Annotated in this window: 61 protein-coding genes (1 of these 61 cut by a window edge); 23 read left to right on the top strand and 38 right to left on the bottom strand. The window is 72.1% G+C overall.

The features are described from left to right. Positions 1–275: 275 nt before the first annotated feature. The gene (locus M2163_RS41910; RefSeq protein WP_280896653.1) at positions 276–1,259 is read right to left on the bottom strand and encodes a helix-turn-helix domain-containing protein; all 984 of its coding nucleotides are present in this window, start codon (positions 1,257–1,259) and stop codon (positions 276–278) included. Positions 1,260–1,332: 73 nt separating this feature from the next. Here M2163_RS41910 and M2163_RS41905 point away from each other — a divergent pair, with 73 nt between their 5' ends. Then, complete coding sequence (locus M2163_RS41905) at positions 1,333–2,133, top strand: phytanoyl-CoA dioxygenase family protein (RefSeq protein WP_280896652.1); 801 nt, start codon at positions 1,333–1,335, stop codon at positions 2,131–2,133. A gap of 16 nt (positions 2,134–2,149) precedes the next feature. Here M2163_RS41905 and M2163_RS41900 read toward each other — a convergent pair whose 3' ends face one another. The 3 genes from M2163_RS41900 to M2163_RS41890 form a co-directional block, all read right to left on the bottom strand. After that, complete coding sequence (locus tag M2163_RS41900) at positions 2,150–3,121, bottom strand: aldo/keto reductase (protein ID WP_280847624.1); 972 nt, start codon at positions 3,119–3,121, stop codon at positions 2,150–2,152. Positions 3,122–3,192: 71 nt separating this feature from the next. Then, positions 3,193–3,714, bottom strand: coding sequence for a flavoprotein (locus tag M2163_RS41895; RefSeq protein ID WP_280847625.1), 522 nt, complete (start codon positions 3,712–3,714; stop codon positions 3,193–3,195). 9 nt (positions 3,715–3,723) lie between these two features. Next, entirely contained in the window at positions 3,724–4,182 is a 459-nt protein-coding gene (locus M2163_RS41890) for a nuclear transport factor 2 family protein (RefSeq protein WP_280896651.1), read from the bottom strand. Positions 4,183–4,288: 106 nt separating this feature from the next. On the opposite strand from M2163_RS41890, the gene M2163_RS41885 reads away from it, so the two are divergent. Beyond that, a complete protein-coding gene (locus M2163_RS41885; RefSeq protein ID WP_280847627.1) occupies positions 4,289–4,840 on the top strand; it encodes a TetR/AcrR family transcriptional regulator in 552 nt (183 codons plus the stop codon). A gap of 170 nt (positions 4,841–5,010) precedes the next feature. Here the strand turns inward: M2163_RS41885 and M2163_RS41880 are convergent, their stop codons facing one another. Both M2163_RS41880 and M2163_RS41875 read right to left on the bottom strand, forming a co-directional pair. Continuing rightward, positions 5,011–5,211, bottom strand: coding sequence for a ferredoxin (locus tag M2163_RS41880; protein WP_280854011.1), 201 nt, complete (start codon positions 5,209–5,211; stop codon positions 5,011–5,013). Positions 5,212–5,229: 18 nt separating this feature from the next. Then, positions 5,230–6,429 carry a cytochrome P450 gene (locus M2163_RS41875; protein WP_280896650.1) on the bottom strand — a complete coding sequence of 400 codons (1,200 nt, stop codon included), beginning with the start codon at positions 6,427–6,429 and terminating at the stop codon, positions 5,230–5,232. A 204-nt stretch (positions 6,430–6,633) separates the two neighbouring features. Between M2163_RS41875 and M2163_RS41870 the strand changes: the two genes are divergently transcribed. Continuing rightward, on the top strand, positions 6,634–7,083 hold the full coding sequence (locus M2163_RS41870; protein ID WP_280896649.1) for a nitroreductase family deazaflavin-dependent oxidoreductase: 450 nt from the start codon (positions 6,634–6,636) through the stop codon (positions 7,081–7,083). A 62-nt stretch (positions 7,084–7,145) separates the two neighbouring features. Here M2163_RS41870 and M2163_RS41865 read toward each other — a convergent pair whose 3' ends face one another. Then, a complete protein-coding gene (locus tag M2163_RS41865) occupies positions 7,146–8,117 on the bottom strand; it encodes a cation diffusion facilitator family transporter (RefSeq protein WP_280896648.1) in 972 nt (323 codons plus the stop codon). A gap of 95 nt (positions 8,118–8,212) precedes the next feature. On the opposite strand from M2163_RS41865, the gene M2163_RS41860 reads away from it, so the two are divergent. Together M2163_RS41860 and M2163_RS41855 are read left to right on the top strand one after the other, a co-directional pair. Beyond that, positions 8,213–9,250 carry a glutathione S-transferase C-terminal domain-containing protein gene (locus M2163_RS41860; protein ID WP_280896647.1) on the top strand — a complete coding sequence of 346 codons (1,038 nt, stop codon included), beginning with the start codon at positions 8,213–8,215 and terminating at the stop codon, positions 9,248–9,250. A 1-nt stretch (position 9,251) separates the two neighbouring features. After that, complete coding sequence (locus M2163_RS41855; RefSeq protein ID WP_280847631.1) at positions 9,252–9,548, top strand: DUF4235 domain-containing protein; 297 nt, start codon at positions 9,252–9,254, stop codon at positions 9,546–9,548. A gap of 1 nt (position 9,549) precedes the next feature. On the opposite strand, the gene M2163_RS41850 is transcribed toward M2163_RS41855, so the two are convergent. From M2163_RS41850 to M2163_RS41840, 3 genes are all read right to left on the bottom strand, one after another. Continuing rightward, positions 9,550–9,942, bottom strand: a complete 393-nt coding sequence (locus M2163_RS41850; RefSeq protein WP_280847632.1) for a VOC family protein — start codon at positions 9,940–9,942, stop codon at positions 9,550–9,552. A 77-nt stretch (positions 9,943–10,019) separates the two neighbouring features. Continuing rightward, positions 10,020–10,487 carry a pyridoxamine 5'-phosphate oxidase family protein gene (locus M2163_RS41845; protein ID WP_280896646.1) on the bottom strand — a complete coding sequence of 156 codons (468 nt, stop codon included), beginning with the start codon at positions 10,485–10,487 and terminating at the stop codon, positions 10,020–10,022. A gap of 25 nt (positions 10,488–10,512) precedes the next feature. Then, positions 10,513–11,046, bottom strand: coding sequence for a GNAT family N-acetyltransferase (locus M2163_RS41840; protein WP_280896645.1), 534 nt, complete (start codon positions 11,044–11,046; stop codon positions 10,513–10,515). 92 nt (positions 11,047–11,138) lie between these two features. Here M2163_RS41840 and M2163_RS41835 point away from each other — a divergent pair, with 92 nt between their 5' ends. Next, a complete protein-coding gene (locus M2163_RS41835; RefSeq protein WP_280896644.1) occupies positions 11,139–11,501 on the top strand; it encodes a DUF1304 domain-containing protein in 363 nt (120 codons plus the stop codon). Next, entirely contained in the window at positions 11,498–12,061 is a 564-nt protein-coding gene (locus M2163_RS41830) for a TetR/AcrR family transcriptional regulator (RefSeq protein ID WP_280896643.1), read from the top strand. The genes M2163_RS41835 and M2163_RS41830 overlap by 4 nt, the downstream gene beginning before the upstream one ends. A gap of 7 nt (positions 12,062–12,068) precedes the next feature. On the opposite strand, the gene M2163_RS41825 is transcribed toward M2163_RS41830, so the two are convergent. Then, positions 12,069–12,905, bottom strand: a complete 837-nt coding sequence (locus M2163_RS41825; protein WP_280897399.1) for a hypothetical protein — start codon at positions 12,903–12,905, stop codon at positions 12,069–12,071. 61 nt (positions 12,906–12,966) lie between these two features. Further along, positions 12,967–13,926, bottom strand: a complete 960-nt coding sequence (locus tag M2163_RS41820; RefSeq protein WP_280896642.1) for a helix-turn-helix domain-containing protein — start codon at positions 13,924–13,926, stop codon at positions 12,967–12,969. A gap of 71 nt (positions 13,927–13,997) precedes the next feature. Here M2163_RS41820 and M2163_RS41815 point away from each other — a divergent pair, with 71 nt between their 5' ends. Beyond that, positions 13,998–14,948, top strand: a complete 951-nt coding sequence (locus tag M2163_RS41815; RefSeq protein ID WP_280896641.1) for an NADP-dependent oxidoreductase — start codon at positions 13,998–14,000, stop codon at positions 14,946–14,948. A gap of 7 nt (positions 14,949–14,955) precedes the next feature. Here the strand turns inward: M2163_RS41815 and M2163_RS41810 are convergent, their stop codons facing one another. After that, positions 14,956–16,062 carry an NAD(P)-dependent alcohol dehydrogenase gene (locus M2163_RS41810; protein ID WP_280896640.1) on the bottom strand — a complete coding sequence of 369 codons (1,107 nt, stop codon included), beginning with the start codon at positions 16,060–16,062 and terminating at the stop codon, positions 14,956–14,958. A gap of 23 nt (positions 16,063–16,085) precedes the next feature. Further along, positions 16,086–17,540 (bottom strand): aldehyde dehydrogenase family protein, encoded by a 1,455-nt coding sequence (locus tag M2163_RS41805; RefSeq protein WP_280847640.1) that lies wholly within the window; start codon positions 17,538–17,540, stop codon positions 16,086–16,088. Between the two features lie 103 nt (positions 17,541–17,643). Here M2163_RS41805 and M2163_RS41800 point away from each other — a divergent pair, with 103 nt between their 5' ends. Both M2163_RS41800 and M2163_RS41795 read left to right on the top strand, forming a co-directional pair. Continuing rightward, positions 17,644–18,081, top strand: a complete 438-nt coding sequence (locus M2163_RS41800; RefSeq protein ID WP_280847641.1) for a MarR family transcriptional regulator — start codon at positions 17,644–17,646, stop codon at positions 18,079–18,081. A 169-nt stretch (positions 18,082–18,250) separates the two neighbouring features. Continuing rightward, positions 18,251–18,631, top strand: coding sequence for an anti-sigma factor antagonist (locus M2163_RS41795; protein WP_280897398.1), 381 nt, complete (start codon positions 18,251–18,253; stop codon positions 18,629–18,631). A gap of 28 nt (positions 18,632–18,659) precedes the next feature. On the opposite strand, the gene M2163_RS41790 is transcribed toward M2163_RS41795, so the two are convergent. Beyond that, complete coding sequence (locus M2163_RS41790; protein ID WP_280847642.1) at positions 18,660–19,619, bottom strand: ribose-phosphate pyrophosphokinase; 960 nt, start codon at positions 19,617–19,619, stop codon at positions 18,660–18,662. Between the two features lie 427 nt (positions 19,620–20,046). Next, a complete protein-coding gene (locus M2163_RS41785; protein WP_280896639.1) occupies positions 20,047–21,240 on the bottom strand; it encodes a cytochrome P450 in 1,194 nt (397 codons plus the stop codon). Positions 21,241–21,391: 151 nt separating this feature from the next. Between M2163_RS41785 and M2163_RS41780 the strand changes: the two genes are divergently transcribed. From M2163_RS41780 to M2163_RS41770, 3 genes are all read left to right on the top strand, one after another. After that, positions 21,392–22,054 (top strand): DUF4230 domain-containing protein, encoded by a 663-nt coding sequence (locus M2163_RS41780; RefSeq protein ID WP_280847644.1) that lies wholly within the window; start codon positions 21,392–21,394, stop codon positions 22,052–22,054. Positions 22,055–22,433: 379 nt separating this feature from the next. Beyond that, the gene (locus M2163_RS41775) at positions 22,434–22,982 is read left to right on the top strand and encodes a VanZ family protein (protein ID WP_280847645.1); all 549 of its coding nucleotides are present in this window, start codon (positions 22,434–22,436) and stop codon (positions 22,980–22,982) included. Positions 22,983–23,092: 110 nt separating this feature from the next. After that, entirely contained in the window at positions 23,093–24,322 is a 1,230-nt protein-coding gene (locus M2163_RS41770) for a family 16 glycosylhydrolase (protein WP_280847646.1), read from the top strand. Between the two features lie 9 nt (positions 24,323–24,331). Here M2163_RS41770 and M2163_RS41765 read toward each other — a convergent pair whose 3' ends face one another. From M2163_RS41765 to M2163_RS41755, 3 genes are read right to left on the bottom strand one after another with little or no spacing between them, the layout of a single operon-like run. Continuing rightward, positions 24,332–24,568 (bottom strand): hypothetical protein, encoded by a 237-nt coding sequence (locus M2163_RS41765; protein WP_280847647.1) that lies wholly within the window; start codon positions 24,566–24,568, stop codon positions 24,332–24,334. Positions 24,569–24,611: 43 nt separating this feature from the next. Further along, positions 24,612–25,628, bottom strand: a complete 1,017-nt coding sequence (locus M2163_RS41760; protein ID WP_280847648.1) for a DNA topoisomerase IB — start codon at positions 25,626–25,628, stop codon at positions 24,612–24,614. Next, the gene (locus M2163_RS41755; RefSeq protein ID WP_280847649.1) at positions 25,625–26,434 is read right to left on the bottom strand and encodes an SDR family oxidoreductase; all 810 of its coding nucleotides are present in this window, start codon (positions 26,432–26,434) and stop codon (positions 25,625–25,627) included. The genes M2163_RS41760 and M2163_RS41755 overlap by 4 nt, the downstream gene beginning before the upstream one ends. A 167-nt stretch (positions 26,435–26,601) precedes the next feature. Here M2163_RS41755 and M2163_RS41750 point away from each other — a divergent pair, with 167 nt between their 5' ends. The 4 genes from M2163_RS41750 to M2163_RS41735 all read left to right on the top strand — a co-directional run bounded on the left by M2163_RS41750 (position 26,602) and on the right by M2163_RS41735 (position 30,787). Beyond that, a complete protein-coding gene (locus tag M2163_RS41750) occupies positions 26,602–27,639 on the top strand; it encodes a PHP domain-containing protein (RefSeq protein ID WP_280896638.1) in 1,038 nt (345 codons plus the stop codon). A 38-nt stretch (positions 27,640–27,677) separates the two neighbouring features. Beyond that, positions 27,678–28,334 carry an HAD family hydrolase gene (locus tag M2163_RS41745; RefSeq protein ID WP_280896637.1) on the top strand — a complete coding sequence of 219 codons (657 nt, stop codon included), beginning with the start codon at positions 27,678–27,680 and terminating at the stop codon, positions 28,332–28,334. Positions 28,335–28,363: 29 nt separating this feature from the next. Further along, on the top strand, positions 28,364–29,533 hold the full coding sequence (locus M2163_RS41740) for an aromatic acid exporter family protein (RefSeq protein ID WP_280847652.1): 1,170 nt from the start codon (positions 28,364–28,366) through the stop codon (positions 29,531–29,533). 294 nt (positions 29,534–29,827) lie between these two features. Further along, positions 29,828–30,787, top strand: coding sequence for an SDR family NAD(P)-dependent oxidoreductase (locus M2163_RS41735; RefSeq protein ID WP_280896636.1), 960 nt, complete (start codon positions 29,828–29,830; stop codon positions 30,785–30,787). 671 nt (positions 30,788–31,458) lie between these two features. On the opposite strand, the gene M2163_RS41730 is transcribed toward M2163_RS41735, so the two are convergent. Next, positions 31,459–32,115, bottom strand: coding sequence for a M15 family metallopeptidase (locus M2163_RS41730; protein ID WP_280896635.1), 657 nt, complete (start codon positions 32,113–32,115; stop codon positions 31,459–31,461). A 105-nt stretch (positions 32,116–32,220) separates the two neighbouring features. Here M2163_RS41730 and M2163_RS41725 point away from each other — a divergent pair, with 105 nt between their 5' ends. After that, positions 32,221–33,249: an SDR family oxidoreductase gene (locus M2163_RS41725; RefSeq protein WP_280847655.1), complete on the top strand. Its 1,029-nt coding sequence runs from the start codon at positions 32,221–32,223 to the stop codon at positions 33,247–33,249. A 38-nt stretch (positions 33,250–33,287) separates the two neighbouring features. On the opposite strand, the gene M2163_RS41720 is transcribed toward M2163_RS41725, so the two are convergent. From M2163_RS41720 to M2163_RS41700, 4 genes are all read right to left on the bottom strand, one after another. Further along, a complete protein-coding gene (locus M2163_RS41720; RefSeq protein ID WP_280847656.1) occupies positions 33,288–33,530 on the bottom strand; it encodes a hypothetical protein in 243 nt (80 codons plus the stop codon). A gap of 61 nt (positions 33,531–33,591) precedes the next feature. Next, complete coding sequence (locus M2163_RS41715) at positions 33,592–34,872, bottom strand: ROK family transcriptional regulator (protein ID WP_280847657.1); 1,281 nt, start codon at positions 34,870–34,872, stop codon at positions 33,592–33,594. A 6-nt stretch (positions 34,873–34,878) separates the two neighbouring features. Beyond that, a complete protein-coding gene (locus M2163_RS41710) occupies positions 34,879–35,868 on the bottom strand; it encodes an aminoglycoside phosphotransferase family protein (protein ID WP_280896634.1) in 990 nt (329 codons plus the stop codon). Between the two features lie 287 nt (positions 35,869–36,155). Continuing rightward, positions 36,156–37,055, bottom strand: a complete 900-nt coding sequence (locus M2163_RS41700; RefSeq protein ID WP_280896633.1) for a DUF3626 domain-containing protein — start codon at positions 37,053–37,055, stop codon at positions 36,156–36,158. Between the two features lie 372 nt (positions 37,056–37,427). Between M2163_RS41700 and M2163_RS41695 the strand changes: the two genes are divergently transcribed. Continuing rightward, positions 37,428–38,705, top strand: a complete 1,278-nt coding sequence (locus M2163_RS41695) for an aromatic acid exporter family protein (RefSeq protein ID WP_280847660.1) — start codon at positions 37,428–37,430, stop codon at positions 38,703–38,705. A gap of 51 nt (positions 38,706–38,756) precedes the next feature. Continuing rightward, positions 38,757–39,782, top strand: a complete 1,026-nt coding sequence (locus tag M2163_RS41690; RefSeq protein ID WP_280847661.1) for a hypothetical protein — start codon at positions 38,757–38,759, stop codon at positions 39,780–39,782. A gap of 75 nt (positions 39,783–39,857) precedes the next feature. On the opposite strand, the gene M2163_RS41685 is transcribed toward M2163_RS41690, so the two are convergent. Continuing rightward, positions 39,858–40,100 (bottom strand): hypothetical protein, encoded by a 243-nt coding sequence (locus M2163_RS41685; protein ID WP_280847662.1) that lies wholly within the window; start codon positions 40,098–40,100, stop codon positions 39,858–39,860. Here M2163_RS41685 and M2163_RS41680 point away from each other — a divergent pair. Then, positions 40,093–41,103 (top strand): lactonase family protein, encoded by a 1,011-nt coding sequence (locus tag M2163_RS41680; RefSeq protein ID WP_280896632.1) that lies wholly within the window; start codon positions 40,093–40,095, stop codon positions 41,101–41,103. The genes M2163_RS41685 and M2163_RS41680 overlap by 8 nt on opposite strands. Here M2163_RS41680 and M2163_RS41675 read toward each other — a convergent pair. Beyond that, complete coding sequence (locus tag M2163_RS41675) at positions 41,071–41,796, bottom strand: DUF2470 domain-containing protein (RefSeq protein ID WP_280896631.1); 726 nt, start codon at positions 41,794–41,796, stop codon at positions 41,071–41,073. The two genes, M2163_RS41680 and M2163_RS41675, sit on opposite strands and share 33 nt — an antisense overlap. Before the next feature lie 124 nt (positions 41,797–41,920). After that, positions 41,921–42,529 carry a TetR/AcrR family transcriptional regulator gene (locus tag M2163_RS41670; protein WP_280896630.1) on the bottom strand — a complete coding sequence of 203 codons (609 nt, stop codon included), beginning with the start codon at positions 42,527–42,529 and terminating at the stop codon, positions 41,921–41,923. A gap of 107 nt (positions 42,530–42,636) precedes the next feature. Between M2163_RS41670 and M2163_RS41665 the strand changes: the two genes are divergently transcribed. After that, positions 42,637–44,151, top strand: a complete 1,515-nt coding sequence (locus M2163_RS41665) for a cytochrome P450 (protein WP_280896629.1) — start codon at positions 42,637–42,639, stop codon at positions 44,149–44,151. Here the strand turns inward: M2163_RS41665 and M2163_RS41660 are convergent. Continuing rightward, a complete protein-coding gene (locus tag M2163_RS41660) occupies positions 44,119–44,934 on the bottom strand; it encodes a pentapeptide repeat-containing protein (protein WP_280896628.1) in 816 nt (271 codons plus the stop codon). The two genes, M2163_RS41665 and M2163_RS41660, sit on opposite strands and share 33 nt — an antisense overlap. Positions 44,935–45,094: 160 nt before the next feature. On the opposite strand from M2163_RS41660, the gene M2163_RS41655 reads away from it, so the two are divergent. Next, complete coding sequence (locus M2163_RS41655; protein WP_280847667.1) at positions 45,095–45,295, top strand: DUF5999 family protein; 201 nt, start codon at positions 45,095–45,097, stop codon at positions 45,293–45,295. A 1-nt stretch (position 45,296) separates the two neighbouring features. Here the strand turns inward: M2163_RS41655 and M2163_RS41650 are convergent, their stop codons facing one another. From M2163_RS41650 to M2163_RS41605, 10 genes are all read right to left on the bottom strand, one after another. Next, positions 45,297–46,157, bottom strand: coding sequence for a sigma factor (locus tag M2163_RS41650; RefSeq protein ID WP_280896627.1), 861 nt, complete (start codon positions 46,155–46,157; stop codon positions 45,297–45,299). Between the two features lie 54 nt (positions 46,158–46,211). Then, complete coding sequence (locus M2163_RS41645; protein WP_280896626.1) at positions 46,212–46,817, bottom strand: FxLYD domain-containing protein; 606 nt, start codon at positions 46,815–46,817, stop codon at positions 46,212–46,214. A gap of 77 nt (positions 46,818–46,894) precedes the next feature. Continuing rightward, positions 46,895–48,208, bottom strand: coding sequence for an alpha/beta fold hydrolase (locus tag M2163_RS41640; RefSeq protein ID WP_280896625.1), 1,314 nt, complete (start codon positions 48,206–48,208; stop codon positions 46,895–46,897). 103 nt (positions 48,209–48,311) lie between these two features. After that, entirely contained in the window at positions 48,312–49,337 is a 1,026-nt protein-coding gene (locus tag M2163_RS41635; protein ID WP_280896624.1) for a LacI family DNA-binding transcriptional regulator, read from the bottom strand. 78 nt (positions 49,338–49,415) lie between these two features. Next, positions 49,416–50,828: a BNR repeat-containing protein gene (locus M2163_RS41630; RefSeq protein ID WP_280896623.1), complete on the bottom strand. Its 1,413-nt coding sequence runs from the start codon at positions 50,826–50,828 to the stop codon at positions 49,416–49,418. A gap of 23 nt (positions 50,829–50,851) precedes the next feature. Then, entirely contained in the window at positions 50,852–51,172 is a 321-nt protein-coding gene (locus M2163_RS41625) for an L-rhamnose mutarotase (protein ID WP_280847672.1), read from the bottom strand. A gap of 16 nt (positions 51,173–51,188) precedes the next feature. Then, entirely contained in the window at positions 51,189–52,268 is a 1,080-nt protein-coding gene (gene rhaS, locus M2163_RS41620; RefSeq protein ID WP_280847673.1) for a rhamnose ABC transporter substrate-binding protein, read from the bottom strand. Positions 52,269–52,388: 120 nt separating this feature from the next. Next, positions 52,389–53,363 (bottom strand): ABC transporter permease, encoded by a 975-nt coding sequence (locus M2163_RS41615; protein WP_280847674.1) that lies wholly within the window; start codon positions 53,361–53,363, stop codon positions 52,389–52,391. Further along, positions 53,356–54,396 carry an ABC transporter permease gene (locus tag M2163_RS41610; RefSeq protein ID WP_280896622.1) on the bottom strand — a complete coding sequence of 347 codons (1,041 nt, stop codon included), beginning with the start codon at positions 54,394–54,396 and terminating at the stop codon, positions 53,356–53,358. The genes M2163_RS41615 and M2163_RS41610 overlap by 8 nt, the downstream gene beginning before the upstream one ends. Continuing rightward, positions 54,393–54,561 carry the 3' portion of a sugar ABC transporter ATP-binding protein gene (locus tag M2163_RS41605; RefSeq protein ID WP_280896621.1) on the bottom strand. Its footprint extends 1,349 nt past the window's final position, so 169 of the gene's 1,518 nt are visible here — the last part of the coding sequence; the start codon falls outside the window, past its right edge; its stop codon occupies positions 54,393–54,395. Before M2163_RS41605 ends, M2163_RS41610 begins: the two co-directional genes overlap by 4 nt.

Raw genomic sequence — 54,561 nt, 5'->3', positions numbered from 1 at the left:
GTACGGAGCGGGTCAAGAGCACACAGGGGGAATATGCATTGTCTGTGCGCCGACAAGGCACACCTTTGCACAGGTCAGGGACGTCGAACAAGTGATCTCGCGGTTTTGCGCTTCCCGTTCTCCCCGCATAGATAGACGATTCGTCAACACCGAAGCGCCGAGGAATGCCGCTGGGGTGATTCCGTATTTGGAAACAGGACCCAGTTAACTCCGCGAAGGGATCCAGGGAACCATTGAACGTCCACTACACAGCGCGTCCCGGCGGTCCCGCGATGTCATGGTCCAACCATTGGGCCCGCGGCCCGGTAGGCCCCGGGCGGTGTGCCGTAGCGGTCGCGGAAGACGCGGTTGAAGTGGAAGGGGCTGGCGAAACCCGAAGCGGCCGCGACACGTTCCACGGACAGGTCGGTGCTCTCCAGCAGCCGGGCGGCGTGTTGCAGCCGGGCCTCGCGCAGCGCCCGCATGGGCGAGCGGCCGAGCTGCCGGGTGAAGAGGTGGGCGAACCGGGACGGTGACAGCGAGACCTGCCCGGCGAGCGACCGGACCGTGTGCGGGGCGCCGGGGTCCGCCGCGATCAGCTCCTGCGCGCGCTGGACCCGGGGGTCGATCCCGGTCCCGGTCCGGGTCGCGTGCGCGGAGCCGGCGGCGAGCAGGACGACCTCCTCCAGTGCGCCCAGGGCGAGTTCGCGTGCGGTGCTGCCGTGCGCCACGGCGACGGCGACGGCGACGCGGTCGCCGGGCGCGGCCGGGGCGGGCGGGGTGCCCGTACCGGTCCAGCGGGCGTCGGCGAGCATCCGGCGAAAGGCGGCATCGATCCGGGCGTGCGGCCCGCCGTCGGCGGGATCCGCGCGGTCCACGGAATCCGGGGCGCCCGGGGGGCCAGGGCGGGCGGGGGTGATGACGTACAGACCGTCTCCCCTGCCGTACGGCTTCAGCCAGGCGGTCCAGGACGGTCTGGCTGCGCAGTGCGCCCACCAGAACTCCCAGTGCTCGGCGCCCTGTCGGACGCCGTAGCGGTGCGGGGTGCCGGGGGCGAGCACCACCAGGTCCCCGGCGTCCGCGACGGTCTCGGTCCGTCCCTGGCGCAGGGTGCCCCGGCCGTGCACCGTCCAGGTGAACAGCCAGCTGTCGGCGCCGCCCGGTCGGTGCATGGTGTAGCCCGGGAGTTCGTCGTAGCGGCCGACGACCACGAGACCCGGCGGTGGCCCGGGGTCCGCGGACGCAGTCGTCTCGGGCAATCCGTGGGCGGTCACGGGCATCCTCCTCGCACGGGCTGCGGCCTAGCGTGACGAGTGGAACACATCCGACCAGGGACGACCAGGGAGTGACCGGATGACAGTCACGGGCATCGAGACAGGGCTCCGGCAGTTCGAGGAGGACGGCTTCACGGTCGTCCGCGGGCTGTTCGCACGCCACGAGATCGACCGGCTGTGCGGGCGGTTCACGGCGCTGCACGCGGGCGGTCCGGTGCCGGGGCACTTCGAGCCGAGTGCACCGGGCGAGTCGACGGATCCGCTGCGGAGGTATCCGCGTGTGATGCAGCCGCACGAGATCGACGACCTGGCGCTGCGGTTCCTGCTGGACGAGCGGCTGCGGGAGGTGCTGGAGTCGCTGCTCGGGGAGGAGGTGCTGGCCGCGCAGAGCATGTTCTACTTCAAGCCGCCGGGCGCGCGGGGGCAGGCGCTGCACCAGGACAACTTCTATCTGCGGGTCGAGCCGGGCACCTGCGTCGCGGCCTGGGTGGCCTGCGACGAGATCGACCGGGACAACGGAGGCCTCGAAGTGGTCCCGGGCACGCACCGGATGGACCTGTTCTGTCCCGAACTCGCGGACTCCGCGGTGTCGTTCGCACGGGAGTACGTGGCACCGCCTCCGGGGCTCGCCGCGGTTCCCGTCGACATGGCGCCGGGGGACGTCCTGTTCTTCAACGGCAGCCTGGTGCACGGCTCGCAGCCGAACCGTACGGCGGACCGCTTCCGGCGCTCGTTCATCGGGCACTACGTGGGGGCTTCGACCGAGCGGATCGGGCACTACTACCGGACGTTGTCGATGAGCGGCGCGCGGGTCCCGTTGCCGGAGAGCGAGGGGGCCGGTCCGTGCGGTACGGAGTTCGCACCGCACGGACCGCACTAGCAGGCTGCGACCGGACTCAGCTGTGGCCGACGACGGGGCGGGCCGTGTACGGCCGCTCCAGTTCCTCGATCTCCTTGTCGCTGAGCTCCAGTTCGACCGCTGCGACCGCGTCCTCGATGTGGTGCGGCTTGCCCGCGCCCACGATCGGGGCCGCCACCGTGTCCTGGGCGAGCAGCCAGGCGAGGGCCACCTGGGCGCGGGGGACGCCCCGGTCGCCGGCGATGCGGGTGACGGCCTCCACGATGGAGCGGTCGCCCTCCTGGTAGAGGCGGCTGCCGAAGTCGTCGGTGGAGCTCCGGTCGGTGACCGTGCCCCAGTCCCGGGTCAGGCGGCCGCGGGCCAGCGGGCTCCACGGCAGGGCGCTGACGCCCTGGTCGGCGCAGAGCGGCAGCATCTCGCGCTCCTCCTCGCGGTAGAGGAGGTTGTAGTGGTTCTGCATGGACACGAACTTGGTCCAGCCGTGCCGCTCGGCGGTGTACTGCATCTTGGAGAACTGCCAGGCGTACATCGAACTGGCCCCGAGATAGCGCACCTTGCCCGCCTTCACCAGGTCGTGCAGCGCCTCCATCGTCTCCTCGACCGGGGTGCGGGGGTCGAAGCGGTGGATCTGGTACAGGTCGACGTAGTCGGTGCCCAGGCGCCTGAGGCTGTGGTCGATCTCCGCCATGATCGCCTTGCGGGAGAGCCCCGCGGCGTTCTGCCCGGACCGCGTCCGGCCGTGCACCTTGGTCGCGAGCACGATCTCGTCGCGGTTGGCGAAGTCCGCGAGGGCCTTTCCGACGATCTCCTCGCTGGTGCCGTCGGAGTAGACGTTCGCGGTGTCGAAGAAGTTGATACCGGCGTCCAGCGCCTGCCGTATCAGGGGCCGCGACGCCTCCTCGTCGAGGGTCCACTCGTGCACGCCGCGGTCCGGCAGGCCGTAGGACATGCAGCCCAGACAGATCCGCGAGACGTCCAGGCCCGTCGAACCGAGCTTCACGTACTGCATCGTTGCTGCTCCTGCCTTCGAGAGGGGTCCGAAGGGGAGCGTACGGCGTCGCGGGCGATCAAGGTCCCCGCTCACCCCTGCTCGATCAGGTCCAGCGCCCGCTCCCACCCGAAGTCCGCCCCCTCGACGCCCTGGTGGGGGTGCCCGAACCGGACGCCCGTCCCCCGCAGCCGGATCAGACTGTCCTGGTAGGCGGGGTGGCCCGCGAGGTCGTCGGAGACACAGGGCAGGACGCCGACCGGGACGCCTCGTCCGACCACCTCGCACAGCGTGCCCACGGCGAGGGTGTCGGCGATTCCCGCCGCCCACTTGTTGATCGTGTTGAAGGTGGCCGGGGCGACCACGACCGCGTCCGGGTCCGGGAAGGGCCGCGGGTCCCCCGGGCGACGCCATGCGGAACGGATCGGACGGCCGGTCTGCGCCTCGACGGCGGCCGCGTCGAAGAAGCCGTCCATGGCGGTGGGCGTGGCGATGACCCCCACGCTCCACTCCCGCTCCTGCGCGGCGGTGATCAGCCTGCCGACGCCCGCCGCGATGCCGGCGGCGCACACGACGACGTACAAGAAGGGCGGTGTCTCGTCCTGTCGGGTCACGCCGGAACTCTACTGAAGCGGGAAGGACAGTCCCCGCTCGCTGTCGGGGCGCGGTCCGCGGATGCGGCGCTCCCTCTCCTCGATGGGCACGTCGTTGATGCTGGCCTCGCGCCGGGTCATCAGTCCGTGCTCGTCGAACTCCCACAGCTCGTTGCCGTACGACCGCCACCACTGCCCCTCGGTGTCCTGGCACTCGTACTGGAAGCGGACCGCGATGCGGTTGCCGTCGAACGCCCACAGGTCCTTGCGCAGGGCGTACTCCCGCTCGCGCGCCCATTTGGCGGTGAGGAACTCGGCGATCTCGGCGCGGCCGGTGACGAAGGTGCCGCGGTTGCGCCAGACGGAGTCCTCGGAGTAGGCGAGCGCCACACGGTGCGGATCACGGGTGTTCCAGGCGTCCTCGGCGGCCTGCACCTTCTGGGCGGCGGTGTCGCGGGTGAAGGGCGGCAGGGGCGGGCGGTCGGTCATGGCGTCCTCCGTGGCCGAAACGGCCGGGCAGGCGGAGAACGGGCGTTCTCCGGCGTGCCTGCTACCGTAGGAGAACGCTCGTTCTCACGTCAAGGAGTGGTCGTCCATGGACAGCGCAGTGGCCCGTGACCGGGTGCTGGACGCCGCCGAGGAGCTGTTCTACGGGCGGGGCATTCAGGCTGTCGGCATGGACGAGATACGCGGTGCCTCGGGGGTCTCGCTCAAGCGGCTCTACCAGCTGTTCCCGGCGAAGGAGCAGTTGGTGGAGGCCTGTCTGGAGCGGCGGGACGGGCGCTGGCGCGGTCGCCTGGCCGAGTTCGTGGAGCTCCGGCCGGGCCCGGAGGAACGGATCCTCGCGGTGTTCGACTGGCTGGAGCAGTGGTTCGGCGAGGAGGGCTTCCGCGGCTGCGCCTGGATCAACTCGTACGGCGAGCTGGGCGCGACCTCGGACCGGGTGGCGGCCCAGGTCCGGGCGCACAAGGGGGCGTTCGCGGACTACCTCGCCTCACTCGTGGCCGCCGCGGGGCGTCCCCCGGCCCTGGCCGGACCGCTCTTCCTGCTCGCCGAGGGGGCGATGGTGACGGCGGGGATCACCGGCACCACCCGCCCTGCCGGGGAGGCACGGGAAGCGGCCCGCCTGCTGCTGCACGCCCACTGACACGCGACGAGGCACGGGGAGCGGTTTCCGACTGCTGTTGCACTCCCGCTGAGCGCAACCTGCGGTGAGTGCCGGTCCCTGGACGGGGGCCCGCAGCCCGTGTAAGGGCTTCGGGCGTGGGGCGGTGTCACGGCGGGTCGGGTCGGCGGCCCCCGACCCGACCCGCCGCGTCAGCTCACCGTCTCCGACACGGTGATGGCAGCGACAGGGCAGGCCCGGGCGGCCTCGCGGACCATGGGGTCGCCGGTGCCGTTCTCCCTGCCGGGCAGGAGCGTGCTGTAGCCGTCGTCGTCCTGGGTGAAGACGCCCGGGGCGGCCAGGGCACACTGGCCCGCCCCGATGCAGACGTCCTTGTCGATGTCGATGTCCACGGGCATCGTCGGAGCCTCTTACCAGGTCACGGGGAGTTCGAGCATCCCCTGGATCGTGTCGCCGGGCTTGAAGGGGATGTCCTCGGCGGGAGCCGCGAGGCGCAGGGTGGGCAGCCGGTCGAAGAGGGTGTGCAGGGCGATCTCCAGTTCCGCGCGGGCGAGGTTCTGGCCGAGGCACTGGTGGATGCCGAAGCCGAAGGCGATGTGGTGCCGGGCGGGCCGGTGCCAGTCCAGGGCGTCGGGGTCGGCGTAGACGTCCTCGTCGCGGTTGACGACCGAGGTCGAGAAGACCACCCCCTCCCCCGCCCGGATCGTCGTCCCGGCCACCTCGATGTCCGCCACGGCCATCCGCAACAGCCCGTCGGCGATGGACAGCATCCGCATGAGCTCCTCGACCGCGGCCGGGACCAGCGCCGGCTCGGTGCGCAACTCGGCGAGCCGGTCGGGGTGTTGAAGCAGGGTGAAGGTGCCGAGGGAGATCATGTTGGCGGTGGTCTCGTGGCCGGCGACCAGCAGGATGATCGCCAGGGCGATCACGTCCTGACGGGTCAGCTCACCGTCCCGCAGCTGCCCGTGCACGAGTTCGTCGAGCACACCCTCGCCCGGCTCGGGCTGTTTCCGCTTGCGGTCGATCAGCTCGTCGACGTACGCCTCGAGCTGGTCGCGCGCGTCCGTGACGTCCTCGGCCGTGGGGCCCCGCAGCAGTCGCCGGGACTGTCCTTCGAAGAAGTCGTGGTCGCCGTAGGGCACACCGAGCAGCGCACAGATGACGGTCGAGGGGACGGGCAGCGCGAAGGCGCTCACCAGCTCGGCGGGCGGCCCCTGGGCGATCATCGCGTCGATGCGTTCGTCGACTGTTTGCTGGATGCGGGGGCGGAGTTCGGTGGCCCGGCGGAGCGTGAAACTGGGGACCATCATGCGTCGCTGGACGCGGTGCTCGGGGTCGTCGACACCCAGCAGCGCGGTCCTCCGCTTCTGGATCGCCGCGAAACGTGCCGTGGGCGCGGGAAAGCCGTCCCGGGTTCGGTCGGTGGACAGCCGGGGGTCGGCGAGCAGGGTGCGTGCGGTGCCGTGTCCGGTGACCAGCCAGGCAGGACGGCCGTCGAAGAGGGTGATCCGGGACAGCGGGGGGCCGGCGCGCAGGTGGTCGTAGGCGGCGGGCGGGTGGTAGGGGCAGGTCCGGTCCTGGGGGAAGGCGACGGGTTCCGTTTCCGTCATGGAAGACCTCGCAGACGAAGGGTGCATCGTGCAGATCCTCATTAGATGCCCAGGGCATCCATAAGGCGACGAGAAGTTCGGCCAGATCGGTGGCGAGGGGAATCTGGCCGGAGATCGTCGCCGCCGGAAGGGATGATTCCCGATCCGCGCCGTGTTGAAGAGCCGTGCGAGAACGCGGTAGCCGACGACGAGGAGAGGGAAACCATGCCTCTTGAGGGCGAGTACGAGCCCAGCCCGACCCAGTGGGTGCGTGAGCAGGTGGAGTTGTACGAGAGCTCCGGCGGCACCGAGGGCAACACGCTCCTGGACACGGGGATGCCGGTCATCGTGCTGACGACCCGCGGCGCTAAGAGCGGCCGCATCCGCAAGACGCCGTTGATGCGGGTCGAGCACGACGGGCGGTACGCGGTGGTGGCCTCCCTGGGCGGCGCGCCCCAGCACCCGGTCTGGTACCACAACGTCAAGGCCGACCCGCACGTCGAGCTCCAGGACGGCCCGGTCAAGAGGGACTTCGTCGCCCGGGAGATCACCGGCGCCGAGAAGGACGAGTGGTGGGAGCGTGCCGTGGCCGCGTACCCGCCGTACGCGGACTACCAGAAGAAGACGGACCGGGTGATACCCGTGTTCGTCCTGGAGCCCGTGGACGGCGACTGACCGCGCCCGCAGAATTCTTCGGCCCGGGACGCATGAACCGGCTGCGGCCGGGCACCCGAGCGTCAGGCCCCGCCGCGTTCCCCCGTCGCGGCGGGGCTTTCCCGTGCCTCCTCGGCCGGCCGGTCGGTCACGTCGAGGAAGATCTGGTCCGCCTCTGCCACGGTCCGCGACACGGACCGCTTGATGCGCACGGCGACCTCCTCGACCTGCTCGCTGTCCAGGCCCGGAACCAGGTCGACCCGGGCCGCCACCAGGACCGAGTCCAGCCCCATCTTCATGGTGAACAGCGCCTCCACGCTGTCGATCTCGGGCTGCGCGTCCAGCACGGCCCGGATCCGGGCGCTGGACTCGGGGTCGGCTGCCTCGCCGATGAGCTGTCCCTTGGCCTCACGGCCCAGCCGGTAGGCCACGTAGACCAGCAGCACACCGATGGCCAGTGACGCGGACGCCTCCCACACCACCTGCCCGGTGACCATGTGCAGCGCCATGCCGATCATGGCCAGGGTGACACCGAGCACCGCCGTGCCGTCCTCGGCGACGACCGTGCGCAGGGCCGGATCGCGCATGCCCTGGGCGGCGCCGCCCTGCTTGTGCACCTGGTGCAGCGCACGCAGCAGTGAGACCCCCTCGGCGACGAAGGCCACCCCCAGCACGATCAGACCCGCCACATAGCCGCTGAGCTCCTCCTCGGCGCCGTTGCGGAGCGCCTCGACGCCCTGGAAGAAGGAGAAGCAGCCGCCCATCACGAAGATGCCGACAGCCGCGATCAGCGACCAGAAGAACCGTTCCTTGCCGTAGCCGAAGGGATGTCGCCGGTCCGCGGGGCGGCGGCTGCGGCGCAGCGCGGCCAGCAGGAAGACCTCGTTGAGGCTGTCCGCCACGGAGTGCGCCGCCTCCGACAGGAGTGCGGGAGAGCCCGCGAGGAGGCCCCCCACGGCCTTGGCGACGGCGATCACCAGGTTCGCCGCGAGCGCCACCAGGACGGTGACGCGGGTTTTCCTGTCCGCTTTTTCGTTCGTCGATGTCCCGCTCACCCACGCCGACTGCCCGCCTCCCGGGCACTCACACCGTGCCGATTCCCGAAAACGGGGAACGCGTCCAACAGGACTGGCGTGAGACAGGAGGCAGCATGGGCAGCGCCGACGACGGCAACAGCGCGTACGGCCACAAGGCGTTCAAACGGTCCAAGAGCCATTTCGCGGACCGGGTCACCGCCGACGGCCGGGACGGCTGGCCGGTGGAGGCCGGCCGCTACCGTCTGGTGGTCAGCCGCGCGTGCCCCTGGGCCAGCCGGGCGGTGATCTCGCGACGGCTGCTCGGCCTCGAGGACGCGCTCTCGATGGCGATCGCCGACCCGATCCAGGACGACCGCAGCTGGCGTTTCACCCTGGACCCGGACGGCCGCGACCCGGTGCTCGGCATCCGCTACCTCAGCGAGGCCTACGACAGGCGGGAGAGCGACTACCCCGGTGGGGTGAGCGTGCCCGCGCTGGTGGACGTCCCGAGCGGGAAGCTCGTCACCAACGACTACCAGCAGCTCACCCTGGACCTGGCCACCGAGTGGACGGCCCTGCACCGGGAGGGAGCGCCCGACCTGTATCCGCGGGCGCTGCGCGACGAGATCGACACGGTGATGGCGGAGGTCTACGAGGACGTCAACAACGGTGTGTACCGGGCGGGTTTCGCCACCGGCCAGGAGGAGTACGAGGAGGCGTGCGCGGGTGTGTTCCGCCGGCTCGACCTGCTGACGGCGCGGCTGGCACGGCAGCGGTACCTCGTCGGGGACACCATCACCGAGGCGGACATCCGGCTGTTCACCACACTCGTACGTTTCGACGCCGTCTACCACGGTCACTTCAAGTGCAACCGCTGGAAGCTGGCGGAGAACGAGGTGCTGTGGGCGTACGTCCGCGACCTCTACCAGACGCCGGGATTCGGGGACACCGTCGACTTCGACCACATCAAGCGGCACTACTACCAGGTGCACAGCGGAATCAACCCGACCGGCATCGTGCCGCTCGGGCCGGACCTGGCGGGCTGGCTGACGCCGCACCACCGTGAGCGGCTCGGCGGCCGTCCGTTCGGCGACGGGACCCCGCCGGGCCCGGTGCCGACGGCCGAGGCGGTCCCCGCGCACCACCGACCCACCACTGAGCAAGGAGACTGACGTGGCAAAGAAGAAGAAGCTGCCCCTCGCCTACAAGCCCCTCGGCTTCGTACTGGGATGGACGAGCGGAACGCTGGCGGGACTGTTCTTCCAGAAGACCTGGAAGGCGGTCCGGCACGAGGACAACGCGCCCGACGCCCTGGACCGTGACCGCGGCTGGGGAGAGATCCTGCTGGCCGCGGCGGTCCAGGGCGCCATCTTCGCCGTGGTCCGCAGCGCGGTGGACCGCGCGGGAGCCACCGCCATCGAACGCTCCACCGGAGTCTGGCCGTCCGAGGAGAAGGGCGGCCGCGACTGAGTCAGCCCTGCTTGGGCGCGGTCGGGGTGACCGTCCGCAGGGTGAAGGAGTGTCCGGCGGGGTCGGCGTAGCCTCGTTCCTCGAACGGCCCCGCCGCGTCCTTCGTGTCCAGGGGGCGCCCGCCGAGCTCCACCACCTTGCGCTCGACCTCGTCCAGGTCCTCCACGACGAAGTCGATGTGGGCCTGGAGGGAGTTCTCGGGCCGGGGCCAGCTCGGCGGTGTGGCGTTCACGTCACGGCGGAACGCCAGCCGGAAGCCGTCCGCTCCCCTGATCTCCACGCGGTTCGCGGTCGCGTCGGTCTCCTCGGCCGCCAGCAACTCCTTGTAGAACACGGCGAGTTTCTCGGGCTCGGCACAGTCGAGCACGACCACCCCCGCTTTCACCAGTGCCATGTCTCCTCCGAAGGGTCCGGCCACGGGGCGTCGGGCCCCGCGGCCCTGTACCTTGCGGATATCCCGGCACGGCCCGTTCAGTCGGCGACCAGCCACTGTCCGTCCCGCATCAGCTCACGTCCGGTGAGCTCGTCGGCCTCCCGCCAGGCCTGGACGCGCCGCGGGTGGACGCGGAAGTACAGGTAGGGCGTGGTGAGTCGGCGGGGGTCGAAGCCGGTCCGCTCGGCGAAGCGGTCTCCTTCCTCCTGGGTGAGTTCGGCCTGGGTGACGGTGTCCACACTGCCCTCGATCATCACGACGTCCCGGGTGGGTCCGAGTCCGAGCCGCACCCGGCCGGTCGCCTTCAGGTTCCGGCCGGTGGGGCCGGCGGCGGGGGTCGCGAGGAGGAGGGCGGAGCCGTCCCAGAGGAACGAGAGCGGGACGAGGTACGGCACCCCCGAGTCGTCGTCCGGGGCGGTGGCGACCCAGACGTCCTCGTCGTGCTCCAGTCGGTGCAAGGTGTCCTGCTTGCGCTGCTTCGGGGTGCGGGGCGGCTGCGGGGCCATCGGTGTGCGTCCTCCTGCGGGCTCGTCAACTGACGCGATCAGTCTGGTCGTTCGAACCGCTTTCCACCTCCGCCTTTCGTCCTAGGGCGCGCCGCAGGGTCACTGCGTGGGCGCCGAACCCCTGACGCTCGTAGAAGCGGATCGCCTCCGGGTTCGCGGAGTAGGCGGCGACCTCCGCCTGCCGCGCCCCCTGGGCCTCGGCCCAGGCCAGGAAGTCCGCCACCAGGCGGGCACCGACCCGCGAGCGCCGGTGGGCCGGACGGACGTAGAGGCCGTTCAGCGTGGCCGACTTCACGGGCCGTACGGCCGAGGGTTCGGTGAGAGATCCGGTCAGGTGGCCGACCACCTCGCCCTCGTGCACCACCACCAGGACGAGCCGCCCCGGGTCCGCCAGGGCCGTCGTGAACGAGGCCGCCCCGTGCTCACGCGGCCAGTCGACGTCGACGCTCGGGTCCCTGGTCCCGGCGTCCTCGGCGAACAGGCCCGCGCTGGAGGCGACGAGCCCCGGGATGTCGTCGGTTCGGGCGCGGCGGACGGTGAGGTCTTCGTCGGTGGTCATGGCGCGCACGCTAGCGGCCGACACTGACAGCTGGACTTCCTGGACGACTGTCCAGCTATAGTGGACACACGTCCAAGAAGTAGGGGAAGCTGATGGAGATCCTGGCGAACGTGCTGGTCGCGCTGGTGGCGGCGCTGCACGTGTACATCCTGGTGATGGAGATGTTCCTGTGGCAGAAGAAGCCGGGGATGTCCTTCCACGGGTTCGACCGGGAGATGGCCCGGGCCACCGCCGCGATGGCCGCCAACCAGGGGTTGTACAACGGCTTCCTCGCGGCGGGCCTGGTGTGGGGCCTGGTCGCCGGGGACCCGACCGGCTTCCGGGTCCAGGTGTTCTTCCTGGTCTGCGTGATCGTCGCCGGTGTGTACGGCGCCGTCACCGCCAACGTCCGGATCCTCGCCGCGCAGGCGTTGCCGGGCGCGCTCGCCCTGGCCGCCGTCCTCCTCGCACGGTGAGCCGCCCCGCACCCGAGGACCCGCGGGCGGCCCGCACCCGGGCGCGGCTACGGGAGGCACTGCTCGCGGAGTGCGCCGAGCGTCCCCTGGAGGAGGTCGGCGTGGCCGCGCTGGTGCGGCGGGCCGGGGTCGGCCGGGCCACCTTCTACGTGCACTACGAGGGCCTGGAGGCGCTCGCGGTCGACGCCTGCGCGGACGTCGTACGGGACGCCGTGGAGGCACTGCACGCCTGGCGCGGGCGCCCCGACCCGGTGCACGCGCCGCCCGCGCTGGCGGAGTTCTTCGCCTCGCTCACCCCCCACTCCGCCCTGTACCGGTCCCTGCTCGCCCCGGGCGGCGGCGGACCGTTGGGCCGGGTGCTGCACCGGGACCTGCGGGCCTACAGCCTGCGGGAGCGCGAGCTCGCGGGCGCCGCCGACGCCCCGCTGGTCGCCTCGGCGGTCGCCGCCACCTTCGCCGGCGTCCTCGCCGACTGGCTGCACGGCCTGCTCGACGCCGGCGCCGCCGACATCGCCGACCAGGTCTGGCAGTTGCTCGTCGCCCTGCACGCCAGCCGGTGAACCCGCCTCACATGCAGGCCACCTCTTCCCCGAGCAGGGGCCATGCCTCGACACCCTGGGGCGTGCGGACGTACGCCGAGCGCGAGTCGTCCGCCAGCCACAACTCCCGCTCCTCGTACCGGTATCCGGTGTCGCGGGCGTCCGGCGGCAGGGTGGCCGAGCCGTCGTAGGACGCGGTGAGCACGCCGGGTTCGAGGAGGCTCTCCGGGTCACGGGCGTACTCCCGCCCGCCCAGATCGAGGAAGTGCACCTCACTCCAGCCGCAGTGGTCGTCCCCCGGCCGGCTGCTCACCTCGCTGGTCGGCACCCGTTCACCCGCGCGGTCGGTCCAGATCTCGTAGCCGTGGGAGGCCGTCCACGCCGCGGGAAGCTCGGACGGGTCGCAGGACGCGCTGGTCTCCGGGCCCCAACCGGGTCTGCCCTTCTGGTCCTTGGCCACCACGACGGCGACCTTGGTCCGGCCGCCGACGTCGTAGGAGTACAGCACGCGGTCCGCCTCCCGGCGCTCCACGCGGTACCCGGAGCGGGGCTCGCCCGGGTCGAACAGGTCGAAGTACAGCTCCAGTCCCTCCTCCGGGCCGTCCCCGCCGTCGTCCTCGCTCCAGCCGTCGGGGCCGTTGCCGTTGTGGATCTCCCCGGCGCACTCCAGGGCCCGGCCCGCGGCCCCCGAGACGAGCCGCAGCGCCCGCGGTGTGTGCTCGTCCAGTTCCTCGGTGGGGACGTTCATCGGTCCGTCGTAGACGGTGGCCGGTGCCTCGCCCTCGATCACCAGGCCCTCTCCCGACTCACAGCCCACCGTCGTCATGACCACGGCCGCCATGGCCACCCACAGCCCCCTGCGCATTCCCGCCCCCTGTACGCCGTCCGCCTTCATGATCCTTCGACGCCGGGCGGGCCGGGAACGTTCAGCGGGCCGCCGTCTGGAACGTCCGCCGGTAGACCTGCGGTGACACCCCGATGGCCGCGTGCAGGTGCTGGCGCAGGGACGCTCCCGTGGCGAAGCCGACGCGCGCGGCGATCTGGTCGACCGACAGGTCGCTGGACTCCAGCAGGTGCCGGGCCAGGACCACGCGCTGCTGGATCAGCCAGCGGCCGGGACTGAGACCGACCTCGTCGTTGAAGCGGCGGGCGAAGGTGCGCAGGCTCATCCGGGCGTGGGCGGCCAGCTCGCCCAGGGTCAGGGGCTCGCCGAGGCGTTCCAGCGCCCAGGCGCGGGTGGCGGCCGTGCTCGTGGCGCCCTGTTCCGGGACGGGCTGCTCGATGTACTGGGCCTGGCCGCCGTCCCGGAAGGGCGGGACCACACAGCGGCGGGCGACGGTGTTGGCGAGTTCGCTGCCGTGGTCCCTGCGGACGAGGTGCAGGCAGATGTCCACGCCGGAGGCGGCTCCGGCCGAGGTGAGGATGCGGCCGTCGTCGACGAAGAGCACGTCGGGATCGAGGTCGACGTGCGGGTACAGGCGCCGGAAGTGGTCGGCGAGCTGCCAGTGGGTGGTCGCCCTGCGGCCCTCCAGGAGGCCGGCGGCGGCCAGGACGAAGGCGCCGGTGCAGATGGAGACGATCCGGGCGTCGGGGCGGATGAGGGCGAGGGCCTCGCGCACCTCCCGCGGGAGGTCGACCGGCATCCTTTCCGCCGCGACGGGTGTGATCACCACGGTGTCGGCGGTGGTGAGGATCTCCGGTCCGTGTGCGACGCCGATGGTGAAGTCGGCGTTGGTGCGCACCGGTCGGCCGTCGACCGAGCAGGTCAGCACCTCGTAGCGGCCGTCGGCGGCGCCGAGGATCCGGCTGGGGATGCCCAGCTCGAAGGGGTACACGCCGTCCAGGGCCAGCACCACGACGCGCTCGGTCCGCTCCACATGTCGCATGGCACGATCCTATCGAAGCTTGGCAATCATGCCATTTCCCTGACGGGCGGTGCCGGGCAGGCTGGTCGACCATGAGCACTGTGAACACCATGCGAGCCATCAGCCAGGACATCCTCGGCGGTCCCGAGGTCCTCAAGGAGATCGAGGTCGAGCGCCCCGCGCCGCGACCGAACCAGGTACTGGTCCGGGTCCGGGCCGCCGGCCTGAACCCGACCGACTGGAAGCACCGGGCCACCGGCGGCTTCCTCGGCGAGCCGCCGTTCGTCCTCGGCTGGGACGTCTCCGGCGTGGTCGAGGCGGTCGGCATCGGGGTCGCGGCCTTCGAGCCGGGTGACGAGGTGTTCGGCATGCTGCCGTACCCGTGGGGCCACGGCTCGCACGCCGAGTACGTGATCGCGCCCGTGCGGGCCCTCACCCACAAGCCGGCCTCGATCGACCACGTCCAGGCCGGCGCGCTGCCCCTGGTGTCGCTGACCGCGTGGCAGGCGCTGGTCGAGCGCGCCGACCTGCGGCCGGGTCAGCGGGTGCTGATCCACGCGGCGGCCGGCGGGGTGGGCCATGTGGCCGTGCAGATCGCCAAGGCGCTGGGCGCCCATGTGATCGGCACCGCGAGCGCGGGCAAGCACGACTTCCTGCGCGAACTGGGCGCGGACGAGGTGATCGACTACCGGGAGACGGACTTCACCGAGGCCGTGAAGGACGTGGACGTCGTGCTGGACACGCTCGGCGGCCGGACGTCCGTGGACTCGCTGCGGGTGCTGCGGCCGGGCGGGATCGTGGTGTCGATCCTGCCGGTCGGCTCGGACGAGTTCGGCCAGGAGGCCGAGCGGCTCGGGGTGCGGGCCGTGCGCATGCTCGTGGACGCCGACCGGGCGGGAATGGAGGCGATCGCCGAGCTGGTCGAGAAGGGCGAGCTGCGGCCCACGATCGCGGGGACCTTCCCGCTGGCCGATGCCGCGAAGGCGCACGCGCTGGGCGACACCGGCCGGACGAAGGGGAAGCTGGTCCTCGTGACGGAGTGACCCCGCCTCAGAAGGTCAGCACGGGCTTGATCGCCTTGCCCGCGCCCATGTCCCGCACCGCCTGGTCGATGTCCGCGAACGGATAGGTGCTGATCAGGCGGTGCAGCGGGAGCCGTCCTTCCTTCACGAGGCGGACAAGGGCGGGGACGAAGCTCTGCGTCTCGGCGTCGCCCAGGGTGAGTCCGACGACCCGCTTGCCGCCGAGCAGTCCGTTGACGTCGAGGGAGACCTCGGTGCCGAAGGGCGGGGCGCCGACGACGACCAGCGTGCCGCGGGCGCCGAGCGCGTCGACGCCCTGGCGCAGGACGTTCACGTTGCCCGTGGTCTCCACGATGCCGTCCGCGCCCTGTCCGCCGGTGATCGCGTCCAGGGCCTCGCCGAGGTTCTCCTCGGCCGCGTCGACGGTGTGGGTGGCGCCCAGCTCCCGGGCCAGGGTGAGGCGTTCGGCGACCCGATCGACGGCGACGATCGTCGTGGCGGGGGTGAGGGCGGCGGCCATGACCGCGGACAGGCCGACGGCTCCGGCGCCGAGGACGACGACCGTGGAGCCGGTGACCGGCTTGAGGACGTTCCACACGGCGCCCACGCCGGTCTGCACTCCGCAGCCGAGCGGGGCGACGGACTCCAGGGGCACGTCCGGGTCGACCTTGACGAGGCTGCGCTCGTCGACCAGGGCGCGCTCGGCGAAGGAGGACTGGCCGAAGAAGTGTCCGCCGAGCGGTTCGCCGTCGCGGCTGAGGGTGCTGGTGCCGTCGGCCCGGCGGCCGCCGAGGAGGTTCAGCGGCAGCCAGGTCGCGCAGTAGGCGGGGTGTCCGCCGGCGCAGTTTCGGCAGTCGCCGCATGAGGTGAACGACAGCACGACATGGTCGCCGGGAGCGACACCGGTGACGGCTGCACCCACGGCCTCGACGACTCCCGCGCCCTCGTGCCCGAGGACTCCGGGCAGCGGGAAGGGCAGTCCGCCGCTCGCCACGCCGAGGTCGGTGTGGCACAGGCCGGTCGCGACCATGCGGACGAGCGCCTCACGGGGTCCCGGCTCGTCGAGGACGACGTCGGAGAGGGTGAAGGGCGCGCCGCCGGACTCGACCACTGCGGCACGGGTGGTGATGGGCATCGTACGAACTCCTCTGCGGGCGCTCAGTCGAGCGAGACGACGACGGACTTGACCTTGGTGTAGGCGTCGAGCGCCTCGGGGCCGTACTCGCGGCCGTAGCCGGAGTCCTTGACCCCGCCGAAGGGCACCGCGGGGTCGAGCATCGCCCAGTCGTTGACCCAGACGATGCCTGCCTGGAGCCGGTCGGCGACCCGGTGCGCGCGGGCGAGGTTGGTCGTCTGGACGCCCGAAGCCAGGCCGTACGGCGTGGAGTTGGCGAGTGCGACGGCCTCGTCCTCGGTGTCGAAGGGCTGCACGGTCAGGACCGGGCCGAAGATCTCCTCCTGCACGACCCGGGAGTCGTCGGAGAGGTCGGCGATCACGGTGGGCTTGTAGTAGAAGCCCCCGTCGAGGTCGAGGCGTTCGCCGCCGCAGACGATCCGGCCGCCCTCCTTGCGGGCGAGGTCGACGTACTCCTCGACCTTCTTCAGGTGCTTCTCCCCCGCCATCGGGCCGACGACGGTCTCCGGGTCGCGCGGGTCGCCCACCGGCACGCCGGGCACCGCGTCGGCGAGGATGCCGAGCAGGGTGCTGTGGACCGAGCGCGCCACGAGCAGGCGCGGGCCGCCCATGCAGAACTGGCCGGTGTTGAAGACGAACGCCTTGATGATCGCGCCGACCGCCTTCTCCAGGTCGGCGTCCTCGAAGACGATGTTGGCCGCGTTGCCGCCGAGCTCCATGGTGACGGGCTTGAGGGCCGCACCGGCGGTGGCGGCCACGTGCCGGCCGATCGCGGTGGAGCCCGTGAAGGCGACCTTGTCGATCCCGCGGTGGCGCAGCAGGGCCTCGCCGGCCACCGGCCCGGCGCCGGTGACGACGTTGACGACGCCGTCGGGCACGCCCGCCTTCTGCAGCAGTCCGGCCATGTACAGGGCGCTGAGCGGGGTCTCGTCGGCCGGCTTGTGCACGACCGTGTTGCCCGCGGCGAGAGCGGGACCGATCTTCGAACCGGCGAGGATCAGCGGGAAGTTGAAGGGGGTGATCGCGGCGACCACGCCGAGCGGTTCGCGCCTGGTGTAGGCCAGGGCGTTCATGGGCGTGTCGCGGACGGCGCCGTCCAGGGAGTGGGCGAGGGCCGCGAAGTGCTCGTAGTCGTTGGCCGCGTTGGTCACGTCCACGGCGTGGCACAGCGAGATCGGCTTGCCGACGTCCAGGCTCTCCAGCTGGGCCAGGTCGTCGGCGTTCTCGCGGATCAGCTCGGCGACCCGGTGCAGGATCCGGCCACGCTCGCGGCCGCTGAGGCCGGACCAGGCGCCGCCGTCGAAGGCCTCCCGGGCGGCGCGGACGGCCGCGTCCACGTCCTCGGCGCCCGCCTCCGCGACGGTGGTGAGGACCGTGCCCCGGGACGGGTCGACCACCTCGGTGCGCGCGCCGTCGGCGGCCTCGCGCCACCGGCCGCCCACCCACAGCCGTCCGGGTTCGATCTCGATGGAGGACATCGCCGCTCCTCAGCTTCGTCGCCAAGATTTCAACAAACAGGATTCCTGTTGGTTCGCAGTCTCTTTACAGCCAGGTTTCCTGTCAATGGTCTAGCCTGAACCCATGCTCGACACACAGGTGACCAAGGCGCCCCCGTCACTCCTCTACATGGTGAAACAGGTGGAGCTCGTCGTCCGTTCCCACCTGGACGAGCTGGTCAGGCCGTCCGGGATCACCGCGTTGCAGTACACGGCCCTGACGGTCCTGGAGCGGCACGACGGACTGTCCGCGGCGCAACTGGCCCGGGACTCCTTCGTCACCGCCCAGTCGATCGCCGATCTCGTGCGCTCCCTGGAGACCCGCGGACTGGTGCGCCGGGAGCGCAATCCGAAGAACCGCCGTGAACTGCTGATCCTGCTGACCGAGGAAGGGCGCGCACTGCTCGCTCAGCACGCGGGCCCCGTGCGGGAGCTGGAGGAGCGGATGGTGCGCGATCTCACCGCACACCAGACCGAACAGTTCCGGCAGGCGCTGACCAGGGCCTGGCACGCCCTGTCGTGAGCCGGGCGCGAGCCCCGCGTGAACCCGGCGCCAACCGGCGGTCGCAATTCCAAGACATATGTCAATCGAACATGCTCAAATGCACTCCATCGAGGGTAACTTCAGGGCGGGGGAAAAGGTGAGCACGCACCCCGAGCTCCCCGAGCAGCTGGTTGGAGGCGATGCCGTCGTGCAGCAGGAACCTGCGCCGCCGCCCCGGCATCTGCGCGTCCACCAGGACCGCGGCCACACCGTGCTGGAGTTCCGCGGGGAGATCGACATCGCCGCGGCCGTCGAGCTGCTCCCCTACCTGGACCAGGTCACCGGGCAGTCCGGCGTGCGGCTGGTGATCGACCTCAGCTCGGTGGAGTTCTTCGACTGCTCCGGGCTGCGGCTGCTGTACCGGGCCCGCTCGCGCGTACTCGACCACGACGGCAGGCTGCTCCTGGTCTGCACGCACCCGCTCACCCTGCGGATCATCAGGGCGACCGGCCTGGCCCGGCTGCTGCCCCCGCTGCCGTCTCTGGACGCGGCCCTGGGCCAGCCGGAGACCACGTCCGGGACGTTATGACGTCTGGGACGTCATGACGTCCCGGATGTTATGACGCGTCGCCGCGGGGCGCGTCGAACAGAGCGCTGACGGACTCGCCGTTGTGGATGCGCCGGACCGCCTCGGCGAGCGCGGGGGCGATGGACAGGATCCGCAGCTTGTCGGTGCGCTCCTCGTCGGGGACCGGCACGGTGTTGGTGCACACGATCTCCAGGACGTCGGGCTGCTCGCCGATCCGCTTGAGGGCGCCGTCGGCGAACAGGCCGTGCGTGCACGCGACCCGGATGGAACGCGGCCCCAACTCCCGCAGTCTGTCCAGCAGTTCGAGGACCGTGCTGCCCTTGGCGATCTCGTCGTCCAGCACGATGACGTCCCGCCCCGCGACCTCGCCGATGACGTCGCTGATGCTGACCCGGTCGTCGGCGAACCGCTGCTTGGCGCCCGCGGCCACCTGGGCGCCGATCAGCCGGGCGAAGGCGGCCGCCTCCTTGGCGTTGCCGAGGTCCGGGGAGACCACGGTGGTGCGGGTGAGGTCGTACTGCCGGAAGTGCGCGGCCAGCTCGCGCAGCGCGTGCAGATGGTCGACGGGTACCGAGAAGAAGCCGTGCACCTGCGGGGAGTGCAGGGTCATGGCGAGGACGCGGCTCGCTCCGGCCGACACCATCAGGTCGGCGACGAGACGTCCGCCGAGGGAGATGCGGGGCGCGTCCTTCTTGTCGGAGCGGGCGTAGGAGTAGTGCGGCATGACGACGGTGATCCGGCGCGCGGAGGCACCGCGGGCCGCGTCGCACATCAGCAGCAGCTCCACCAGGTGCTCCTGGACCGGCCTGACCAGCGGCTGGACGAGGAAGACGTCCCGCTCGCGGCAGTTGGCCTGGAGCTGCACCTCCAGGCAGTCGTTGGCGAACCGGCTGACCCGGGTGGGGCTGAGCGGCACCCCCAGATGAGCGCAGACCTCCGCCGCCAGCTCGGGGTGGGCGCTACCGCTGAACACGGCGATGTCTCGCACGGACCTGCTCCTCGGATGATCATCTGGGATGGCCGGGCTCATGCTACTTGCCGCCGTGATGCGCTCGCGGTGCCCCGGTGCGCGGACGCCATCATGGCCCCGGCCGGGTCCCCTCGCGTCAGGATCCCCCGCATGCGCCGGCTCCTCGAATGGACCCAGCGCCTCCTTCGGCCCACGGTTCTCGAGGACTCGACCTTCGTATGCGCACCCTGAACATCGGCATTCCGGCCCACGTCGACAACTCGCCGCCGCGGGGGCCGAGTTCACCGGCACGACGGGCGGGACCACGAGCTGGATGATCTCCGGCGGTCTCCCGTTCCGCCGGGTGCGGGAGATCGAACTGCGGCTGCCCGGGCTCACGCACGGCGAGGGCGTGCGGTGGTCCCGAGCCTCGGGCGAGCGTGAGCTCAGGCCTCACCGGGAGCGCTCACCAGGACACCGCCAGGTGCCGCGGCCCCCGTGTCATCTGTCCCTCCCGCCACTCGATGGTCTCCGGGGTGAACTCGGCCCGCAGTCCCGGGAAGCGGACCGCCAGCCGGTGCAGGGCCAGGCCCAGCTCCAGGCGGGCCAGCCACGCGCCCAGGCAGTGGTGGGGACCGGCGCCGAACACCACGCTCGGTGTCGCCGGCGGGGCGAACAGATCGGTCTCCCCGGGCGGCGGGAAGACGTCCGGGTCCCTGTTCGCCGCGTTGGTCTGCACGGCGACCACGGCCCCGGCCGGGATGGTCACCCCGCCGACCTCGACGTCCTCGACGGCCCTGCGGATCAGCCCGGGCAGCACCCTGCCCTCGCTCAGCGGGATCGTGCGCAGCAGCTGTTCGACGGCGGTCCCGGCGGCCTCCTGGCTCTCGGCGAGGCCCGGCCAGGCCTGCCGCCCGTCGGTGAGGAGGTGCACGACGATGTTCCCGAGCGCCGTCATCGTGGTCTCGTGTCCCGCGACCACCAGGCCGAGGACCAGGACGACCAGGCGCTGCTCCTCGATCCCGAGACCGTCACCGGCGACGACCAGGGCGCTCACCAGGTCGTCGCCCGGTTGTCCCCGCCGCTCGGCGACCAGTTCCGCGCAGAAGAGGCCGAACTCCCGCATGGCCGCCCCGACCTCCTCGGCGGTGTGCGCGCCGCCGGACAGGGCGTGGTCCGCCCAGTGGCGGATGCGCTCCCAGTCGGCGTGTTCCAGCCCCATCAGCCGGGAGATCACCGACACCGGCAGCCGGCGGGTGAACCCCTCGACGATGTCGGCGGGCTGTGGCCGCCGTGCCAGGTCGTCGAGGAGGGACTCCACGACGGAGGCGGTCCAGGGCCGCCAGCGGGCGATCGCGCGCGGGGTGAAGGCCCGCTGGACCGTGCTCCGCAGCAGCTGGTGGGGCGGGCCGTCCTGGTTGAGGAGCCCGTCCGGGGAGTCCAGCAGGTTCGGTACGACGAGCAGCGGCGGTGCGCCCTCCTCGTGCAGCGACTTCCGGTTGAAGCGCGGGTCCATGAGCACCCGGCGCACGTCGGTGTAGCGGGTCACGAGCCAGACGGGAGTGCCGGTGGCCAGGGTGGTGAGCCGGGGCGGGCCGTTCTCCGGCAGGGGGATGCGGTGCATGGGAAGAAGGGTCCGGGACGTGCTGTCCGTGCTCATCCGGGTCTCCAGACACACCGGCGGGCAGAGGTCTCCACGCTAGTGCGCCGCTCATGCCCCCGTCTGTGTCGCAATTGGCCAACAAGACGGCCCGGCCCGGCTTTTGGGTGTCATCCGTGGGCATCCGTGCAGTAGGAAGGAGGGCCGTCGCATGACGACTCCCATCAGGCGCGTGTCCAGGCGCATGCCCGGCTGGGCGAAGGTACTGACCGCCGTCGTGGTGGTGCTCGTGGTGTTCTTCGCCGGGATCCGGTTCAGTGTGCTCCCTGGCCTCAAGGACCTGTTCGGCACCGAGACCCACGACCGTTCGGGTCCCGCACTTCTGGAGTCCATCCAGGACATCAGCCGTTACGACGCCGCCTCCGGCAACTTCCAGGTCGTCGTGGACCTGGAGAAGGACACGAAGTTCCTGCCCGACGCGATCCGCGGCTCGCGCACCCTGTACGTCGGGGCGGGCGCGGTGGATGCCTATGTCGACCTCGGCAAGGTCGCCAAGAGCGACGTGACGGTCAACGAGGACCGCACGGCCGCCACCCTGCACCTCCCGCACGCCCAGCTCGGCAAGGCCACGCTGGACGCCGACCGCTCCTACGCGGTCTCCAAGCAGCGCGGTCTGCTCGACCGGCTCGGCGACTTCTTCTCCGACAACCCCAACAGCGAGCAGGCGGTGCAGAAGCTCGCGGTCAGGCACATCACCGAGGCGGCGAAGGAGAGCGAGCTGACCAAGCGGGCCGAGACCAACACCACCCACATGCTGAAGGGTCTGCTGGGGTCGCTCGGCTTCAAGAAGGTGGAGGTCACCTACGGCACCTGATCAGCCACCCGCATGCCTGAGCAGGTGCCGGGTCTCGGGCCGCTCGCCGGCCCGGTCGTCTCGTACCCGGAACCGTCCTCGGGCCGGGGACCGAGGCCTGCGGCGCCCGCGCCAGCGGCGAGTTCCAGGGTCCACGGTGCTGACGAGCACGAGCCGGAGCACGGCGGGCGCGGCACACCGGCCGGCGAGTTCGGCCGTGGCGAGGAGTGTCGTACGCCTGTCGCCCCGGGCGCGCGCTGTGGCGACGCGCGCGGTGCTGACCCCCAGTGCCCCGGCCGGACGAAGGGATACCGGAGGCCGTCGGTGTGCGGCGGCATCCTCGGACCGTTCGGGGGTAATCGCCTTACGACACAGGGAAGTTGAAGAGCGGAGGAATGCAATGGCCTGGGCGCCCTCACGTGCGCGAGCGGGGTCGGACACCGGCACCCCCAAGACCGAGCGCGCGGCGAAACCCGCCCGTCCCCGGCGGGATCCGCTCTCCCTCGTCGTCCGTTTCGTGGCAATGGTGTTCGCCTTCGCGTTCATGGTGGCGTTCGCCGTCGTGCTGGCCCGGCTGACGCTCGAACCCTCGCCCGCCTCGGTCGATCTGACCCACACCAACCTGCATCCGGGCGCTTCCCTGAAGGCCTATCTGGACCAGCCCGAGATGCGGGACGCGGTCAAGCAGATCGGCGGGAACGTCCTGCTGGGCGTGCCGTTCGGCATCCTGGTCCCGATCATCGCCCCGAAGACCCGCGGAATGCTGCGGATCGTGCTGCTGACGGCCGTCGTGATGCTGCTGGTGGAGTTCGCGCAGGGTGCGCTGGTGGAGGGCCGGGCCTTCGACATCGACGACGTCATCCTCAACACCTCGGGCGCCCTGATCGGCTACCTGCTGCTGGGGCGGCGGCTGAGCCGGGCGGTGCACAAGCCCGCGAAGAAGGCGTAGGCGGTCCCGCTCCCCTCGACTTCTGGTCCGTACCAAAGTATTGACGGCCCCTTAACTCACTCCTTAAATCAAGAGGCGACATCTTCACCCCCCACCTCGAAGGAAGAGCCGTGGCCGCCTCACGCCTGTTGCGCGGATGTCTCCTCGCCGCCCTGTCCGCCGTACTGATCGCGTCGGGTACCGCCGCCCAGGCGGACCCGCCCGCCGTCTCCGCCGCGGCGGCGGCGGTGACATTCTCCGACACCTTCGACGGGCCCGCCGGGGCCGCGGTCGACTCCTCGAAGTGGCAGATCGAGACCGGCGACAACGTCAACAACCACGAGCGCCAGTACTACACGTCGGGCAACAAGAACGCCGCCCTCGACGGCCAGGGCCACCTGGTGATCACCGCGCGGAAGGAGAACCCGGCGAACTACCAGTGCTGGTACGGCACCTGCCAGTACACCTCGGCCCGGCTCAACACCTCCGGGAAGTTCACCGCGCAGTACGGACACGTCGAGGCACGGATGAAGATCCCGCGCGGACAGGGCATGTGGCCCGCGTTCTGGATGCTCGGCACCCCGGTCAACTGGCCCGACTCGGGCGAGATCGACATCATGGAGAACGTCGGCTTCGAGCCCTCGACCGTGCACGGCACCATCCACGGCCCCGGCTACTCCGGCTCGGGCGGCATAGGCGCCGGCTACACCCTGCCGAACGGGCAGGCCTTCGCGGACGCCTTCCACACCTTCGCCGTCGACTGGGCACCCGACTCCATCACCTGGTCCGTGGACGGCACCGTCTACCAGCGGCGCACCCCCGCCGACCTGGGCGGCCGCACCTGGGTGTTCAACAAGCCGTTCTTCCTGATCCTGAACCTCGCCGTCGGCGGCTACTGGCCCGGCGACCCGGACGGCTCCACGGCCTTCCCGCAGCAGCTCGTGGTGGACCACGTCTCGGTCACCACCGGCGACACGGCCACCGGGACGGCGATCCGGGGACTGGCCGGCAAGTGCGTGGACGTGGCCGGGGCGAACCCCGCGAACGGGACCGCGGTCCAGCTCTACGACTGCAACGGCACCGCCGCCCAGCAGTGGACCGTCGGCTCCGACGGCACGATCCGCGCGCTCGGCAAGTGCCTGGACGCGACGGGCGGCGGCACCGCGGACGGGACGCCGGCACAGCTCTACGACTGCAACGGCACCGGGGCGCAGCGGTGGACCGTCACGGGCGCACGCGACATCGTCAACCAGCAGGCGAACAAGTGCCTCGACGTGACCGGCAACAACTCGGCCAACGGCACCCGGCTCCAGCTGTGGACCTGCACGGGCGCCGCCAACCAGAAGTGGACGGTCGGCTGAGCCGGTCGGTCAGTGCCGGGTCCAGGTGAACTTGTCGCCGCCCACCCAGCGCACCACGTCCGGATCGTCCAGGTCGTGGACGGTGATGCCGAAGGCGGCGGCCGCCTCCAGTACGTCGGTGACGGCCCTCGCCTCGCCGACCACCTCCCCGTCGATCTCCACGATGCGGAACGGCGGCGTGGTCGGCTGCACCCCGAGCACGATGATCCGCGGCTTGCCGATGTGCGGGCTCGCGATTTCGGTCATGGAACGAGCGTAGAACGCATCACACGGGAGGGAGAGGCGGGCGTCACCCGCCCAGCAGGTCGAGGACCGCCGCCTCCACCGCCCCCTGGGTGGCCGGTCGTCCGAAGTCCCCGTGCTCGCCCAGTCGGGTGAGCGCGGGGGCGACGGTCCTCCCCTGCTCGAACAGCTCGAAGACCCGCGGGTCGATGTACGAGGCCCGGCACACCGCGGGCGTGTTGCCCAGGTAGTGGCTCACCTCGCGTACGGTCCGGGCCATCTGCCGGCGCCGGGCCGTCTCGGTGGCCCGGGCGTCCTCGGCGGTGACGGCGAGGGCGACGGCGGCAAGGACCGTGGCGTGCCAGGTGCGGAAGTCCTTGGCGGTGACGTCGGTCCCGGACAGCCTCCGCAGCGCCTCGTTCAGGTCGGCGCCGTGCAGGTCGTGCCAGGCACCCCGCTCCCAGAACGCCAGCAGCCGGTCCCCGCCCCGCCTGCGGCGCTTGAGCGCGCGTACGACGGCCAGGGCGTCCTCGTCCACGAGGGCCCGGACCAGATCGATGCCGCCCTTGGCCGGATAGGCGAAGGTGAGCTCCTCGCGACCGCAGGTGACGTGCTCGCGGAGCATGGTCGTCAGGCCGTAGGTCTCCATGCGGGCGGTGTGCCGGTCGCTGCCGATCCGGAAGAAGCCGAGGTCGAGCAGGCGCACCGCGCAGGCCGTGACCCGGGTACGGCTCAGGCCCCGGCCCGCGAGGTCCTCGGCGACCCGCTCGCGCAGCGCGGGCAGTGCCCGGGCCACCTCCCGCACGTGCTCGTGCTTGGCCTGGTCCTGCTGCTCGCGGAACCGCTCGTGGTACAGGTACTGGCGGCGTCCCGCATCGTCGGTGCCCACGGCCTGGAGGTGGCCGTTGGGCCAGGGGCAGATCCACACCTCGCGCCAGGCCGGCGGGATGGTCAGGGCACGGATACGGGCGAGCGCGTCCGGGTCGGTGACCGGCCGGCCCTCGGCGTCCCGGTAGCGGAAGCCCCGGCCACAGCGGACGCGGGTGAAGCCGGGGCGGTCGCAGGAACTGGTCCGCAGTCTCAAGGGCGCCTCCACTCGTCGTCCTCCAGGTGCGAGCCGGCCTGCGGCCCCATCCTCAGCATCCCGCCGTCGACGCTCCAGGACGCGCCGGTGACGTAGCTGGCCTCGGGCCCCGCCAGGAAGGCGATCACGGCGGCGACCTCGCGGGCGTCACCCGGGCGGCCGAGCGGGACGCCGGGGCGCTCCTCGGTGTGCACGTCGGTGTCCTCCTGGCCCGTCATCGGGGTGGCGATCTCACCGGGCGCGACCGCGTTGACGGTGATGCCGTGCTCGGCGAGCTCCAGGGCCATGACCTGGGTGAGCAGTCCGAGGCCGCCCTTGGCCGCGCAGTACGGGGCCGCGCCGACCCGGGGCTGATGCTCGTGGACGGAGGTCACGTTGACGATCCGGCCGCCGTCGCCCTGCCGGATCATGTGCCGGGCGGCCCGCTGCCCGCACAGGAACGGGCCGACGAGGTCGACGTCGAGGACCTCGCGGAACGTGTCGAGCTCCAGGTCCAGGAAGGGCGTCATGGTGCCGGTGCCCGCGTTGTTGACCAGCACGTCGAGGCGCCCGAGCCGGTCGCACAGCTCGTCGACGGTGCCGGCCGCGACCGGCAGCCGGGTCAGGTCCATCTGCGCCACGGCCGCGCGCCGTCCGAGGGCGCGTACCTCCTCGGCTGTCTCCTCCGCGCCCTTGAGGTCGCTGTGCCAGGTGATGCCGACGTCCATCCCGGCCCGGGCCAGGCGGACGGCGGTGGCCCGGCCTATGCCGGAGTCTGCTCCGGTGATCACGGCCACCTTGCTGCGGGGTGCGGTGGGGGCGGACATGTCGGCCTCCTCGTGGGGCGGGGACGTCGTCGGGGACGACGAGGCAGCTGCCGGACACCCGGAGGTGATCCGGTGAGGCATCGCAGTACCCGGCGCCGTACCGCACAAACCGCCCGCCCGTCGTGCGGCTCCCGGGCCCCTGGGGAACTCTGGAGGTGGAGGTGGCCATGGATCCCGTCGAGGCGCTGGAACGGATCGCCTTCCTGCTGGAGCGGTCCCTGGCACCGACGTACCGCGTCCGTGCCTTCCGTACGGCGGCCCGGGTGCTGACCGGCCTGACCGCGGACGAGGTGCGCGAACGCGCGGAGGCCGGGTCGCTCGAGTCGCTCAAGGGCATCGGCCCGAAGACCGCCCAGGTGGTGCGCGAGGCGCTGGGCGGAGGCACGCCCGCCTACCTGGAGAAGCTGGAGGCCGAGTCCACCGCGCCCCGGACCGGCGGCGGCGAGAAACTGCGGGCACTGCTGCGCGGCGACTGCCATCTGCACTCCGACTGGTCCGACGGCGGCAGCCCGATCGAGGAGATGGGCCGCACCGCGGCGGAGCTGGGCCACGAGTGGGCGGTGCTGACCGACCACTCGCCGCGGCTGACCGTGGCCCGGGGACTGTCCCCGGAGCGGCTGCGGGAACAACTCGACGTGGTGGCGGCCCTGAACGAGACCTGGGCGCCCTTCCGGCTGCTCACCGGCATCGAGTGCGACATCCTCGACGACGGCTCCCTGGACCAGGAACCCGGACTCCTGGACCGCCTGGACGTGGTCGTCGTGTCCGTGCACTCCAAGCTGCGCATGGACGCCCGCTCGATGACCCGGCGGATGGTGGCCGCCGTACGCGATCCGCACGCGAACGTCCTCGGGCACTGCACCGGACGGCTGGTGACCGGGCGCGGGCGGCCCGAGTCGGAGTTCGACGCGGACGAGGTGTTCGCCGCGTGCGCCGAATCGGGCACGGCCGTGGAGATCAACAGCCGCCCGGAGCGCCTCGACCCGCCGCGCCGACTGCTGCGCAAGGCGGTCGACGCGGGCGTGCTGTTCTCCGTCGACACCGACGCGCACGCCCCCGGACAGCTCGACTGGCAGATCCTCGGGTGCGCGCGGGCGGAGGAGTGCGTGGTGCCGCCCGAGCGGGTCGTCACCACCTGGGACCTGGACGAACTGCTGGCCTGGTCCCGGGACGGCCGGGTGCCGGCCCGAGTGGCGAACGCCTGAGGTGGTACCCGAGCGACCCGACAGCAAAGGAGCGGTACATGGAACGGGCGGCAGTGTTCGACGTCGACGGCACCCTGGTCGACACCAACCACCTGCATGTGACGACGTGGTGGGAGGCGCTGCGGCAGGCGGGGCACCGGGTGCCGATGCACGCCGTCCACCGGGCCATCGGGCTCGGCTCCGACGATCTGGTCGCGCACCTCCTCGGCGAGGACCGCGACAAGGACCGGGACGACGAGCTCAGCGCCGCCCACAAGGCCCTGTACGGGCAGTACTTCGACCGGCTGCCCGCCCTCCAGGACGCGGGCCGGTTGCTGCGGCGGCTGGACCACGAGGGCTGGCGGGTGGTCCTCGCCACCTCCGCGGGCGGGGCCGAGCTGTCCGCGCTGCGCCGGGCGATCTCCGCCGACGACGCCATCATGGCCACCGCCAGCGCCGACGACGTCGAGGAGGGCAAGCCCGCCCCCGAGCCCGTCGAGCACGCGCTGGAGCTGGCCGGGGTGCCCGCCGAGCGCGCGGTCTTCGTCGGCGACACCGTCTGGGACATGCAGGCCGGCACCCGGGCGGGAGTGCGCTGCGTCGGCGTCCTGTGCGGCGGCATCCCGCGCGCCGACCTCGAGGAGGCGGGCGCCCGGGCGATCTACGACGATCCGGCCCACCTGCTGGCATCCCTTGCGGACAGTCCCCTGGCATGACGTGCCCGCAGGCACGGAACCCACAGCGCATGACTGGTGTGACCACAGCCTCTCGCCGACAGCCCCGTCCGACGCACGCCCTGCGGCAGGAGGCCGGTGCCGTCGGCAGGGCCGCCCGCGCCGCCTGCCGGGGGCCGGGGCGGGAACGCGATCTGCTCGTGCAGTCGCTCAAGGCCTCCGCCGCCGCGATCCTCGCCTGGCTCGTGGCGGGCGTGTGGATGGGGGACCCGATGGCCCTGATGGCGCCCTGGGTGGCGGTGGTGCTGATGCAGGCCACCGTGTACAGCTCGCTGATGCAGGCCGTACGGCAGCTGGCGGCGATCTGCTGCGGGACCGTGCTGGCGTCGGTGGCACTGGCCGTCACCGGGAGCACGCTGGGCGCCGTGGCCCTGTCCGTACCGCTGCTGGTGCTCCTCGCGAACTGGCCGCGCTTCGGCGACCAGGGGATCTACGGCGCCACCACCGCGCTGTTCACCCTCTCCACCGGCGCCGCCGGGGCGTCCGCCGTGGGCCACCGGGTGGGCCAGGCGGCACTCGGCGCGGTCATCGGTCTCGCCGTCAACGCGTTCGTGCTGCCGCCGATCCATCTGCGGGACGTCCGGGAGAACCTCGCGGCGCTGGCCCGGGAGGCGGGCGACACCCTGCACACCGTGGCCGGTGACCTGCGGGACGGTGAGTGGGACAGCCAGGGCTGGTCGCATGCCTCGGCCCGGCTGGAGCGCCGGCTGGAGGCGCTGCGGTCCGCCCGCGGCTGGAGCCGGGAGAGCCTGCGGCTGACCGCCACCCCGCTGCGCGCCGTACGGCGGCCGCCCGCGTCGCTGCCGTCGGAACAGGAGGACGAGCGCTGGAGCCGGGTCACCGGGCACATCCGCGCGCTCACCCGGACCCTGGCCGTGGCCGCCGACGACGACCGCTCCTCGGCACCGCCCGCCGGGCCGGTACTGGACTCCTACGCCGACCTCCTGCAGCTGATCGGCGACGCCTGCCGCGCGGAGGGCGACCGCCTGCTCGCGGCCGGCGACGAGCCACGGCCGGACGATCACGCGGAGGCGGCGATGCGGGAACTGCGCGGTCAGCTCCAGGAGGGACTGCGGGAGCACGCGGGGCGGGGGGCCGACGGCACGACGGTGCTGGGGACGTTGCTGTTGCAGGCCGAGAACCTGTGGAGCGAGACCGTTCCGACCGGTCGGCACGGGTGACACAGCTCACGCCATGACGTCCCGATCGGCGGAACACCGGAGGGTCGTTGCCCGTTGAACAGTGCGTGGGTGCGGATGGGACAGTGTCCCCGGGCCTCACCTTTTGCCCACAGGGACGATCGTTCGGCTGAAGCCCTGTGGAGCCTTTCGCCGAGAGGCGACCGCCATCCGCGCCCACCACCAGACCGCCCCGACCGTGATTCCCCCGTCCGGTCGGGGCTTCCTCTTGTCCGGAAACGGCGCCGGTGGGGTGCGCTTGACTTCGAGAGCACTCCAATTCGTAGCGTTCCCGTCATGAGCACTGCACAGCACAAGATCGGTTCGGGGTTCGGCGCCCACAGCACGGCCGACGACGTCCTCGCGGGCGTCGACCTGTCCGGCAAGCTCGCGATCGTCACCGGGGGCTACTCGGGGCTCGGTCTGGAGACCACCCGTGCGCTCTCGAAGGCGGGCGCCCGGGTCGTGGTCCCGGCCCGGCGCCCCGACACCGCCTGGAAGGCCCTGGCGGGCCTGGCGGGCGTGGAGCTGGACGAGCTCGACCTCGGTGACCTGGGCAGCGTGCGCGACTTCGCCGAGCGCTTCCTCGACTCGGGCCGCACCGTCGACTTCCTCATCGACAGCGCCGGGATCATGGCCTGCCCGGAGACCCGGGTCGGGCCGGGCTGGGAGGCGCAGTTCGCCACCAATCACCTCGGCCACTTCGCGCTGGTCAACCGGCTGTGGCCGGCCGTCGAGCCCGGTGGTGCCCGCGTGGTCTCGGTGTCCTCGCGCGCCCACCACTTCTCCGGCATGCGCTGGGACGACGTCCACTGGCGGACGGGCTACGACAAGTGGCAGGCGTACGGCCAGGCCAAGACGGCGAACGTCCTGTTCGCCGTCCACCTCGACAGGCTCGGCGCCGAGCGCGGGGTACGGGCCTTCTCGCTCCACCCGGGCGGCATCCTCACCCCGTTGCAGCGCCACCTTCCCAAGGCGGAGATGGTGGAGCGCGGCTGGATCGACGAACAGGGCAACGCGCTCAACCCCTCGGGCTTCAAGAGCCCCGAGCAGGGTGCGGCCACCCAGGTGTGGGCGGCGACCTCGCCCCAGCTGGCCGGCATGGGCGGCGTCTACCTGGAGGACTGCGACATCGCCGAGCCCGCCGTCGAGGGCGACGCGACCAGCGGGGTCAAGGACTGGGCCATCGACCCGGACCAGGCGGAACGCCTGTGGACCCTGTCGGCAGAGCTGACAGGCGTGAACGCGTTCGCCTGAGCCGCACGACCGACGCGGTGGCGGCTGCCCAGGGCGGTTGAAGTGGTGGGTAGCCCACTCCGGGACAGCTAAGGTCGGCGGCTGACGCCGGGTCCTCGGGCAGGTGGGCGCCAGGGGATCAGATGCGGCTCGGCACGGCTTGCCACCCAGATCTGGGGCACCGCCCTGCGTGGCTGTCGCCGGTGTCGTGGGGCCGCGCCGCCGCCAGACCGCCGGGACGCCACTCCACAGGGCTGACGCCCGGCACCCCAGGTGCCGTGGGACCGCGCCGCCGCCCGAACCGTCGGAACACCGGTCCACAGGGATGACGCAGGGCACCACAGGTGTCGTCGGGCCGCGCCGCCGCCCAGACCGCCGGGACTCCACTCCACAGGGCTGACGCCCGGCACCCCAGGTGCCGTGGGACCGCGCCGCCGTCCGAACCGCCGGAACACCGATCCACAGGGATGACGCAGGGCACCACAGGTGTCGTCGGGCCGCGCTGCCGCCAGACCGCCGGGGGCACCACTCGGGAAGGCCGACGCCCAGCCCCCGGGCATCGGGAAGCGCCCCTGCGCTCGGTGGGCCTGAGCTCGGCCCCATCCGTCCCCGGGGGGAGGACGGGCCTCTTCCAGGGCGGGGCCTTACCGGCGCCTGTCCTCCGGCCGGTCCCGCGGCGTCGCGGGGGCGCGCTACGGCGTCGTGAGTTCCGTAGCGCCGTACAGCGCGGCGGGTGCGCCTGTCTGAAGCGCCCAGTAGCGGTCGCCGTAGGACCAGTGCCACCACTCGGTCGGGTAGTTGACCAGGCCCGCCGCGGTCAGGGCCGTACCCAGCAGGGCGCGGTTGGCCCTCGCCTCCTCCGTGATGTTGCCCGCGCCCGTGTAGCAGGCGCCGTCGCTCTCCTCCGGGTTGGCGTTCATCGCGGTGCCCAGATCGAGTTCGCGGCCGTCGGCGTCGGCGAGGGTCAGGTCGACGGCCGCGCCGGCGCTGTGCGGGGCTATTCCGGGCGGGGAGACATAGCGGCTGGCCGCGGTGTGGACGCGGTCCGCGGACCAGTCGGGGTGGGTGGCGCCCAGTTCGCCGGCGTACTGCTCGAAGTACTGCCGCTGGAGCGCCGGCGGCCGGTATCCCTCCACGAACAGCAGCCGCAGGCCGTCGGGCAGCAGGGCCTGCGCCCGCAGCAGCCGGTCCAGGACACCCCGGCGCAGATGGACCTCGGCGCCCAGGGAGTCCTCGTGCTTGCGGTCGTCGACGAGGAGGTGGCCGCGGACGTCCACGAGTTGTTCGCCGTTCTCCCGGACGGGGACGGCGGCGACACGGGCGTCGGACATCAGGATGATCTCGCTCATGAGGTGATCATCGCGCGGCCGCGCACCGGCCCGTGCACCGCGTGCATCCCGCTGTGCCGGGTACTCGGGTGGCTCCCCGCCCCAGCGGCCCGAAGGAGCCTGAAGGTGAGCACTTCAACCGGCAGCAGGATCGTCGTCACGGGCGCCACCGGCAACGTGGGAACCAGCGTGGTGCGCCTTCTCTCGGAGGATCCGGAGGTCGGCTCCGTACGGGGCCTGGCCCGGCGGATCCCGGACTGGTCGCCCGCGAAGACTCAGTGGTCCGCGGTCGACCTCTCCTCGGAACGGACCGACCTGGCCGAGGAGTTCGCGGGTGCCGACGCGGTGGTCCATCTCGCGTGGGCGTTCCAGCCGACGCACGACCCGGCGGTGACCTGGCGCACCAACGTCCTCGGCTCGATCCGGGTGTTCGAGGCGGTGGCGGCGGCCAAGGTGCCGACACTGGTCCACGCCTCGTCGGTGGGCGCCTACTCCCCGGGCCCCAAGGAGCACGCGGTCGACGAGTCGTGGCCGACCCACGGCTGGCCGGACGCCGCGTACTGCCGGGAGAAGGCGTATCTGGAGCGCACCCTGGACACCTTCGAGCGCGACCACCCCGCCGTCCGGGTCGTACGGATGCGCCCGGCGTTCCTCTTCAAGCGGGAGTCGGCGAGCGAGCAGCGCCGCATCTTCGGCGGCCGGTTCCTGCCGGGTCAGCTCGCCCGGCCCGACCTGCTGCCCTTCCTGCCCGACATCCCCGGTCTGCGCGTCCAGGCACTGCACACCGACGACGCCGCCAGGGCCTACGCGCTGGCGGTGCGCTCGGACGTGCGGGGCGCCTTCAACCTGGCCGGCGAGCCGCCGGTCGACGCCGAGCTGCTGGGCGAGCTGCTCGGCGCGCGTCCCGTACGGCTGCCGCGGACCGCGGCCCGTTCGGCGATCGCCGCGGCGTGGGGCCTGCATCTGCTGCCCGCTTCCCCGCATCTGTTCGACGCGGTGCTGCGGCTGCCCCTGATGGACTGCACGCGCGCGCGGACCGAACTCGGCTGGCACCCGGAACACACGGCGACCGAGGTCCTGGAGGAGTTCCTGCGGGGAATGCAGCAGGGCGCGGGGGCGCGGACGGAGCCGATGCAGGGCCGCAAGGTCGGCTGACCCGGCAGTCCCGGAGATCAGCCCGGGCAGGCCCTGGGTCAGCCCGAGGACTCCTCGGCGCCCGGGTGCTCGGGGTGCACGGTGTCCGACCGCGGCGCCCCCTGCCGTCCGGTCCCCGCCTCGTCGGTGTCGGGCACGTCCTCCGACTCGTCGGCGCCGGGCTCCCCGTCCGGGACGCTCGCGACCTCCCAGGGGTCCTCGCCCTCGCCCGCCTGCTGGTCCGGCAGATCCCTCGGGACGGGGTCTGCGTTCTCGCCCGGTCCTTCGTTGCGGTGGTCCACGACGTCCTCCTCACGTGTCGACGGCGGGAGCGCGAGTACCTCCGCGCAGGTCGGCGAAACGTCAGTGCGGTGAGCGCTCCTCCAGAGCCGTGCGCCAGGCCGGTGCCGGACCCTCGGGCGCGGGTTCGGGGCGCCGGCCGCCGCGGGCGAAGAAGTCGGCGAGCGGGAGGATGGCCGCACCGACGGTCACCGCGTCGGGCCCCAGACGGCCGAGGTCGACGGTGACCTTCTCGGCCGGGTACCGCAGCGCGTACGCCGTGGCGTGACGGCGTACGGCGGGCAGGAACCGGGCGCCGAGCTGGAGGCCGGCCCAGCCGCCGACGATGATCCGCTCGGGCTGGAAGAGATTGATCAGGTCGGACAGGCCGGCGCCGAGGTACTCGGCGGTCTCCTCCAGGACGGCGACCGCGACCGGATCGCCCGGGGTGCCGTCGGCGGGATGCGCCGCGGCGAGCATCGCGGCCAGCGCGCTCTCCTCGTCGACGCCCTCGGGCGGCCGTCCGCCCTCCTCCCGCCAGCGCTCGAGGAGTGACTCGGCGCCCGCGTAGGCCTCCAGGCAGCCGAGGGCACCGCAGCGGCAGCGGCGCCCCCTGACCCGTACGGTCAGATGCCCCCATTCGACCGCCCGGCCGTGTTCCACCTCGGGCGTCACGAGGCAGGCGCCGACGCCGGAGCCGAACAGGACGACGACGGCGCTGTGGGCACCGCGGCCGCCCCCGAACCACATCTCGGCCTGGCCGAGGGTCTTGGCGCCGTTGTCGATGAAGTAGCGGACGCCGGAGGGCAGCGGGGAGCCGGTGCGCAGCAGCGCCTCCAGCGGGACGGCGTCCCAGCCGATGGTCTGTCCGTGCACGACGGCGCCGCTTCCGGGGGTGTGCGCCACGATGCCGGGCACTCCGATGCCGACGCCGAGCAGTGCCTCGGGCTCGATCGCGGCAGCGGTGAGCACTTCGGTGATGCCGTCGCGGATGTGCCCGACGATGGCATCGACGTCGTAGCTCCGCTGGGTCAACGGCCTTTCGGCGCGGGCGAGTTCGGTGAGGGTGAGGTCGAACAGCTCGATGCGCACCCGGGTCTCGCCGACGTCGACGCCGATCATGTGGCCGCTGCCGGGCGCCACCCGCAGCAGGGTGCGGGGGCGTCCGCCGTCGGATTCGACACTGCCCGCCTCCTCCACCAGTCCGTCGGCCACCAGGTCGGCGACGACGTTGCTGACCGAGCCGGAGCTCAGCCCGGTGACGGGGCCGAGCTCGAAGCGGCTGAGGGGCCCGTCGAAGTAGAGGCGCTGCAGTACGGCCGTGCGGTTGGCGCGTCTGAGGTCGCGTACGGTGCGTTTGTTCAAGGGGGTTCAGGCTCCCGTGACCCTGGCGAGGGCCTCGATCTCGTCCAGTGCGGCGACGAGCTCCGGGGCCACCGCCGACTGGACCCAGCGTTCCTTCTCGTCGTCGACCGCCCGGGGGACGGTCTCCGTGAGCATGATCAGGTAGAGGTAGGCACGGTACAGGGCCAGGCGCACCCGGGCCGGGACGTCGAACTCGGCCCGGCCGCCCGCCGCCCGGTAGCCGGCGAGGAACGCCTCGTCCTTCTTGATGTCCCCGAGCAGTGCCAGGGACACGAAGTCGGCGAGGGGGTCGCCCCAGAGCATCCGCTCCCCGTCGATGAGCCCGCCGATGCGCGGCGGTCCGTCGGCCGGGCGGTCGACCAGGATGTTCCCGTCCCACAGGTCGAAGTGGACCAGCGCGGGGACGGACACGTCGTCGAGGGCGGGGTAACCGGACCTGAGCGTGTCCGCCACCTGTTCGACGGAGCGGGGCAGCCGCGCCCCGTAGTCCCGGGCGTCGTCCAGGATCGCGTCGGCCATGGTGGTGAACGCGGTCCGCCAGTCGGGGGCGAGCGGGCCGAGGGCCCGCGAGGGATAGCCGAAGCCCGGTCCGGTCACCGAGTGCAGCCGGGCCACCTGACGGCCCAGCTCCCTGCGCAGCGGCGGGCGTTCGGCGTCGGTGACCGACCCGTCCCACGGATCTCCGGGGCAGGCGGTCATCAGCAGATGCGGTACGACGACGCCGGCACCGAAGGCCACCACGTGCGGCGCCGCGACCTCGGCCTCTGCGGCCCTGCGGTAGAACTCCGCCTCGGCGACGAGCAGTCCGCGCTCGTACCGCAGGCCGGGGACGGTGGCCGCGGGCGGGACCTTGACGACATACCGGGTGCCGTCCGTGAGGAGGAGTTCCTCGACGGTGTTGTAGGTGCCGCCGCTCAGCGGCCGGACGCGGGCGAGCCGGCCGGGGTCGAGGCCCGCGCCCTCCAGCACCTGCCGAGCCCACTCCCAGGAGTCCACCTGCGTCCCGCCCCTTCTCTCACCCCGTGGCGCACACGTCCTCGATGCGGCGCCCGTCCCGCATCGGCCGGTCGAGCCACCGCTCGGCGGCCGCCCCGTCGGCGTCGGGCGTGTGTTCTGCAACAGGGTACGGAACGCGTCCCGCGCACCGGGCGCCATTCGTGATCCGCCCCCGCAGACGTACACACGGCCACCGGCCCCGAGAAGTTCCCGGACCTTGAGCCAGCCACCACCTGCGGCGGCTGTCGGCGGGGCGCGGACCCCCGTACGGAACGGCGCGGGCGGGTCTACGCGTTCGGGGTGCTGACCACCGGCGTCCGGCCTCCCGCCGCCGCACCCGGGCAGGCGGTGCCGTCCGGTGCCCCGAACCGGGCCAGGGTGTGCCAGACCATCTTCAGGTGCTGGAGCTCATGGCGGCCCGTCCGGGCGGCGTCGCCGATGACGCGCGGGTCGACCAGCCCGTCCTCGGCGATGCTCGCGCCCAGGTCGGCGTACTCCCGCCCGCGGTAGTGGGCGTGGCGGTACAGGCCGGCGACGGTGATCCGGTGGCCCGGGTGCCACTCGACGGGGACGGGCAGCAGGCGGGCCGCCGCCTCGACGGGGGTCCCGCGGTAGCTCGCGTCCAGGACCAGGGCCTCCACGTCGCGGCCCAGGTCGACGCCGCCGTGCACCTGGGCCTCGATGTAGTCGTCGAGTGCGTCCCGCTCGTCCGCCTCCGCGAGGGCGATCAGGGACATGCCGGCGGCGACGCCGAAGTGGACCGGCTCGGCGGCGCTGTCGGGGTAGCAGAAGGTGGCACGCGCCAGGGTCTCGGGGGCCAGCCGGAAGTGCGAGGAGCCGAAGCGCGGGGCGGCTCCGACCATCTGACGGCGGAAGTTCAGTGCGCCGTACACGGGCCGCTCGTGCGCGTCCGCGTCGTCGTACGCGCCGCCGAAGATACGGCTCTCCCAGCGCCACCGGTCGCCGCCGGGGCGGGCAGTCAGTCCTCCGTTGCTCGTGCCGGTGACGAACTGCGAGTGGTAGACGCCGTCCTGGGCCAGCGCCTCCAGGAGGGGCAGACCGCGTGCGAGGCGGTCCGGGTGGAAGTTCAGCGTGATGCGCAGGTCCGGGTCGACGGCCGGCCCCTCGGACGCGGCCGACACATGCTCCAGCGCCGCCCGCGCTCGTGCCGACGTGCCTGGACCCACCGGTGTCACCTCGCTCAGGACTCGTCCACGACTCACCGGATGATCACCCGCCGAGGAGGCAGCCCGCACCTCATTTGACGATGTCCTGCCCAACGGCGAGCACGATCCGGTGCTCCAGGGGGCCTCCAGGGCGAAGGAGTCGGTTCGTCGCTCCCCGCTGTCGCCCCGGACCGGCCGCGGCCCATCCGGCGGGCCACCGTTGGCGGTGGGGGTGCTCCCCAGGAATCGTGCGAGGTGGCGCGGGGTGTCCGCCGTCACTGCCCCGGGTCCTTGCCGTGGCGCGGGCCCGCCCCACAATGGGGCACGCGGGCGGATCTTCACATTCCGCCAGGAGTGCACCCGTCGCTTTTGTGGAAGGGGAACACACTGAGGATGCGAGATGTACGTGAGTGGACGGCGTCCCCGGTGCGGTTTGTGAAACGGCGCCGGGACCCCGTGGTCGTGCAGACGCTGCGGTCGGCGGCCGCGGCGACGATCGCGTACGTCATCGCCCTGCGGCTCAGCCCCGAGGCGGCCCCGCTCACCGCGCCCCTGACCGCGCTGCTCGTCGTCCAGGTCACCCTCTACTCCACACTCACCACCGGCGTCCGCCGCGTGAACTCGGTCGTCACCGGAGTCCTCGTCGCCATCGCCTTCAGCCTGCTGGTGGGGCTGACCTGGTGGAGCCTCGCCCTTCTGATCGTGGCGTCACTGGTCGTCGGACGGCTGGTGCGGGTCGAGGAGTTCGTTCCCGAGGTGGCGATCAGCGCGATGCTGGTGCTCGGGGTGACGACGGTCGGGGACACCGCCTGGGCACGCGTGGTCGAGACACTGATCGGCGCGGTCGTCGGCCTGGCCTGCAATCTGCTGCTCGCTCCCCCGGTGTGGGTGGACGAGGCGGGCGAGTCGATCGAGGGGCTGGCCCGCCGGGTGCGCAAGCTGATGCTGCGGATGGGCGAGGAGGCCGCCGGCCGTACGCCGGTGGACGTGGCGACGGCCCGCCTGTACGAGGCCCGGGAACTCGACCACGACATCGTCGAGGTGGACGCGGCCCTGCGGCAGGCCGAGGACAGCCTCAAGCTGAACCCCAGGGTGAAGGAGGGCCTGCTGCACCGGGTGGTGCTGCGCACCGGACTGGACACCCTGGAGATCTGCACGGTCGTGCTGCGGGTCCTCGCCCGCACCCTCACCGACCTCGCGAAGGAACGCGACCCCTTCGCCGACGATCCGTTCCCGATCGACGAGGATCAGGCTCCCGAGCCACTGTTCAGTCCTGAGACCGGCCGGACCGTGGAGCAGTTGCTGTCCGAGATCGGCGACGCGGTCGTCAGCTTCGCGGTGCTGGTCACCACCCACGTCAGCGTGAGCGCCGAGTCCGCGGAGGGCCGGCTCACCGCTGAGCTGCGGCAGGCCTCGGCGACCCGGGACAAGCTGGCCCAGCTGCTGCTCGAGGAGATCCAGCGCGACACCCGCCACTGGCAGCTGCACGGCGCCGTCCTGACCGAGGTCAACCGCATCCTCGACGAACTGGACACCGAGCACCGCTCCCGCCGTCTGCTGGAGGAGCTGGACCGGGCCTCCCGCGAGCAGCGCGAGCGGATGCCGCATCTGACCCGGATGCAGGAACGCTGGCGCAGGAACCGCCCGGTACTCTCCCGTCGTTCCAGGTGACACAGGCACAGCGGACGAGCACAAGCGGGACGAGCACAAGGGGGCGGGCCGATGACCGACACGAGCGTGCGGATCGACGGGAACACACTGCGGCTGCCGGGCGGAGCGGCGGTGCGGTTCGTCCGCACCCTGCGGCTGCCCGAGACGGGTACGCATCCGCTGCCGCCGGGGCTCGGCGAGTTCCCGGTGCGCCGGGTCTCGGACTACCCGGACACCGTGCCGGAGCAGTGGCGGGCCCGCGGCGGGGTGATGCTGCCGGTGTATCTGCGGGAGGCGATGTGGCTGAGCTTCGGGGGCACCGTCGAGCCGGCCGCCCTCCAGGTCGGGGTGGGCAAGGTGTGCGCGGTCTCCGGGAAACCCTGGAGCGACCGGCTCGCCCGTGATCCGCAGAACTACGTGGTCCTGCCCCGCCAGCCGTGGCTGGACGGCATCAACTCCGGCAAGGGCACGGTCCGCCAGTTCGTCGCGGTGCCGCTCGGTCTGGGCGCGACCGTCGAGGGACAGGTGACGGGCGAGGAGGTCTGGGGCGGCGTACAGCTCCAGGCCTTCCCGCTGGTCGAGGAGCGGCTGGCCGAGTGGCGGGAGGCGCAGCGGCGGCTGGGGTCGGCGGCCCGGCCCGCGATGGCCTACGGCGCCGCCGCGCCCATGGCGATGGCCGCGCCCGCGGCTCCTGCGGGGGCGCCGCCCCGCAGCGCCCCGGCGATGGGACTCGGCGTCGGTGGTTCCATGCGCCAGGAGGTCTACCGGGACGACCGGCCCCTGTCGGACTGGGCGGACGCACCGGCCGGGCGGGTCTTCGTGCACCTGGTGACACCGCCCGAGTGGCGTCGCATCACCGGCGAGGCCGCCCCGCCGTCGCCCGTCGACCGTGCCGCGTACACCAGGGCGGGGCTGCCCTGGTTCGACTACTACGACCAGGACGCGGAGGATCTCGCCCCCACGGACACGCTGGAGGGGGTGAAACCGGTGGGCGACTGGCTCGGGGACGATCACGAGCCCTGGCAGCAGCCCGCGCCCGGCCAGGTGAAGCCGCTGGGGGACGCGCCGGGCAAGCCGGTCGAGGACGGCGACTGGTAGGGGGCGGCCGGCGGCTCGGGTTGCACCGGCCGGGCGGTCCGGGTGAAGGTGGCTGTCCAGGTCCGAGACGAGCGATCACCCGGGGTGCGCAGGGATGAGCAGTGCGAACGGCGGCTGGAGCAGGCGCCGGTTCGTCGGCGCCGTGGCGGGAGCGGGCGCGGGGCTCGTCGGCTGCTCGACGTCCTCCACGCCGTCGTCGGCGTCGTCCGGACCTGCGTCGCCGGAGACTCCCGGCTCCCCCGGGGCCGCCTCACCGGGCCCGACGCGCACGTCGTCCGCACCGGCTCCGAAGGGGCCCCGCCCCCTGTACGTGGGCACCTACACCTCCGCCGAGGGCGGTGGCGCCGGTATCGGCGTCGCCGCCTACGACGCCGCCGGCGGCCGGATCACCGGCATCGGCACGATCACCGGCGTCACCAACCCGTCGTATCTCGCGCCGCATCCCGACGGCCGCACCCTGTACGCGGTCGCGGAGCAGGACGCCGGTGCCGTGACCGCCGTGCGTCTGTCGGACCGCAAGGTCCTGGGGAGCCGGAGCACCGGCGGTGCGGGGCCCGCCCATCTGTCGGTGCATCCGGGCGGGCGCTGGCTGCTCAGCGCCAACTACGGCTCCGGCAGTGTGGCCGTGCATCCGATCGACTCCTCGGGCGCGCTCGGCGAGCTCAGGGACTCGGTCACGCACTCCAGTCCGGCGCCGGGGCCGGGTCAGCAGGGCCCGCACGCCCACCAGTTCATCACCGGTCCGGACGGCGGCCATGTGCTCGCCGTCGACCTGGGCACGGACACCGTCTACAGCTACCGCCTCGACGAACGCACCGGTGCCCTCACCGAGGTCGCGCGGGCGCACACCCGGGCGGGTGCCGGGCCGCGCCACCTCACCTTCCATCCCGGTGGCCGGTACGCCTACCTGGCCAACGAGACCGACAACACGGTGGCGGTCTGCGCCTACGACCGCGGAACCGGCCGCCTGTCCGTCGGGAGACCGCAGTCCACGGGGACGGGCTCGGGCACGAACTACCCGGCGCAGTTCCTGGTCACCGCGAACGGCGCGTTCGCCTATCTCGCCAACCGGGGCCACAACAGCCTCACCCGTTACGCGGTGGAGTCGGGCGGCGCCCGGCTGCGGCTGCTCGACACCGTGCCGGTCGACGGCGACTTCCCGCGCCAGATCGCCTTCTCCCCCGACGGCCGGCTGCTCTTCGCGGCGAATCAGAGGTCCGGCACCGTCAGCGTGTTCCACGTGGACATCGGGAGCGGTGAACTGCGCCGCGCGGGCAAGCCGTTCGCCTCACCCGTCGCCGTCTGTGCGCTGCCGCTGTAGGGCGCGCGGGCAGGACGCCGCGCTCGCCTGGTTCAGCAGCACGTGCATGCGCTCCGTCAGGCGCGCCACGTCGTCGGCGGGTGCGTGGAAGGGCAGGCGTACGTCGCCGTGGGCGCGGGCGCGCTCGATGCGCAGGGTCAGTCCGTGCCGGTCCACGGCGAGGGGCTGGACGCGGACCGCGCCGTGCAGGCTGTCGGGCTCCACGAGCCGCGTCAGCCGCTCGATCGCGTCGGGGTGGCAGTCGGCGAGGTGGGTGAGCAGCCGGGCCTCGGCCGTGGCGAGCGGGTCGGGCGCGGCGGCGGCGAACTCGTCGAGGTCGACGACCACCGCCCCGGACGGCCTGCGCAGCACCACGCGGGTGGCCTCGAACTCCAGCCGGCCGTCCCCGGAAACGAACCGGCCGGCGATCCACAGCCGGGCGCGGATACGGCTGCGCACGGGGACGGGTGCCACGTCGGCGAACTCCAGGACCGCGGACGGCTCGCCCCGGGGCGCACAGATCGCGGCCGCGACCAGCGTGCTGTCCTCGGGGACCGCCAGCGTCACCCGCCCGTCCTCGGCGACCGTGTGCGCTCCGACGAACTCCTCGCGGCCGCCCTCGGCGGTCACCGCGCAGGACCACGAGGCGGCGAGCACCGACCGGGCGTGTTCCGCCGCGGAAGGCGCGGCCGTCCACGTTGGGCTGTCACCCATCCGTTCCTCCTTAGGTAAGGCTAGCCTAACCTAGCGAAGATCGGCGACGAAGCCAACCGAGGACGTGTGACGGACGTGCGAATCCGGTCAGGGCGTGAGTCGGGTCAGGGCGTGAGCCGGCAGGTCAGGGCTTGAGAACGCCGAGCAACGCCCGTGCGCACAGGTCGCGCACCTGCTCCCGGGAGAGGTCCGGGCCGCGCAGCCACTCCAGGCACACCGCCGTCGTGAACGCCAGCCAGCCGCGCACGGCCAGCTGGAGGTCGGGGCGCTCCTGCGCCGCCGGACCGAACTCGGGATCCGCCGCGAGCGCCGCCAGGATCTGCCGCTCCTGCGCGGCCAGCGCCCGCTGATAGACCCGGCGCACGGCCTGGTCTCCGGCGGCGTCGGCACGGTGGAAGGCGCGGAAGCCGTGCGCGTGGGCGTGGACGTACTCCAGGTAGGTGTCCAGACCCGCCGTCAGCTGTTCGCGCACCGGGATGCCGGGCACGGCGGCGGTCATGGCCAGCATCCGCTCGCTCTCGCGCTCGACGACCGCCGCGAAGAATTCCCGCTTCGTCGGGAAGTAGTGGTAGAGCAGGCCTCGCGAGACACCGGCGATCTCGGCGACCTGCTCGATCCACACGTCGTCGTACGGGCTCTCCGAGAACAGCCTCGCCCCCACCGACAGGAGCTGCTCCCGGCGCTCCCCGGTGCTGAGCCTGCGGCGCGTGCGCTCGCCCTGCTTCCCGGCCATGCCCGCACTTTACTTGACGCCGGTTCAACAAGGGGACCAGACTGAGGCGCGTTGTTGAACCCACGTACAACATGCTCAACTGCCGCTGGATCAAGGGAGATCTCGTCATGGCGGAGACGACGACGGCCACCCGGACCACGGGATTCCGCAGCGCCGAGCTGGGGTGGCCCGAGCTGCACCGCATTCCGCGTCCGCCGCGTCGGCTCCCGCTGCTCGGTGACGTGCTGGGCGTCAACCGCGCCACCCCGATCCAGGACTCCCTGCGCTTCGCCCGCCGGTTGGGGCCGATCTACCGGCGCCGTGCCTTCAACCGGGAGTTCGTGTTCACCTGGGGCGCCGATCTGGTGGCGGACCTGGCGGACGAGTCGCGCTTCGCCAAGCACGTGGGCCTCGGGGTCGCCAATCTGCGGCCGGTGGCCGGGGACGGGCTGTTCACGGCCTACAACCACGAGCCGAACTGGCAGCTGGCGCACGACGTGCTGGCCCCGGGCTTCAGCCGGGAGGCGATGGAGGCCTACCACCCGATGATGCTGGCCGTCGCCGGCCGGCTGACGGACCACTGGGACCGCGAGCTTGCGGCGGGACGGTCGGTGGACGTCCCCGGCGACATGACCAAGCTGACCCTGGAGACCATCGCGCGGACCGGGTTCGGCCATGACTTCGGCTCCTTCGAGCGGGACCGGCCCCACCCCTTCGTGACGGCGATGGTGGGCACCCTGACCTACGCGCAGCGCCTCAACTCCGTGCCGTTCCCCGCTCTGCTACGGGGTGCCGCGCGGCGCAACGCGGACGACATCGCCTACCTCAACCGCATGGTCGACGACCTGGTCCGGGCCCGGCGGGCGACGGGCGGGGACGGCGACCTGCTCGACCGGATGCTGGAGACGGCCCACCCGGAGACCGGCGAGCGGCTGTCCCCGGAGAACGTCCGCCGGCAGGTCATCACCTTCCTGGTGGCCGGCCACGAGACCACGTCCGGCGCGCTCTCCTTCGCCCTGCACTACCTCTCCCGCCACCCCGAGGTCGCCGCACGCGCGCGTGCCGAGGTGGACCGCGTCTGGGGCTCCGCCGAGGTGCCGGGCTACGACCAGGTGGCGAAGCTGCGGTACGTGCGCCGGGTCCTGGACGAGTCGCTGCGCCTGTGGCCGACCGCGCCCGCGTTCGCCCGGGAGGCCGTCGAGGACACCGTGCTGGCCGGACAGCACCCGATGCGCCGGGGGGCGTGGACGCTGGTGCTCACGCCGATGCTCCAGCGCGATCCCGAGGTGTGGGGCGCCGACGCCGAGCGGTTCGATCCGGACCGCTTCGACCCCAAGGCCGTCCGCGCGCGTCCCCCGCATGTCTTCAAGCCCTTCGGCACGGGGGCACGGGCCTGCATCGGCCGCCAGTTCGCACTGCACGAGGCCACTCTGGTGCTCGGACTGCTGCTGCGCCGCTACGAGCTGCGGGCCGACCCCGGCTACCGGCTCAGCGTGACCGAGCGGCTGACGCTGATGCCGGAGGGGCTGCGGCTGCACCTGGAGCGGCGGCAGGCCGGCAGTGCCGCGCCCGCCGCCGTGGCCGGTCCCGGCGAGGTTTCCGTCCCCGCGTCACGCTGCCCAGTGCACCGGGCGGGAGACTGACTCCGGCAGCCGGGTGCCTGCGCTGCCCCGGGCCGCGTTGAGCTGGGGCTGGGTGAGGAAGAACGCTCCGGTCAGGTCCGCGTCCGTCAGATCGGCGTCGCGCAGGTCGGCACCGATCAGGTCCGCTCCGCGCAGGTCTGCACCGGTGAGGTCGGCCGCGATGAGGTAGGCGCCGCGCAGCGTGGCCCCGCGCAGGTCGGCGCCCTTGAGACGGGCGCCCATCAGGTCGGCGCCCCGGCGGTCCTTCTTCTTGCCGCCGACCCCTGCCCGCACCAGCTCACTGGTGCGCAGCAGAAGGAGGTTGACCTCCTGCCGGTGCGCGGGGACGTCCACGGCGGCGAGCTCCTCGGCACTGCCCCGGGTGAGCGCCTCGGTCCGCTCCAGCATGCGGCGCAGATCGGCGTGGACCGTGCGGGCGGCGGGCAGGGTGAGCGCCTCGGTGAGGTACCAGAGCAGTTCGTGGAGCTGGCGCACGACGGGGAAGACGTCGAACATCCGGCGGGCGTCGGCGCGCGGGCCGTCACGCCAGTCCCGGCCGCCGAAGGTGATCTGCGAGACCTTCTGCCCGGCACCGAAGCAGTCGTACACCGTGCATCCGGTGTAGCCCTCGTCCCGGAGCTTGGCGTGGATGCCGCAGCGGTGGTCGTCCCGCAGGTTGGGGCAGGGCTTGCCGGCCGGCTTGTCGCGGGCGAAGTCCGCGGAGGCGGCGAAGGGCAGGGCGACACAGCACAGCCCGAAGCACCGTGCGCAGTCGCCCTTGAGGTCGGTCGTCTGTTCTTGCATCACGGCCAGCCTAACGGCACCGCGGACCGGCCCGTCTGACGGGAACTCACCGCTGAGTTCCCGGCGATGTGGGGGTCTCCTCATACAACGGAAAACAAACTCGACTACCACAGAGACAACGGCCGACCGAGGCGGGAGCCGAACGCATCGAGGAGACGTCATGTGCAGCCACCAGCCCCCGTGCCCCGAAGCCGACAGCCCCGGCCGGCGGGCCGCGGTGATCGTCTCGGCCCACCCCGAACAGGGCTGGAGCCTGCTGTGCAACGGCACCATCGTCTTCGACGACACCGGTGAGCTGCTGCCGGACGGACGGGTCGTGAGCCCGCGCCGGGCGCCCGGCGCGCCTGCCGTGGCCGCCTGAGTCAGCGGGCGGTGCCGGGCAGTGCGAGCCGGGCGAGCCGCTCGGGGTCGGCCAGGACGTGCAGGGCGACGATCCCGCCCTCGGCGACGGTGACGCCCGCGACCGCGAGGGGACGGCCCTCGGGCAGGTTGACGATCCCGATCTCGCCGTTGACCAGGGCGAGGCGGGCGCAGTCGGCGAACCGCCGGTGCCGCAGAGCCTGTTCCGCCACGGCCCGCGCCCCGCGGACCACGAAGGCCGGCGCCCCGGAGTCCGCGCGCAGCACCACGTCGGGGTGGAGCACGGCGACCACGGCGTCGCCGTCCCGCGCCTTGGCGGCCGCGAGGAACGCCTCGAGCACCTCGCGCTGCCGGTCCGGGTCGGGTGCCGCGGTGGGAGCGGCCTCCCGCACCGGGCGCCGGGCCCGACCGGCGAGCTGCCTCGCCGCGGCCGGGGTGCGTTCCAGGACCGGCGCGATGTCGTCGAAGGGCACGGCGAACATGTCGTGCAGGACGAACGCGAGGCGCCCGGCGGGCTCCAGGTTCTCCAGCGCCACCAGCAGCGCGAGACCGCGCGCGTCGGCGTACAGGAGTTCCCGTTCGGGGTCGGCGGCGGCCAGCGGCGCGATCACGGGGTCGGGGACGTGGGCGTCGCGGTGGCCGGTGCGTGAGCGCAGCCGGTCGAGGCAGACCCGGCCGACGGCCGTGATGAGCCGGCTGTCCGCATCCGGGGTCCCGCCGGCCGCTGCGCGGCTCAGGCCGGCCCATGCCTCCTGGAGTGCCTCCTCCGCCTCGCCCAGCGAACCGAGCATGCGGTAGGCCACCGCCCTGAGGCGCCCACGGTGCTCCTGGAAGCGCTCCGCGAGCAGATCCGTTCCGTTCACGCCACCCCCGTGTCGTCCGTGAAAGCGAGACGATCACATGATGCACGTCGCGGGTCAGTAACGCTGTGCCTTCGCCAGCTTGGGCGTCAGCACGGGCTCGGCGGGCTTGCGGCTGACGGCGACGGGCTGGGCCTTCTCCCCCGCCTTCAGGTCCTCGGCGCCGACGTACCGGGTCTCCACCACCTTGCCCGAGGAGTCGAGGAAGTCGACCTGGACGGCGTAGGAGGCCGTCCCGCCGGACTTGTTGGTGATGGTGACGACGACGGCGAGCAGACCGCCGGTCTCGGAGCGCGGCTTGCCGCTCATGGTGACCTCGGACATGGCGTTGCCCTGTCCGTCGACCTCGGCGAGTTCGGTCCTGGCGGCCTTGTTGGCGCGCTCCGTCTCGGCGGAGACGGAGGCCTCGAAGGAGGAGGCGGCCGCCGAGGCGGAAGCGGCCCGCTCGGAGACCTCCGCCCGCACCGAGGCCTTGAGGGACGCGAGCGCGGAGGCCCCGTCACCGGAGAAGGAGGCGGTGTCCGGGGCCGTCGGTGTCGCGGAGGACGTGGACGAGCCGCCGGAGTCGTCGCCGCAGGCCGACAGCGTGAGTGCGCCCGCGGCGGCCAGCACCACGGCGAGGGCGGCGGTCCGGGACCGTCCGTGGGGTGGCGGTGTGCTCATCGGGTGACGTCCTCTCGGGCTCCGGCAACGACACATGACCGAAATGAACCTTATGCCGGGTTGACGAGAGGGGCATGTCAACCGTCGGGTCGGACCTCGTCCCGGGCGAGGGCGAGCAGCCGGTCCAGGACGCGGGGACCGCCCGCGCGGACGCCGTCGTGCTCGAACTCGTCCGTCACCCAGGTGCGCAGACCGCGGATCGCACGGGCGGTCTCCAGCGAGTGGGCCGTGTCGACGTACATGTCGTCGTGGTAGACGGCCGCGGCGACCGGGACCTCGTTGGCCGCGAGGCGGGCCGGGTCGTACAAGGGCTGCCAGTCGGTGCGGGCGGCGAGCAGCTCGGCGGTCTCGCGCAGCGGCCGCAGGGACGGGTCGCAGTCGAACAGCCAGGGGTGGATGGACTCCCCCGTGAACAGCAGGGGCTCGTCACCGGCGAGCGACTTGGCCGCGTCGAACTGCGGGAACTCGGCGCGCACCCGTTCGGCCGACCAGGCGGTGGGCCGCTCGTCCTGGCCGTAGGTGGCCTCGTGGACGAGGGCGTACAGCGGGTGGGAGGCGAAGGAGAGGAGGCCCTGGACCTCCTCCTGGAACGCGTCGGACAGTGCGGGGCCGTGCGGGGTGCGGACGAAGGCGTGCTCCAGGACGTAGTGCAGCCGGTGGCTGCCCTCGCCGCCGCCGAGCACGATGCCGAGCGACTGGAAGGCCTCGACGGTCAGCCGGTAGCCGTTGGGCAGGGTCACCTCGTGGGTCAGCAGGTGGTCGGCGACACGGCGGGCCCGCTCGACGTCCTGCGGGTAGCGGGCGTAGTGCGCGGCGACCTTGCGCTCGATGCGCGGGTACGCGGCCCGGTAGACGTCGTCGGCGTGGGCGTCGAGGGAGGGCAGGCCGCCGGTGATGAGGGCACCGGCGAGACCCTCGGGGGCGAGGGAGAGGTACGTCGTCGCGCAGAAGCCGCCGAAGCTCTGGCCGAGGACGGTCCAGGGGGCGCCGCCGGTGACCTGGGCGCGGATCGCCTCGCAGTCGCGGACGATGGAGTCGGCACGGAAGCGGGCCAGGTAGTCGGCCTGTGCGGCGGGGCCGCCGCGCAGCGGGAGCGTCTGGCGGTTGGCCGGGGTGGAGTGGCCGGTGCCGCGCTGGTCGAGCAGGAGGACGCGGTACTCCTTCAGGGCCCGGCCGAACCAGGCCCCCTTGCCGACGAACCGGTTCGCCCCGAAGCCGGGGCCGCCCTGGAGGTAGACCAGCCACGGCAGGTTCTGGCCCGCCCGGTCGCTCGCCACGGCCTCGCGGGCGAAGAGCTCGATCGTCTCCCCGGCCGGGTCGTCGTGGTCGAGGGGGACGGTGAAGCGGCGGTCGGTGAAAACGATGCCGGGCTGGCGGTAGGTCGCGGTCAACAGGGCTCCCGGGACGGACGGATTCTTCAGGGCGCGTCCCAGTTCAGCACATGTTCGTCCGTCGACGGACCCCCTCGATCATGAAATCTTACTGACTCGTGGGTCAGCGGGCCGCCAGGCTGGAGCGGCGCACCACCAGTTCCGGCTGGAGCACCACCCGGCGGTGCTCGTGGCGCTTGCCGGTGGTCTCCGCCTCCGTCTCCTCCAGGAGCAGCTCGGCGGCCAGCGCGCCCATGGTCACGGCGGGCTGGCGGACCGAGGTGAGCGGGACGGCCGCGGCGGCGGCGAACTCGATGTCGTCGTAGCCGACGATCGCGAGGTCGTCGGGGACCGTGATCCCGGCCGCGTACATGGCCTGAAGGACGCCGAGAGCGAGGAGGTCGTTGGCGCAGAACACGGCGGTCGGGCGGTCCGCGAGGCCGAGCAGACGGGCGCCGGCGTCCCGGCCCGCGGCCACGTCGAGCCGTTCGGTGGGCAGCTCGCGCAGGTGCTCGGGGCCGAGGCCCGCCTCGGCGAGTGCGTTCAGGGCGCCGGTGCGGCGGTCGCGGACCTGGTTGAGTCCGGGCGGACCGCTGACGTAGGCGATGGAGCGGTGCCCCGCGTCCACGAGGTGGCGCACGGCCAGCGCGCCGCCCGCGACGTCGTCGACGGAGACCGAGCACTCGGTGGTGCCCTCGGCGACCCGGTCGACCAGGACGAAGGGGATGCCGTGGCGGCGGAAGGAGTCGATGTTGCGCCCTGAGGCGTCGGTCGGGGTGAGCAGGACACCGCGCACCCGCTGCTCGGCGAAGAGGGACAGGTACTCCGCCTCCTCGCTCGCGCTCTGGGCGCTGTTGCAGACCATCACGCCGAGGCCGTCCTCGCGGGCGGCCCGCTCCGCGCCGCGCGCGACGTCGACGAAGAAGGGGTTGCCCATGTCGAGCACGAGCAGCCCCATGATCCGGCTGCGTCCCGCACGCAGCTGGCGCGCGGACTCGCTGCGGACGTAGCCGAGCCGGTCTATCGCGGACAGGACGCGCGCCCGGGTCTCGGTGGCGACGGAGTCCGGACGGTTGATGACGTTCGAGACCGTGCCGACGGAGACTCCGGCGGCGCGGGCGACGTCCTTGATACCCACCGACTGGGCCATCGGGCAGGGACCTCCAGGGGAGAAGGGGCGGCGGGGGGCCTTCACACTACCCGCAGGCCGCCCCCACATCGGATGCGGTCAGGCGGGCAGCGCGAAGTCCACGACGTGGAGCGCCGAGGGGGTCGTACCGTTCGACTTCTCCTGGTACATGAAGGACAGCACGTTGTCCTGGACGATCCGCGTCTCGTCGATCACGACCTCACCGAAGGCGTTGAGGCCGCTGCCGTCGAAGAGGATCTTCCAGTCCGTGTACCCGGACGACTTGGAGGCGGCGGCGATCCGGCCGAAGGGGAAGACCGCGTAGGCGTTGTCGTACTTGTCCAGGACGAGCTTGGTGCGCTGGCTGGAGCCGAGCACGACCGGGATCTCGGTCTTCTGCCAGCTGCCCGAGGAGTTCTTGCGGACGTGGAAGGCGCGGCCGTTCGCGGTGCGGTCGGCGACGTAGTTCGTGGTGCACTGGCCGAAGCGGCCGGGGACGTAACTGATGATCGCGTGCGGCAGGCCCGCGGAGTCCGTGAACTGGCTCTCCTGGTTCATCAGGGAGTGGTCCGGGTTCAGCGCGTCGACCACCAGGCCGGAGTCGGTGACGGCGACCTTGTCGGAGCCGCCGGTGGTGCCGACGGCGGTGCCGGCGTTGTTGCGCCAGGTGCGGCCGCGGTCGTCGGAGTAGACGTAGCCGGTGTCGTGGTTGGTGATGCCGCCGCTGTTGCACATCACGGCGCCGTTCTGCTCGCGCCAGGTGAAGAACGAGTGCAGCCGGCCGTTCCGGTCGTAGTCGATGCCGTGCAGGTACATGTTGCGGGCCGTGGAGGAGCCGTGCTCGCTGGTGTAGGTGCCCGTCGAGCTGGACCACTCCCCGAGGTTGGTCCAGGCCGAACCGTCGTACTCCGCGAGCGCGTTGCGGCCGTTGCCGGATATCCCGGCCCGGTAGCTGAGCTGGAGCTTGCCGTCGGGGGTGGAGACGAACTGCGGGTAGGTGAACTGCGAGGTGAGGGTGAGGCCGTCCAGGGTGGACTGGGGTGCGCCGAAACGGGCGGCGGTCCAGCTCAGTCCGGACGGGTTGTCCATGAGCCCCGCGACCGACTTGACGTAGGTGAAGCCGTCGCTGTGCGAGTCCATGGTGAGGTGGAGGCGGCCGTCCACCTTGGAGACGCCCATGGAGATCACGTTGTGGGAGTCGCTCGCCTTGAGGGTGTGGCCGACCTGGACGGTGGACCAGGTGCTGCCGCCGAGGACGCGGCGGCCGACCACGGCGTTCTTGTCGGCGGTGTACCAGACGGCGTACTGGTGGCCCTTGTAGGTCAGCAGGCCGTTCTTCTGGAACGAGTTGTTGTTGACGAGGCCGTCGTAGGAGACGAAGAAGACGGCCTGGCTGTCGAGCGTGGTGGTGCCGGTCCGGGTGACGGAGGGGCCGGGGTCGGCGGCGCGGGCGGTGCCGGGCGTTGCCACCGCGGCCAGGACGACGGAGGCGAGGACGGCTCGTCTCTTCATGGAAGCGGCTCCTTGGGGGGACGTCAGGCTAGGTGAAACACTTCGGTGAGCGGCTTCATGGCCTCGTCGGGGCGGGCGCCGTCCAACGATTCGAAGAAGGGCGCCATCTCCGTCTGCCAGCGGGCGTTGACCTCGGTGGCTTCCATTGCGGCTTGGGCGGCGGCGAAGTCCTCGGTCTCCAGATAACCGACAAGCAGACCGTCTTCCCTGAGGAAGAGCGAGTAGTTCCGCCAGCCGGTGGCCGAGAGTGCTTCGAGCATCTCGGGCCACACGGCGGCGTGCCGCTCGCGGTACTCCTCCAGACGGTCCTGCCGGACCTTCAGCAGAAAGCACACGCGCTGCATCGGCGGACTCCAGATCCTAGAAGTTGAACTGGTCGATGTTCTTGGCGTCGAACACGGTCGGCTTGCCGAGGTTGATCACGCCGTCCTTGCCGATGGTGTACGTCGTGTCGCCGGCCTTGAAGGTCTCGCCCTCCTTGCCGGTGATCTGACCGGAGACCAGGGCGACGGCGGTCTGCGCGGCCAGGGCGCCGAGCTTCGCCGGGTCCCACAGCTCGAACGCCTCGACGGTGCCGTTCTTGACGTACTTGCGCATGTCGTTGGGGGTGCCGAGGCCGGTCAGCTTGACCTTGCCCTTGTACTTGGAGCCGGAGAGGTACTGGGCGGCGGCCTTGATGCCGACGGTGGTCGGGGAGATGATCCCCTTCAGGTTCGGGTACTCCTGGAGCAGGCCCTGGGTCTGCTGGAAGGACTGCTGGGCGTCGTCGTTGCCGTAGGCGACCTTGACGAGCTTGATGTTCTTGTACTTGTCGCCCTTCAGCTCGTCCTTCATGAAGTCGATCCAGGTGTTCTGGTTCGTCGCCGTCTGGGCGGCGGACAGGATCGCGATCTCGCCCTTGTAGCCGATCTGCTCGGCGAGCAGCTGCACCTCGGTGCGGCCCAGGTCCTCGGCGGAGGCCTGCGAGACGAAGGCGTTGCGGCACTCCGGCTTGGTGTCGGAGTCGTAGGTGACGACCTTGATGTCGTTGCTCATGGCCTGCTTGAGGGCGGTGCACAGGGCGCCGGGGTCCTGCGCGGAGACGGCCATCGCGTTCACCTGCTGCTGGGTGAGCGTGTTGACGTAGGAGACCTGCCCTGCGGTGTCGGTGGCGCTGGAGGGACCGACCTCCTTGTACTTGCTGCCCAGTTCGGTCAGCGCCTTCTCGCCGCCCTTGTCGGCGGAGGTGAAGTACGGGTTGTTGACCTGCTTGGGCAGGAACCCGACGGTCAGGCCCTTCTTGGTGGCCGCGTTCGGGTCGGCCTTGGCGGTGGAGGCCGCCGAGGCGCCCTCGTCCTGCACGTCCTTCTTGGTGGTGCCGCCGCACGCGGTGAGCGCGAGGGCCAGGGAGGTGCCGGCAGCGAGGGCCGCGCAGGAACGGCGGAGGGATGACTTGCGCATGACGGGTCCTTTGTGACGGAGGTGAACGGTTGCGCCCCTCAGGGGCGCGGGACTGTAGCGATGTGCGGCTCCCGCCGCGCGGGCGCGACCGGCCACGACGGACCGGCAGCTGCATCACGGTCATCCAGCGGAGCGTGCCGCCCTCGCAACCGCGATCTGCCGTGCGACCCGCGGGCCGAGCACGGAGAGGACGAGCAGAACGCCGGTGACGACGATCTGCGACTGGGCGGAGACGTCCTGGAGGCTCATCACGTTCTGCAGCGCGCCCAGCAGGAAGACTCCCGCGATCGCGCCGCCGAGCGTGCCCTTGCCGCCGTCGAAGTCGATGCCGCCCAGCAGTACGGCCGCCACGACGGACAGTTCGAGCCCCGTGGCGTTGTCGTAGCGGGCGCTGGCGTAGTGCAGTGCCCAGAAGATGCCGGTGAGGGAGGCCATCAGGCCCGTCACCGTGAACAGGACGAGCTTCTGGCGCTTGACCCGGATGCCCGCGAACCGCGCCGCCTCCTCGCTCGCGCCGGTCGCGAACACCGACCGCCCGAACGGCGTGGCGTGCAGGACGACCACGGCGATCGCGAGCAGCACGAGGAAGGGGATGAACGCCTGCGGGACGAAGGTGTCCCCGATGCGCCCGGCCGCGAAGTCCAGGTACTGGGTCGGGAAGTCGGTCACCGCGTCGGAGCCGAGCACGATCTGTGCGATGCCCCGGTAGGCGGCGAGGGTGCCGATGGTGACGGCGAGCGAGGGCAGTCCGAGCCGGGTGACGAGCAGGCCGTTGACCAGCCCGCAGACCACGCCGAGCAGCAGGCAGATCGGGATGATCACCTCGATGGTCAGGCCCTGGTTCCACAGGGCGCCCATCACCGCGCCGGACAGACCGGCGGTGGAGGCGACGGAGAGGTCGATCTCGCCGGAGACCACGAGCATGGTCATGGGCAGGGCGATCAGCGCGATGGGCAGGGTGTTGCCGATCAGGAACGACAGGTTCAGGGCGTTGCCGAAGCCGTCGACGGTGCCGAAGGACAGCAGCAGCACCACGATGAGGAGAGTGCCGACGACCGTGTCCCAGCGGATCGCACGGCTGAGGGACTCAGGCATGGCGGGCGTTCCTCTTCTTCAGGGCGGAGGCCACGCGCAGCGCGACGACCCGGTCGACCGCGATGGCGAGGATGAGCAGGATGCCGTTGATGGCGAGCACCCAGACCGAGCTGACGCCGAGGGCGGGCAGCACGCTGTTGATGGAGGTCAGCAGCAGGGCGCCGAGGGCCGCGCCGTAGACGCTGCCGGAGCCGCCGGTGAAGACGACACCGCCGACCACGACCGCGCTGACGACGGTGAGTTCGTAGCCGGTGCCGGTCCCGGAGTCGACGTTGCCGAACCGGGCGAGGTACATCGCTCCGGCGAGGCCGGCGAGGGCGCCGCAGAAGGTGTACGCGGCCAGGATCCGCTTGAGCACCGGGATGCCGGCGAGCCGGGCGGCCTCGGGGTTGGAGCCGAGTGCGTACAGCTCGCGTCCGCTGCCGAAGTGCTTGAGGCAATAGGCGGTGGCGACGAGCACCGCGAGCGCGATCAGGGCCAGCCAGGGCACCGCGGAGATGCCGCCGGAGCCGAAGTTCACGAAGCTGTCCGGGAGGTCGGCCGCCGTGATCTGGCGGGAGCCGACCCAGATGGAGTCGATGCCCCGGATGATGTAGAGGGTGCCGAGGGTGACCACCAGCGCGGGCACCTGGCCGAGGCTGACGAGCAGGCCGTTGAGCAGGCCGAAGCCGATGCCCAGCAGGACCGCGAGCACGATCGCCACGACGGGGTTGCCGCCGCCCTGGAGGTAGGTGCCGGCGGCGAAGGCGCTGATGCCGAGGGTGGAGCCGACCGAGAGGTCGACGTTCCTCGTGATCACGACCAGCGACTGGCCGGTGGCGACCAGCACCAGGATCGTGGCGTTCAGCAGCAGGTCCTTGATGCCCTGCTCGGTGAGGAAGTCGCTGTTCCCGATCTGGGTGACGACGATCATCACCAGGAAGACGACCAGGATGGCCAGCTCACGCATCTTGAAGACACGGTCGACCAGGCGGGTGCCGCTGGACTTGGGTACGTCGGTCACGGGGGCCTGGTGGGGAGTCGTCACCGTCATGCGGCGGCCCTCCCGGTGGCTGCGGCCATCACGGTTTCCTCGGTGGCGTCGGAGCGCGGGATCTCGGCGGTCAGGCGGCCCTCGTGCATCACCAGCACGCGGTCGGCCATGCCGAGGATCTCGGGCAGGTCGGAGGAGATCATCAAGATGGCCACCCCGTCGGCG

Origin of the sequence: Streptomyces sp. SAI-135 (genome assembly GCF_029893805.1) — a bacterium.
Classification (GTDB): domain Bacteria; phylum Actinomycetota; class Actinomycetes; order Streptomycetales; family Streptomycetaceae; genus Streptomyces.
Note: the sequence above shows the minus strand (reverse complement) of the source record. Positions and strands in the feature narration are given on the sequence as shown.

Coding starts and splice junctions, on each gene's coding strand:
- M2163_RS41890 (WP_280896651.1), bottom strand. CDS start 4,182: ATGACCGACCGCCCGCCCCTGCCGCCCTTCACCCGCGACACCGCCGCC.
- M2163_RS41635 (WP_280896624.1), bottom strand. CDS start 49,337: ATGGCCCAGTCGGTGGGTATCAAGGACGTCGCCCGCGCCGCCGGAGTC.
- M2163_RS41780 (WP_280847644.1), top strand. CDS start 21,392: ATGACGACTCCCATCAGGCGCGTGTCCAGGCGCATGCCCGGCTGGGCG.
- M2163_RS41745 (WP_280896637.1), top strand. CDS start 27,678: ATGGAACGGGCGGCAGTGTTCGACGTCGACGGCACCCTGGTCGACACC.
- M2163_RS41910 (WP_280896653.1), bottom strand. CDS start 1,259: ATGCCCGTGACCGCCCACGGATTGCCCGAGACGACTGCGTCCGCGGAC.
- M2163_RS41670 (WP_280896630.1), bottom strand. CDS start 42,529: ATGGCCGGGAAGCAGGGCGAGCGCACGCGCCGCAGGCTCAGCACCGGG.
- M2163_RS41900 (WP_280847624.1), bottom strand. CDS start 3,121: ATGCAGTACGTGAAGCTCGGTTCGACGGGCCTGGACGTCTCGCGGATC.
- M2163_RS41660 (WP_280896628.1), bottom strand. CDS start 44,934: ATGCAAGAACAGACGACCGACCTCAAGGGCGACTGCGCACGGTGCTTC.
- M2163_RS41615 (WP_280847674.1), bottom strand. CDS start 53,363: ATGCCTGAGTCCCTCAGCCGTGCGATCCGCTGGGACACGGTCGTCGGC.
- M2163_RS41645 (WP_280896626.1), bottom strand. CDS start 46,817: ATGAGCACACCGCCACCCCACGGACGGTCCCGGACCGCCGCCCTCGCC.
- M2163_RS41840 (WP_280896645.1), bottom strand. CDS start 11,046: ATGACCACCGACGAAGACCTCACCGTCCGCCGCGCCCGAACCGACGAC.
- M2163_RS41820 (WP_280896642.1), bottom strand. CDS start 13,926: ATGCGACATGTGGAGCGGACCGAGCGCGTCGTGGTGCTGGCCCTGGAC.
- M2163_RS41730 (WP_280896635.1), bottom strand. CDS start 32,115: ATGAGCGAGATCATCCTGATGTCCGACGCCCGTGTCGCCGCCGTCCCC.
- M2163_RS41870 (WP_280896649.1), top strand. CDS start 6,634: ATGCCTCTTGAGGGCGAGTACGAGCCCAGCCCGACCCAGTGGGTGCGT.
- M2163_RS41625 (WP_280847672.1), bottom strand. CDS start 51,172: ATGCAGCGCGTGTGCTTTCTGCTGAAGGTCCGGCAGGACCGTCTGGAG.
- rhaS (WP_280847673.1), bottom strand. CDS start 52,268: ATGCGCAAGTCATCCCTCCGCCGTTCCTGCGCGGCCCTCGCTGCCGGC.
- M2163_RS41695 (WP_280847660.1), top strand. CDS start 37,428: ATGCGAGATGTACGTGAGTGGACGGCGTCCCCGGTGCGGTTTGTGAAA.
- M2163_RS41630 (WP_280896623.1), bottom strand. CDS start 50,828: ATGAAGAGACGAGCCGTCCTCGCCTCCGTCGTCCTGGCCGCGGTGGCA.
- M2163_RS41850 (WP_280847632.1), bottom strand. CDS start 9,942: ATGGCACTGGTGAAAGCGGGGGTGGTCGTGCTCGACTGTGCCGAGCCC.
- M2163_RS41610 (WP_280896622.1), bottom strand. CDS start 54,396: ATGACGGTGACGACTCCCCACCAGGCCCCCGTGACCGACGTACCCAAG.
- M2163_RS41875 (WP_280896650.1), bottom strand. CDS start 6,429: ATGACGGAAACGGAACCCGTCGCCTTCCCCCAGGACCGGACCTGCCCC.
- M2163_RS41665 (WP_280896629.1), top strand. CDS start 42,637: ATGGCGGAGACGACGACGGCCACCCGGACCACGGGATTCCGCAGCGCC.
- M2163_RS41785 (WP_280896639.1), bottom strand. CDS start 21,240: ATGAGCACGGACAGCACGTCCCGGACCCTTCTTCCCATGCACCGCATC.
- M2163_RS41810 (WP_280896640.1), bottom strand. CDS start 16,062: ATGCCCATCACCACCCGTGCCGCAGTGGTCGAGTCCGGCGGCGCGCCC.
- M2163_RS41835 (WP_280896644.1), top strand. CDS start 11,139: ATGGAGATCCTGGCGAACGTGCTGGTCGCGCTGGTGGCGGCGCTGCAC.
- M2163_RS41740 (WP_280847652.1), top strand. CDS start 28,364: ATGACTGGTGTGACCACAGCCTCTCGCCGACAGCCCCGTCCGACGCAC.
- M2163_RS41805 (WP_280847640.1), bottom strand. CDS start 17,540: ATGTCCTCCATCGAGATCGAACCCGGACGGCTGTGGGTGGGCGGCCGG.
- M2163_RS41655 (WP_280847667.1), top strand. CDS start 45,095: ATGTGCAGCCACCAGCCCCCGTGCCCCGAAGCCGACAGCCCCGGCCGG.
- M2163_RS41775 (WP_280847645.1), top strand. CDS start 22,434: ATGGCCTGGGCGCCCTCACGTGCGCGAGCGGGGTCGGACACCGGCACC.
- M2163_RS41755 (WP_280847649.1), bottom strand. CDS start 26,434: ATGTCCGCCCCCACCGCACCCCGCAGCAAGGTGGCCGTGATCACCGGA.
- M2163_RS41675 (WP_280896631.1), bottom strand. CDS start 41,796: ATGGGTGACAGCCCAACGTGGACGGCCGCGCCTTCCGCGGCGGAACAC.
- M2163_RS41825 (WP_280897399.1), bottom strand. CDS start 12,905: ATGCGCAGGGGGCTGTGGGTGGCCATGGCGGCCGTGGTCATGACGACG.
- M2163_RS41800 (WP_280847641.1), top strand. CDS start 17,644: ATGCTCGACACACAGGTGACCAAGGCGCCCCCGTCACTCCTCTACATG.
- M2163_RS41815 (WP_280896641.1), top strand. CDS start 13,998: ATGAGCACTGTGAACACCATGCGAGCCATCAGCCAGGACATCCTCGGC.
- M2163_RS41845 (WP_280896646.1), bottom strand. CDS start 10,487: ATGGCCCCGCAGCCGCCCCGCACCCCGAAGCAGCGCAAGCAGGACACC.
- M2163_RS41690 (WP_280847661.1), top strand. CDS start 38,757: ATGACCGACACGAGCGTGCGGATCGACGGGAACACACTGCGGCTGCCG.
- M2163_RS41905 (WP_280896652.1), top strand. CDS start 1,333: ATGACAGTCACGGGCATCGAGACAGGGCTCCGGCAGTTCGAGGAGGAC.
- M2163_RS41735 (WP_280896636.1), top strand. CDS start 29,828: ATGAGCACTGCACAGCACAAGATCGGTTCGGGGTTCGGCGCCCACAGC.
- M2163_RS41750 (WP_280896638.1), top strand. CDS start 26,602: ATGGATCCCGTCGAGGCGCTGGAACGGATCGCCTTCCTGCTGGAGCGG.
- M2163_RS41885 (WP_280847627.1), top strand. CDS start 4,289: ATGGACAGCGCAGTGGCCCGTGACCGGGTGCTGGACGCCGCCGAGGAG.
- M2163_RS41765 (WP_280847647.1), bottom strand. CDS start 24,568: ATGACCGAAATCGCGAGCCCGCACATCGGCAAGCCGCGGATCATCGTG.
- M2163_RS41860 (WP_280896647.1), top strand. CDS start 8,213: ATGGGCAGCGCCGACGACGGCAACAGCGCGTACGGCCACAAGGCGTTC.